Annotated in this window: 52 protein-coding genes; 25 read left to right on the forward strand and 27 right to left on the reverse strand. The window is 70.7% G+C overall.

Annotated features, from left to right (window positions below):
- Positions 1-96: 96 nt before the first annotated feature.
- The 3 genes from AB0J58_RS30050 to AB0J58_RS30060 form a co-directional block, all read right to left on the reverse strand.
- Positions 97-1,044: a terpene synthase family protein gene (locus AB0J58_RS30050; protein ID WP_364221925.1), complete on the reverse strand. Its 948-nt coding sequence runs from the start codon at positions 1,042-1,044 to the stop codon at positions 97-99.
- Positions 1,045-1,205: 161 nt separating this feature from the next.
- Positions 1,206-1,751 carry an EF-hand domain-containing protein gene (locus AB0J58_RS30055; protein ID WP_364221928.1) on the reverse strand — a complete coding sequence of 182 codons (546 nt, stop codon included), beginning with the start codon at positions 1,749-1,751 and terminating at the stop codon, positions 1,206-1,208.
- 35 nt (positions 1,752-1,786) lie between these two features.
- A complete protein-coding gene (locus AB0J58_RS30060; protein WP_364221931.1) occupies positions 1,787-2,617 on the reverse strand; it encodes a terpene synthase family protein in 831 nt (276 codons plus the stop codon).
- Positions 2,618-2,800: 183 nt separating this feature from the next.
- Between AB0J58_RS30060 and AB0J58_RS30065 the strand changes: the two genes are divergently transcribed.
- From AB0J58_RS30065 to AB0J58_RS30075, 3 genes are all read left to right on the forward strand, one after another.
- Positions 2,801-4,162: a glutamine synthetase family protein gene (locus AB0J58_RS30065; RefSeq protein WP_343963924.1), complete on the forward strand. Its 1,362-nt coding sequence runs from the start codon at positions 2,801-2,803 to the stop codon at positions 4,160-4,162.
- A 278-nt stretch (positions 4,163-4,440) separates the two neighbouring features.
- A complete protein-coding gene (locus tag AB0J58_RS30070; RefSeq protein WP_364221934.1) occupies positions 4,441-5,166 on the forward strand; it encodes a hypothetical protein in 726 nt (241 codons plus the stop codon).
- Positions 5,167-5,430: 264 nt separating this feature from the next.
- Positions 5,431-6,372, forward strand: a complete 942-nt coding sequence (locus AB0J58_RS30075; protein ID WP_364221937.1) for an acyl-CoA desaturase — start codon at positions 5,431-5,433, stop codon at positions 6,370-6,372.
- Positions 6,373-6,402: 30 nt separating this feature from the next.
- On the opposite strand, the gene AB0J58_RS30080 is transcribed toward AB0J58_RS30075, so the two are convergent.
- Complete coding sequence (locus AB0J58_RS30080; RefSeq protein WP_364221940.1) at positions 6,403-7,266, reverse strand: alpha/beta hydrolase; 864 nt, start codon at positions 7,264-7,266, stop codon at positions 6,403-6,405.
- A 220-nt stretch (positions 7,267-7,486) separates the two neighbouring features.
- Between AB0J58_RS30080 and AB0J58_RS30085 the strand changes: the two genes are divergently transcribed.
- The 3 genes from AB0J58_RS30085 to AB0J58_RS30095 all read left to right on the forward strand — a co-directional run bounded on the left by AB0J58_RS30085 (position 7,487) and on the right by AB0J58_RS30095 (position 12,687).
- Positions 7,487-8,188 (forward strand): type 1 glutamine amidotransferase, encoded by a 702-nt coding sequence (locus AB0J58_RS30085; RefSeq protein ID WP_364221943.1) that lies wholly within the window; start codon positions 7,487-7,489, stop codon positions 8,186-8,188.
- A gap of 207 nt (positions 8,189-8,395) precedes the next feature.
- Positions 8,396-11,377, forward strand: coding sequence for a bifunctional [glutamine synthetase] adenylyltransferase/[glutamine synthetase]-adenylyl-L-tyrosine phosphorylase (locus tag AB0J58_RS30090; protein WP_364222034.1), 2,982 nt, complete (start codon positions 8,396-8,398; stop codon positions 11,375-11,377).
- A 101-nt stretch (positions 11,378-11,478) separates the two neighbouring features.
- Entirely contained in the window at positions 11,479-12,687 is a 1,209-nt protein-coding gene (locus tag AB0J58_RS30095; protein ID WP_364221946.1) for a hypothetical protein, read from the forward strand.
- 39 nt (positions 12,688-12,726) lie between these two features.
- Here AB0J58_RS30095 and AB0J58_RS30100 read toward each other — a convergent pair whose 3' ends face one another.
- The 4 genes from AB0J58_RS30100 to AB0J58_RS30115 form a co-directional block, all read right to left on the reverse strand.
- Positions 12,727-13,563, reverse strand: a complete 837-nt coding sequence (locus tag AB0J58_RS30100; RefSeq protein WP_364221949.1) for an LLM class flavin-dependent oxidoreductase — start codon at positions 13,561-13,563, stop codon at positions 12,727-12,729.
- Positions 13,564-13,635: 72 nt separating this feature from the next.
- Complete coding sequence (locus AB0J58_RS30105; RefSeq protein ID WP_364221951.1) at positions 13,636-14,247, reverse strand: NlpC/P60 family protein; 612 nt, start codon at positions 14,245-14,247, stop codon at positions 13,636-13,638.
- 396 nt (positions 14,248-14,643) lie between these two features.
- On the reverse strand, positions 14,644-14,829 hold the full coding sequence (locus AB0J58_RS30110; RefSeq protein WP_364221954.1) for a hypothetical protein: 186 nt from the start codon (positions 14,827-14,829) through the stop codon (positions 14,644-14,646).
- Between the two features lie 477 nt (positions 14,830-15,306).
- The gene (locus tag AB0J58_RS30115) at positions 15,307-16,212 is read right to left on the reverse strand and encodes a maleylpyruvate isomerase N-terminal domain-containing protein (protein WP_364221957.1); all 906 of its coding nucleotides are present in this window, start codon (positions 16,210-16,212) and stop codon (positions 15,307-15,309) included.
- Between the two features lie 429 nt (positions 16,213-16,641).
- On the opposite strand from AB0J58_RS30115, the gene AB0J58_RS30120 reads away from it, so the two are divergent.
- Positions 16,642-17,196, forward strand: coding sequence for a peroxidase-related enzyme (locus tag AB0J58_RS30120; protein ID WP_364221960.1), 555 nt, complete (start codon positions 16,642-16,644; stop codon positions 17,194-17,196).
- Positions 17,197-17,576: 380 nt separating this feature from the next.
- Here the strand turns inward: AB0J58_RS30120 and AB0J58_RS30125 are convergent, their stop codons facing one another.
- Positions 17,577-17,786, reverse strand: a complete 210-nt coding sequence (locus AB0J58_RS30125; RefSeq protein WP_364221963.1) for a hypothetical protein — start codon at positions 17,784-17,786, stop codon at positions 17,577-17,579.
- A 343-nt stretch (positions 17,787-18,129) separates the two neighbouring features.
- On the opposite strand from AB0J58_RS30125, the gene AB0J58_RS30130 reads away from it, so the two are divergent.
- Entirely contained in the window at positions 18,130-19,002 is an 873-nt protein-coding gene (locus AB0J58_RS30130; RefSeq protein WP_364221966.1) for a helix-turn-helix transcriptional regulator, read from the forward strand.
- Entirely contained in the window at positions 19,002-19,229 is a 228-nt protein-coding gene (locus AB0J58_RS30135) for a DUF397 domain-containing protein (RefSeq protein ID WP_364222037.1), read from the forward strand. Before AB0J58_RS30130 ends, AB0J58_RS30135 begins: the two co-directional genes overlap by 1 nt.
- A 99-nt stretch (positions 19,230-19,328) precedes the next feature.
- On the opposite strand, the gene AB0J58_RS30140 is transcribed toward AB0J58_RS30135, so the two are convergent.
- On the reverse strand, positions 19,329-19,832 hold the full coding sequence (locus tag AB0J58_RS30140; protein WP_364221969.1) for a hypothetical protein: 504 nt from the start codon (positions 19,830-19,832) through the stop codon (positions 19,329-19,331).
- Positions 19,833-20,130: 298 nt separating this feature from the next.
- Here AB0J58_RS30140 and AB0J58_RS30145 point away from each other — a divergent pair, with 298 nt between their 5' ends.
- Positions 20,131-21,549: a hypothetical protein gene (locus AB0J58_RS30145; protein ID WP_364221972.1), complete on the forward strand. Its 1,419-nt coding sequence runs from the start codon at positions 20,131-20,133 to the stop codon at positions 21,547-21,549.
- A gap of 206 nt (positions 21,550-21,755) precedes the next feature.
- Here the strand turns inward: AB0J58_RS30145 and glnA are convergent, their stop codons facing one another.
- Together glnA and AB0J58_RS30155 are read right to left on the reverse strand one after the other, a co-directional pair.
- Complete coding sequence (gene glnA, locus AB0J58_RS30150) at positions 21,756-23,180, reverse strand: type I glutamate--ammonia ligase (RefSeq protein WP_343963892.1); 1,425 nt, start codon at positions 23,178-23,180, stop codon at positions 21,756-21,758.
- A 170-nt stretch (positions 23,181-23,350) separates the two neighbouring features.
- Positions 23,351-24,370, reverse strand: a complete 1,020-nt coding sequence (locus AB0J58_RS30155) for a hypothetical protein (RefSeq protein ID WP_364221975.1) — start codon at positions 24,368-24,370, stop codon at positions 23,351-23,353.
- Between the two features lie 126 nt (positions 24,371-24,496).
- Between AB0J58_RS30155 and AB0J58_RS30160 the strand changes: the two genes are divergently transcribed.
- Positions 24,497-24,958 carry an RDD family protein gene (locus AB0J58_RS30160; protein WP_364221978.1) on the forward strand — a complete coding sequence of 154 codons (462 nt, stop codon included), beginning with the start codon at positions 24,497-24,499 and terminating at the stop codon, positions 24,956-24,958.
- A gap of 371 nt (positions 24,959-25,329) precedes the next feature.
- A complete protein-coding gene (locus AB0J58_RS30165; RefSeq protein WP_364221981.1) occupies positions 25,330-26,451 on the forward strand; it encodes a serine hydrolase domain-containing protein in 1,122 nt (373 codons plus the stop codon).
- A gap of 135 nt (positions 26,452-26,586) precedes the next feature.
- Here the strand turns inward: AB0J58_RS30165 and AB0J58_RS30170 are convergent, their stop codons facing one another.
- From AB0J58_RS30170 to AB0J58_RS30215, 10 genes are all read right to left on the reverse strand, one after another.
- A complete protein-coding gene (locus tag AB0J58_RS30170) occupies positions 26,587-27,381 on the reverse strand; it encodes a methyltransferase domain-containing protein (protein WP_364221984.1) in 795 nt (264 codons plus the stop codon).
- Positions 27,381-28,061: a DUF4191 domain-containing protein gene (locus AB0J58_RS30175; RefSeq protein ID WP_355552123.1), complete on the reverse strand. Its 681-nt coding sequence runs from the start codon at positions 28,059-28,061 to the stop codon at positions 27,381-27,383. Before AB0J58_RS30175 ends, AB0J58_RS30170 begins: the two co-directional genes overlap by 1 nt.
- A 141-nt stretch (positions 28,062-28,202) precedes the next feature.
- Entirely contained in the window at positions 28,203-30,581 is a 2,379-nt protein-coding gene (locus AB0J58_RS30180) for a glycoside hydrolase family 3 C-terminal domain-containing protein (RefSeq protein WP_364221989.1), read from the reverse strand.
- A 263-nt stretch (positions 30,582-30,844) separates the two neighbouring features.
- The gene (lipA, locus tag AB0J58_RS30185; protein ID WP_350927878.1) at positions 30,845-31,774 is read right to left on the reverse strand and encodes a lipoyl synthase; all 930 of its coding nucleotides are present in this window, start codon (positions 31,772-31,774) and stop codon (positions 30,845-30,847) included.
- Between the two features lie 117 nt (positions 31,775-31,891).
- Complete coding sequence (gene lipB / locus AB0J58_RS30190; protein ID WP_343963872.1) at positions 31,892-32,569, reverse strand: lipoyl(octanoyl) transferase LipB; 678 nt, start codon at positions 32,567-32,569, stop codon at positions 31,892-31,894.
- A gap of 28 nt (positions 32,570-32,597) precedes the next feature.
- Positions 32,598-33,335, reverse strand: coding sequence for a peptidase E (locus tag AB0J58_RS30195; protein ID WP_343963870.1), 738 nt, complete (start codon positions 33,333-33,335; stop codon positions 32,598-32,600).
- A gap of 38 nt (positions 33,336-33,373) precedes the next feature.
- Positions 33,374-34,270, reverse strand: a complete 897-nt coding sequence (locus tag AB0J58_RS30200) for a TIGR01777 family oxidoreductase (RefSeq protein WP_364221993.1) — start codon at positions 34,268-34,270, stop codon at positions 33,374-33,376.
- 302 nt (positions 34,271-34,572) lie between these two features.
- Positions 34,573-36,045, reverse strand: coding sequence for a 2-oxoglutarate dehydrogenase, E2 component, dihydrolipoamide succinyltransferase (gene sucB / locus AB0J58_RS30205; RefSeq protein WP_364221996.1), 1,473 nt, complete (start codon positions 36,043-36,045; stop codon positions 34,573-34,575).
- Positions 36,046-36,081: 36 nt separating this feature from the next.
- Positions 36,082-37,461, reverse strand: coding sequence for a dihydrolipoyl dehydrogenase (lpdA, locus tag AB0J58_RS30210; RefSeq protein ID WP_364221999.1), 1,380 nt, complete (start codon positions 37,459-37,461; stop codon positions 36,082-36,084).
- Between the two features lie 197 nt (positions 37,462-37,658).
- Entirely contained in the window at positions 37,659-39,203 is a 1,545-nt protein-coding gene (locus AB0J58_RS30215; RefSeq protein ID WP_364222002.1) for a leucyl aminopeptidase, read from the reverse strand.
- A gap of 90 nt (positions 39,204-39,293) precedes the next feature.
- Here AB0J58_RS30215 and AB0J58_RS30220 point away from each other — a divergent pair, with 90 nt between their 5' ends.
- The 3 genes from AB0J58_RS30220 to AB0J58_RS30230 are packed head-to-tail and all read left to right on the forward strand — an operon-like array spanning position 39,294 to position 41,713.
- Entirely contained in the window at positions 39,294-39,641 is a 348-nt protein-coding gene (locus AB0J58_RS30220) for a GntR family transcriptional regulator (RefSeq protein ID WP_343982896.1), read from the forward strand.
- A 49-nt stretch (positions 39,642-39,690) separates the two neighbouring features.
- Positions 39,691-40,731: a DUF1648 domain-containing protein gene (locus AB0J58_RS30225; RefSeq protein ID WP_364222005.1), complete on the forward strand. Its 1,041-nt coding sequence runs from the start codon at positions 39,691-39,693 to the stop codon at positions 40,729-40,731.
- Positions 40,732-40,789: 58 nt separating this feature from the next.
- Positions 40,790-41,713, forward strand: a complete 924-nt coding sequence (locus AB0J58_RS30230) for a CPBP family intramembrane glutamic endopeptidase (protein WP_364222008.1) — start codon at positions 40,790-40,792, stop codon at positions 41,711-41,713.
- A gap of 169 nt (positions 41,714-41,882) precedes the next feature.
- On the opposite strand, the gene AB0J58_RS30235 is transcribed toward AB0J58_RS30230, so the two are convergent.
- Positions 41,883-42,836 carry an adenosylcobinamide-GDP ribazoletransferase gene (locus tag AB0J58_RS30235; protein WP_364222011.1) on the reverse strand — a complete coding sequence of 318 codons (954 nt, stop codon included), beginning with the start codon at positions 42,834-42,836 and terminating at the stop codon, positions 41,883-41,885.
- Positions 42,837-43,000: 164 nt separating this feature from the next.
- On the reverse strand, positions 43,001-44,044 hold the full coding sequence (locus AB0J58_RS30240; protein WP_364222014.1) for a bifunctional adenosylcobinamide kinase/adenosylcobinamide-phosphate guanylyltransferase: 1,044 nt from the start codon (positions 44,042-44,044) through the stop codon (positions 43,001-43,003).
- A 209-nt stretch (positions 44,045-44,253) separates the two neighbouring features.
- Here AB0J58_RS30240 and AB0J58_RS30245 point away from each other — a divergent pair, with 209 nt between their 5' ends.
- Entirely contained in the window at positions 44,254-44,460 is a 207-nt protein-coding gene (locus AB0J58_RS30245; protein ID WP_030910294.1) for a hypothetical protein, read from the forward strand.
- A 121-nt stretch (positions 44,461-44,581) separates the two neighbouring features.
- On the opposite strand, the gene AB0J58_RS30250 is transcribed toward AB0J58_RS30245, so the two are convergent.
- Positions 44,582-45,580 (reverse strand): aldo/keto reductase family protein, encoded by a 999-nt coding sequence (locus AB0J58_RS30250; protein WP_343982911.1) that lies wholly within the window; start codon positions 45,578-45,580, stop codon positions 44,582-44,584.
- 44 nt (positions 45,581-45,624) lie between these two features.
- Between AB0J58_RS30250 and AB0J58_RS30255 the strand changes: the two genes are divergently transcribed.
- Positions 45,625-47,007, forward strand: coding sequence for an SMI1/KNR4 family protein (locus tag AB0J58_RS30255; RefSeq protein ID WP_364222017.1), 1,383 nt, complete (start codon positions 45,625-45,627; stop codon positions 47,005-47,007).
- Between the two features lie 141 nt (positions 47,008-47,148).
- Here AB0J58_RS30255 and AB0J58_RS30260 read toward each other — a convergent pair whose 3' ends face one another.
- Positions 47,149-47,757: a DUF3043 domain-containing protein gene (locus AB0J58_RS30260; protein ID WP_343982916.1), complete on the reverse strand. Its 609-nt coding sequence runs from the start codon at positions 47,755-47,757 to the stop codon at positions 47,149-47,151.
- A 147-nt stretch (positions 47,758-47,904) separates the two neighbouring features.
- Between AB0J58_RS30260 and AB0J58_RS30265 the strand changes: the two genes are divergently transcribed.
- The 7 genes from AB0J58_RS30265 (at position 47,905) to AB0J58_RS30295 (ending at position 54,790) form a co-directional block, all read left to right on the forward strand.
- Positions 47,905-48,732, forward strand: coding sequence for a PspA/IM30 family protein (locus AB0J58_RS30265; protein ID WP_343982919.1), 828 nt, complete (start codon positions 47,905-47,907; stop codon positions 48,730-48,732).
- Complete coding sequence (locus tag AB0J58_RS30270; protein ID WP_343982922.1) at positions 48,729-49,007, forward strand: hypothetical protein; 279 nt, start codon at positions 48,729-48,731, stop codon at positions 49,005-49,007. Before AB0J58_RS30265 ends, AB0J58_RS30270 begins: the two co-directional genes overlap by 4 nt.
- A 9-nt stretch (positions 49,008-49,016) precedes the next feature.
- Positions 49,017-49,919: a zinc metalloprotease HtpX gene (gene htpX, locus AB0J58_RS30275; protein WP_364222020.1), complete on the forward strand. Its 903-nt coding sequence runs from the start codon at positions 49,017-49,019 to the stop codon at positions 49,917-49,919.
- A 68-nt stretch (positions 49,920-49,987) separates the two neighbouring features.
- Positions 49,988-50,563 carry a hypothetical protein gene (locus AB0J58_RS30280; RefSeq protein WP_343982928.1) on the forward strand — a complete coding sequence of 192 codons (576 nt, stop codon included), beginning with the start codon at positions 49,988-49,990 and terminating at the stop codon, positions 50,561-50,563.
- Positions 50,564-50,777: 214 nt separating this feature from the next.
- Positions 50,778-53,225, forward strand: a complete 2,448-nt coding sequence (locus AB0J58_RS30285) for a protein kinase (RefSeq protein WP_364222022.1) — start codon at positions 50,778-50,780, stop codon at positions 53,223-53,225.
- A 1-nt stretch (position 53,226) separates the two neighbouring features.
- Entirely contained in the window at positions 53,227-53,979 is a 753-nt protein-coding gene (locus AB0J58_RS30290; RefSeq protein ID WP_364222025.1) for a maleylpyruvate isomerase family mycothiol-dependent enzyme, read from the forward strand.
- A gap of 100 nt (positions 53,980-54,079) precedes the next feature.
- Entirely contained in the window at positions 54,080-54,790 is a 711-nt protein-coding gene (locus AB0J58_RS30295; RefSeq protein ID WP_364222028.1) for an SIMPL domain-containing protein, read from the forward strand.
- Between the two features lie 103 nt (positions 54,791-54,893).
- On the opposite strand, the gene nadA is transcribed toward AB0J58_RS30295, so the two are convergent.
- Positions 54,894-56,048, reverse strand: coding sequence for a quinolinate synthase NadA (gene nadA, locus AB0J58_RS30300; RefSeq protein WP_364222031.1), 1,155 nt, complete (start codon positions 56,046-56,048; stop codon positions 54,894-54,896).
- A gap of 211 nt (positions 56,049-56,259) precedes the next feature.
- Here nadA and AB0J58_RS30305 point away from each other — a divergent pair, with 211 nt between their 5' ends.
- Positions 56,260-56,613 carry an iron-sulfur cluster assembly accessory protein gene (locus AB0J58_RS30305; protein WP_030910261.1) on the forward strand — a complete coding sequence of 118 codons (354 nt, stop codon included), beginning with the start codon at positions 56,260-56,262 and terminating at the stop codon, positions 56,611-56,613.
- The last annotated feature ends 64 nt before the right edge of the window (positions 56,614-56,677 follow it).

Raw genomic sequence — 56,677 nt, forward strand, 5'->3', positions numbered from 1 at the left:
GCCGGTCGCGTCCTCACGCTCTATCTTTCCCGGGCGGGCCGTACCCCGGGCCCCCTCCCGCGGGGGGTCGCGGGGGTGTGGGTCCGCGGGGGCCGGTCACGGCACGTCGTACCGGCTGGACTCCAGGAGCCATTCCAGCTGCGCCCTCGGCGCCGCGAGGAACGCGCACGCGACCTTGCTGACCTCCCTGGCCTGGCCGGTCGACAGCTCGAACCGGTCGAACAGCGCCGGCAGCCGGCGCGCGGAGATCCGCAGATCCTCGGCGCGGACGGCGATCCGGTCGTTCACCCAGGTGACGGCGGCGCCGTCGGAGAGCCCGAACGCGGTCGCGGCGACCGTCACGTAGTTGTGCACGTCGCCGTTGGCCCGCTCCTTGTGGTGCGAGGCGACGTCGTTGCACCACGCGGTGACGTCGTTGCAGGCGTCCACCAGCGTCCGCCACGTCGTGCTCTCGCGCAGCCCCGCGGGCACCTCCACCCCCAGGCATGGCTCCACCAGGTCGAACAGGTAGGGGCCCGCGGTGCCCCGCCGCAGCCGCGGATACTCCGCGGGGGAGGGCACCCGGCCCGCGCACCGGTTCTCGGCCTCGACGCGGCACGCCTCGCCCTGCGCGGCCAGCCCCGCCAGGAACCGGTGCCGCCACCGGGTGCTCATCCGCCCCGCGGTGATCTTCCAGAGGTCGGCGAAGGCGATCTCGACGGGCGAGGAGGCGTGGACGGGAGCGCGCGCGACGAGGTCGAGCCTGGCGAAGGTGGTCTCCACGATCTCGGCCGCGCGCCCGGCGGGCTTCTCGTCCCACTCGTCGTCGAAATGGAACAGCCAGGTCAGCCATTTGGCGAACAGCAGCGCCGCCTCCACGCCGAACCCGGCGAAGGCCCGGCCCGCCATCCGCTCGAACCCGGCGCGCGGGGGAGCCTCCAGCCCGGTCTCGCGAGCCCAGCCGGCGAGTCCGGCGCCGATCAGGTCGACCGAGGGATGCATCCGGCACGGTGCGGACATCGCCGGTACGAGCTCGGCGAGGGGGAGCAGCGAAGCCGCGGCCACCCCGGAGGGGGATGGCGGCTCCGGACATCCCGCGGTCCCGGGGGGCGGGGCGGCGAAGGGACGCATGACAGGTGCGGGGGATGGATGCAGGGAGTGCGACAAGGGCTGTGAGTGGGGTCGGGGAAAGGTCAGGGGATCGCCGAACGTTGGGGTGAGAGCCACTACAGCGGACCGAACAGCCAGTTGCCGGCCACGTCCGGATCGGCGCTCGTGTAGAACTGCCGGGTCGCCTCGACCAGTTCGCCCACGGACACCGCGCCGTCGCCGTCGCCGTCGAGCCGCTGGAAGGCGGCCGTCACATCCTCGCGGGAGGTGCCGAACGCGGCCATCATGACCCAGAACTCGTCCGGCCCGACGACGCCGTCGCCGTCGGGGTCGCACAGCCAGGCCACCGCCTCGGCTGCGGGCCCGAAGACCGCGTCGAACCGGTCGCCCTCGACGAACGCGGAGGTCATGCCGGCGCGGAACTCCTCCGCTGAGATCGCACGGTCGCCGTCGGTGTCGATCTCCGCGGCCAGCGTCCGCCAGATCCCCTCGAAGCCCTGCTCGAGCCTGCTGCCGGCCGGGGAGGTCGGCGACTCACCGAAGCCGACGAGGATCCGGGCTCCGAGGCCGAGAAGGTCCTCGCGCCCGATCGATCCGCTGCCGTCGACGTCCATGTGCTCGAAGGCACGGTCGAGCTTGCGGTTGAGGAGCCTGGTGCTCATCGTTTACTCCGTCGTCACTTGATGGACTCGAACTGTTACCCTAAGTGACGATAGCGGGGCCTTTCCAGGAGCCACTCCAGATAAGCCTTCGGGATGGTCAAGAAAGCACATGCCACCCGCGTCACGTCCTGGGAGGCGGCGAGGCCGAGACCGTGCCGTTCGGTGAGCGCCGGGATCGCGCGGGCCGCCGTCCACAACTCCTCCATCCGGGCGGCCACGCGGTCGATCACCGACTCCTCCGCCTCCTGACTGGAGCGTTCCAGGAACGCGCCTGGCGCGCCGTCCTGTTCGGCCGCCGCCTCCGCGCACCAGGCGGTCACGTCGCCGCTCGCCTCGACGAGCGTCCGCCAGCGCGGGCTCCGCCGCACCGGGGCGGGCACCTCCACCCCGTAGCAGGGCTCCACCAGGTCCAGCGGCAGGCGGCCGAAGGCGTTCGCGGGCACGCCGGTGGCCAGTCCGGCGGTGAAGCGCTCGCGCCACGCGTCACTCATCCTGGGGGCGCAGGCTCCCCAGAGATCGGCGAAGGCCCGCGTCAGCGGTGCCGTGCCCGGCTCGCCGCCCCCGGCCACGGCGAGGACCGGGGTGAGCGCCGCGGGCTCCTCGCGCAGCCGCGCCCCCCAGGTCAGCCAGCGGGCGAGCAGCGTGACCGCGCGGGTTTCGCAGCGGGCGAACGCCCGCCCGGCCAGCCAGGAGGCGGCGGGGGCCGGGGCCAGCCCGGCCGCCCGGGCCCAGTCGGACGCGGCGGCCTCGACCAGGTGTATCGACGGGTGGACGGGGCAGGGCATCGTCAACGCCGCGAGGCGTTCGGTGAGCCTGACCGGTGGCGAGACCGCGTACGGTGGTTCGTGAACTTCGGTGCGCGTCATCGTTTCCCCCCGGATCGAACCTCCAGCGACTCCGGTCGCACACTGTAAGAGGGGACGGGGCCTGTCGCGCGGAGGCGCGACGCGCATCTCACTGTTCTTCCTCGTAACGTGTGCGAAACACTTAGCGGGCAAACTGATAGACCACCAGGCGTGTCGCAGCACGTCGGCAATGAAGGAGAAGCCTTGGACCGCCAGCAGGAGTTCGTTCTCCGCACCCTTGAGGAGCGCGACATCCGGTTCATCCGGCTGTGGTTCACCGACGTGCTCGGGTTCCTGAAGTCGGTGGCCATCGCCCCGGCCGAACTTGAGGGAGCCTTCGCCGAGGGCATCGGCTTCGACGGCTCGGCGATCGAGGGCTTCGCCCGGGTCTACGAGTCGGACATGCTCGCCAAGCCCGACCCGTCGACCTTCCAGATCCTTCCGTGGCGCAGCGAGACGCCGGGCGCGGCCCGGATGTTCTGCGACATCCTCATGCCGGACGGCTCGCCCTCACACGCGGACCCGCGCTGGGTGCTCAAGCGCACCCTGTCGAAGGCCTCCGACATGGGCTTCAGTTTCTACACCCACCCGGAGATCGAGTTCTTCCTGTTGAAGAACCGGCCCGAGGGCGGTGAGCGGCCCGAGCCGATCGACGACGGCGGCTACTTCGACCACACCCCGCACAGCTCCGGCCACGACTTCCGGCGTAACGCGATCATGATGCTGGAGTCGATGGGCATCTCCGTCGAGTACAGCCACCACGAGGGCGGTCCGGGCCAGCAGGAGATCGACCTGCGCTACGCCGACGCGCTCACCACCGCCGACAACATCATGACCTTCCGCCTGGTCATGAAGGAGGTCGCGCTGGAGCAGGGCATCTGGGCGAGCTTCATGCCCAAGCCCTTCACCGAGCATCCCGGCTCCGGCATGCACACCCACATGTCGCTCTTCGAGGGCGACCGTAACGCCTTCTACGAGCCGGGCGCCGACTACCAGCTCTCCAAGATCGGCCGCTCCTTCATAGGGGGTCTGCTGGTGCACGCCGCCGAGATCACCGCGGTCTGCAACCAGTGGGTCAACTCCTACAAGCGGCTCTGGGGCGGCGCCGAGGCGATCGCCGGAGCCGGCGGCGAGGCCCCGAGCTACATCTCCTGGGGCCACAACAACCGCTCGGCCCTGGTCCGGGTGCCGATGTACAAGCCGCACAAGGGCGGCTCGACCCGCATCGAGTTCCGCTCGCTCGACTCCGCCTGCAACCCCTACCTGGCCTTCGCCGTGATCCTGGCGGCCGGTCTGAGGGGAATCGAGGAGGGGTACGAGATGCCCCCCGGCGCCGAGGACGACGTCTGGGCGCTGACCTCGGCCGAGCGCAGGGCGCTGGGCATCCAGCCGCTGCCCCAGTCGCTGGACGAGGCCATCGCGGTCATGGAGCGCAGCGAGCTCGTCGCCGAGACCCTCGGCGAGCACGTCTTCGACTACTTCCTGCGCAACAAGCGCGCCGAGTGGAACGAATACCGCCGCCAGGTCACCGAATTCGAGCTCGGCCGCTACCTGCCGGTCCTCTAGTCGCCTCCGCGTTTCCGGCGCGGCGGGCGGCAGGGCTCCCGTCGCGCCGACGACGACCGCGCGAACCGTGCCGTACGGTCGCCGGTGGTGTGCCGACATCTCTCGGGGACAGGTAATCCGACGCCGCCCGCCGAACGTCATACCGGTGTTACCCGCTGCTAATCGAGGCGTCATCGACCCCGAGTTGGCTGTATGTACAAGCAGTCCGGTAAAATCGGCCAGTCCGAATACCGTTGTTTTTGAGGATAAATCGCCCTAAAGGCGACAGGAGGTGCGGCATGACGACGGCTGCCGAGCTGCAGACCGTGCTGACCGTTCCGGCGCGTTTCCGCGGTCCCGAGGGGTCCGCGAACGGCGGATGGATCGCGGGCACGGTCTCCGAGGCGTTGCACGGCGCCCGGCACGACTCGGCCGTCGAGGTCACGCTGCACGCGCCCACGCCACTGGACACCGAGCTGTCCCTGCGCCACCTCGCCAACACCACGACCCTCACCGACGGTGAGAGGCTCCTCGTCGAGGCCATCACGGTCACCGAGGAGTTCGACGTACCGGCCTTCGTGCCCTTCAACGAGGCGGCGCGGGCCGAGGGCGGCTTCGCCGGCCTCGTCGAACACGCCTTCCCCGGCTGCTTCGCGTGCGGCATGCGCGATCCCGGTGACGGCCTGCGGATCTTCCCCGGCCCGGTCTCCGGCACCGGCCTGATCGCCGCCGGCTGGCGGGTCCCGATGACCGTCACCGACGAGGACGGCGCCGTCCCCGACGCGATCGTCTGGGCAGCCCTCGACTGCCCCACCGGCTGGGCGCACTTCAAGCCGGGCGAGTTCGCCCTGCTCGGCCGGCTGACCGCGCGGCTGCGCCGCCGGATCTACCCCGGCGGCACCTACTCCGTCGTCGCCCGCGCCAGTGGCCGCGAGGGACGCAAGCTCTTCGGGGAGAGCGCCATCTACGAGACCGACGGCACCCTGGTCGCCGCCGCCAAGGCCGTCTGGATCGCTCCCGCCTAGGTCCCGCCCCCGGAATCCCTGCCCGCCGTGGCCCGTCGGGCGGTTCCCCGCCTCGGCGGGATCCACCGGACAGGGCCTGGCGCGGGCGATCGCGGAACACCCCGAGACAGGCGGCACGCCGTCTCGGGGAGGCCCGGCGAAGATCTGTGATCCACCGCACCGGGCCACACCCGTGGAGATTGTCATCGGGCTGACAAGCGCGAGGTGATAAATCGCCCTGAGGCGTCGAGCTTTCCGCGCGGCGGGCGATTAGCTTCGGCAGGCATGGCATACTCCTCCGCCGTCGCGCCGCAGGACCTCGCCGACCGGCCCGTGCCGTGGTTCGAACGCCTCCTGATCGTCCTGTTCGTCGTCGCCCCCTTCCTCGCCGTCCTGGCCGCCGTGCCCTTCGCCTGGGGGTGGGGGCTCGGGTGGCGGGACGTGGTCATCGCCGCGGTGATGTACCTCGTCACCGGGTTCGGCGTCACCGTCGGCTACCACCGGCACTTCACCCACCGCTCGTTCCAGGCCCCCGCCTGGCTCCGGGTGGTGCTGGCGATCGCCGGGGGCATGTCGTTGCAGGGCCCGGTGATCCGCTGGGTGGCCGACCACCGCCGGCACCACAAGTACGCCGACAGGGACGGCGACCCGCACTCGCCGTGGCGCTTCGGGCCCGGATTCACCGGGCTGTCCAGGGGACTCTTCCACGCCCATGTCGGCTGGCTGTTCAGTCCCGAGCAGACCTCCAGGCGGCGTTTCTGCCCCGACCTCCTCGCCGACCGGCCGATCAGATTCCTCTCGCACAACCTGGCCTACGTGCCGGTCGTGCTGCTCTCGGTGGGCCTGCCCGCGCTGGCCGGGGGACTGTGGGGTGGCTCCTGGCAGGCCGCGCTCACCGCGGGTTTCTGGGGCGGTCCGGTACGCGTCTTCGTCCTGCACCACGTGACCTGGTCGATCAACTCGATCTGCCACACGTTCGGCAGGGAGGAGTTCTCCGTCAGGGACCGCTCCCGCAACGTGTGGTGGCTCGCGGTGGTCTCGCTGGGAGAGGCGTGGCACAACCTGCACCATGCCGACCCCACCTGTGCCAGGCACGGTGTCCTGCGCGGCCAGGTCGACCCGAGCGCCCGGCTGATCTGGCTGCTGGAGCGGGCGGGCTGGGCCACCGACGTCCGCTGGCCCGACGCCGGACGGCTGGCCGCCCGCCGGGTGACCAGGACCGCCTGACGCCGGTGCCCGCCCGTGCGTTCCCCGCGGTCAGCGGGTGAGGCGCTCGGCGATCAGCGAGGCGCAGCGGTCGTCGAAGAGGATCGTGTAGTGGTTGCAGTCCTCGACCACCTCGTCCTTCAGCGAGGGCAGCCGCGCGGTCCACGCGGCGGCGAGCTCGTCGGGCAACATGCCGACCGGCTGGTTCAGCAGTCCCCGGGGGGCACGCAGCAGCGACAGGGGTGAGGTGATCGCCGACAGCGCGGCACCGATCGCCTCGTCCTCGGTGAGCATCCACCGGCCGTCCTCGCGGACCGGCTCCTGCCGTACCCGCGAGCGCACCGCGCCTTCCGGTCCCGAGGCGTCGTAGCGGACGTACTCCTCCGCCTCCTCGGTCCACGCGTCGACGAAGGCCGGGTGGGCCTTGAAGAAGTCCACGTACGCGTCGACGCTCGGGAAGGTCTGCTCCAGCCGGGCGACGGCGGGCCCGAGTATGGCCTCGATGACCGCGTTGGGGTCCGCGCCGGGAGGCATCGGCAGCGGGAGGCCGCCGTCGACCAGCACGACCCTGGCGTAGTCGTGGCCCGCCGCGGCGAGCGCGGTGACGTAGGCGCCCATCGAGTGGCCGGTGAGCACGATGTCGGACTCCGCGCCCACGGACCGGGCGACGAGGTTCACGTCCTCGGCGTGCCTGGCCAGACCGTACGGGCCGGGGAGCCCGGCGCTGTGGCCCCGGCCGCGCAGGTCCATCGCGACCAGCGACCAGTCGGCGGGCAGCCTGCGGGCGACGCCGGTCCATGACATGAGCGAGGCGGTGATGCCGTGTACGGCCACGATCACGCGCGGCCCGGTTCCGAACCTGGCGACGCGCAGCGCGCCGCCGGGGACCTCGACATCACTCAGGACGGGATTCATCGGCTCTCCTCAAGTACGGATACCTCTGCCTTCCGGCGAAGGGGAGAAGGCGGCCCGGTGCCGCGTGCCTCGGCAATGTATCCGGTGGCGGCCACGGCCAGGTCACCGGGAGGACGGCGGCGGGTGCCTCCGCTCAAGGCCGGCATCCTTTCGGGAGGTCCCGGTCTCCTGCGTCCACTCCCGCGCGGGGCTTATCCACATTTCAGCCCATAATTGCCGTATGAGAATTACCGTCATCGAGCACGAGGCGGACGCGGGCCTCGGGTTCCTCGCCGACTGGCTGTCCGGAGCCGGGGTCGCCTGCGAGATTGTCCGGCCCTACCTGGGTGAGGCCGTGCCCGAGCGGGCCGCCGACGGGCTGATCGTCCTCGGCGGCGAGGCGGCGGCCTGGGAGGACGAGCAGTATCCCTGGCTGCCCGCCACCCGAGACCTGATCCGCGGCTGTGTCGAGGCGGGCGTGCCCACCCTGGGGATCTGCCTGGGCGCCCAGCTCATGACGCTCGCCTGCGGCGGCGCCGTCGAGCGCGGAGAGCACGGGCTGGAGGTCGGCGCGACCGAGGTCGTCCCGCTGCCGGCCGCCGGGGCGGACCCGCTGTTCGCCGGTCTCGCCACCTCCCCCGCCGTCCAGTACCACCGCGACGCGATCACGCGGCTCCCCGCGGGCGCGGTGCCGCTGGCCACCGGCGACCCCTACCCCAACCAGGCGTACCGGCTGGGGGAGAACGCCTGGGCGGTGCAGTTCCACCCCGAGGCCACCCCGGAGATCTTCGCCGGCTGGACAGCCGGCTCGGCCGACCGGCTGACCGACCTGGGTCACCCGGTCGAGGAGCTCAACGCGCAGGTGAAGGAGGCCAGAGAGCGGCTCGTCGCCGCCTGGAAGCCGCTCGCCGAGCGATTCGCCACCGCCGTCCAAACCGCGTGACCGAGCGATTACGTTCCGAATCCGCTAACGACGGCGCACAGTTTCGGGATTAACCTGTGCGGCGACGCTCCGAATGCCCAAGGTGCGCGCCGAGGCCGACGCGACCGCGAGGGGCGTGCACCTTTGATCGCTCGGGGTAAGGATTGAGGAAGGGCACCCGTGCCTGTGATCGAGGACCATGGAGGGTCGGTGGAGACCGTGCCCCGGATGCAGACGACCGCCGGGCGTCTGGCCAGGCTCGGCTTCGCCGACGGGGCCAGGGCCGAGCGGCTGCTCGACGAATTGGGGCCGGAGGCCTTCGGAGACATCGACCTGCTGACCTCGCTGGTCGCCGCGGCCGATCCCGACCTGGCGCTCACCTCGCTGAACCGGCTGGCCGAGCAGGACCCCAGCGTGCTTGGAGCGCTCCGAGCGGACTCTGGGCTGCGAGACCGGTTGCTCGGCGTCTTCGGCGTCAGCGCCGCGCTCGGCGACCATGTCGTCAGGCACCCGGAGCACTGGCGCCTGCTCGGCGGGGCGTCGGCGATGGGGCGCCCGGGCGAGGGGGAACTCCGCGCGGAACTGCTGCTCGCGGTCGGCGCCGAGCCCGACGACCCCGAGCCGAGGGCCGCGGACGCCTCCACCGACACCCTCTCGGCGCTGCGCGTCGCCTACCGGGGCCGCCTGCTCCACCTCGCCGCGCGCGACGTCACCGGGGCCGTCTCGCTGTCGGAGGTGACCGCCGAGCTGTCCGACCTGGCCGGGGCCGCGCTGGAGGCGGGGCTCGCCGTCGCCAGGTCGGAGCACCCGGAGGCGGGGGCGGTGCGGCTGGCCGTCATCGGCATGGGCAAGTGCGGGGCACGCGAGCTCAACTACATCAGCGACGTCGACGTCGTCTTCGTGGCCGAGCCGAGAGAGGGCGCCGACGACTCCCTCGACGAGCACGGGGCCATCAAGCTCGCCACCCGGCTGGCCCAGGGCATGATGCGCGCCTGTTCGACCAGCACCCCGGAGGGGGCGCTGTGGGAGGTCGACGCGGCGCTGCGCCCCGAGGGCAAGGCCGGGCCGCTGGTCCGCACCCTCGCCAGCCACCTGGCCTACTACCGGCGCTGGGCCAAGACGTGGGAGTTCCAGGCACTGCTGAAGGCGCGGCCGGTCGCGGGTGACACCGAACTCGGCGAGCAGTACGTCGCCGCGGTGAACGAGATGGTCTGGCAGGCCGCCACCCGGGACAAGTTCGTCGAGGACGTGCAGGCCATGCGCCGCCGGGTGGAGGACCACGTCCGCGGTGGCGAGGCGGAGCGCCAGCTCAAGCTCGGGCCGGGCGGGCTGCGCGACATCGAGTTCGCGGTGCAGCTGCTCCAGCTCGTCCACGGCCGTCTCGACCCGCTGCTGCGCCGCCGTGCCACGCTTCCCGCGCTCGCCGCCCTCTCCCGCGGCGGCTACGTGGGCAGGGACGACGCCAAGGCACTCGCCGAGGCGTACACCTTCCTGCGCCAGGTCGAGCACCTCATCCAGCTGCACCGGCTCCGCCGCACGCATGTGGTGCCCGAGGGAAACGCCGACCTGCGCCGCCTCGGCAGGAGCCTGGGCATGACCGCCGACCCGGTGGGAGAGTTCACCACCAGGTGGCGGCGGCACGCCATGGAGGCACGGCGCCTGCACGAGAAGCTGTTCTACCGGCCGCTGCTGCAGGCGGTGGCCCGGCTGCCCGAGTCCGAGGACCGGCTCTCCACCACCGCGGCCAAGGCCCGCCTGGAGGCGCTCGGCTACAAGGACCCGGCCGGGGCGCTGCGCCACATCAGCGCGCTGACCACGGGGGTCTCCCGTCGTGCCGCGATCCAGCGCACCCTCCTTCCGGTCATGCTCGGCTGGTTCGCCGACGCCCCCGACCCCGACGCCGGCCTGCTCGGCTTCCGCCAGGTCTCCGACAAGCTCGGCTCCACCCCGTGGTACCTGCGACTGCTGCGCGACGAGACCGCGGTGGCCTCGCAGCTGGCCCGGATGCTCGGTACCAGCCGTTACGTGACGGGACTGCTGATGAACGCACCGGAGTCGGTCGCGATGCTCGGCTCGGACACCGAACTGGCCCCCAGGCCCGCCGAGGCGCTGCTGTCGGAGGCGCGGACCGTGGTCGCCCGTCATCCGGGGGACGCCGAGGGCGCGGTGGCCGCGGTCCGAGGGCTGCGCCGCAGGGAACTGCTCCGCACCGCCGTCGCCGACCTCTCCGGGCTCATCGACATCGAGGAGGTCGGCCGGACGCTGTCCGGGCTCAACGACGTGACGATCCAGGCCGCGCTCGACGCCGCGATCGACAAGGTCGAGATGGAACGCCGTAGCCCGCTGGGCACCAAGTTCGCGGTGATCGCGATGGGCCGCCTGGGCGGGATCGAGTCCTCCTACGGCAGTGACGCCGACGTGATGTTCGTGCACTCGCCGCTGGAGGGGGTGGCCGAGCGCGAGGCCACCGAGATGGCGTTCGAGGTGGCCAACGAGCTGCGCCGGCTGCTGTCCCTGCCCGCCCCCGACCCGCCGCTGCTCATCGACCCCGGCCTGCGTCCCGAGGGCAAGGCCGGGCCACTGGTCCGCACCCTGGCCTCGTACGCCGCCTACTACGAGCGGTGGTCCTCGCCGTGGGAGTCGCAGGCGCTGCTGCGCGCCCGCTTCTCCGCCGGGGACGCCGAGCTCGGTGTCGGCCTGCTGCACCTGGCCGACCCGCTGCGCTATCCGCCGGAGGGCATCTCCGAGGCGGCGGTGGTGGAGATCCGCAGGCTCAAGGCCCGGATGGAGGCCGAACGCCTCCCGCGCGGCACCGATCCCGCCCTGCACACCAAGCTCGGCCCCGGCGGGCTGTCCGATGTGGAGTGGGTGGCCCAGCTCATCCAGCTCCGCCACGCCGGGCGCCTCCCGGCGCTGCGGACCACCCGCACCCTGGAGGCGCTGAGCGCGGCGGTCGCCGAGGGGCTGCTCGCTGAGGCCGACGAGGCGGTGCTCGCCAAGGCATGGCGGTTCGCCTCGCGCATCCGCGACGCCATCGTCGCGGTCCGGGGCCGGGCCTCGGACACGGTCCCGGTGGACGCCCGCGAGCGCATGCTCATCGCCCGTGCCCTCGGCTACCCGCCCGACGGTACGGAGGACTTCGTGGACGACTACCGCCGCGCCACCCGCCGGGCCCGCCGGGTCGTGGAGCGCGTCTTCTACGAGGGCTGACCCGTCCGGCGCGGATCGTGAGGTCACGAAAACCGGCCCGTTTTCGGTGATCGCGTTGCGCCGCCCGGGGCGGGCGTGTATCAACGGTCCGGGTGATCCTTTTGATATCCGTTTACATTGATCTGGCCATCGGGCTGATCTTGGCCTTCCTGCTCCTGTCGCTCCTGGTGAGCGGGATCAACGAGGCCTTCGTACGGCTGCTCGGGATCCGCAGCAAGTTCCTCTGGGCCTACCTCAGGGACACCCTGGACGGCCCTGAGGGCGGCAGGTCGTGGATCCCGTCGAAGGTAGCCGACGTCTTCGCGAAGCTGCCCTTCTCCAGTGACGATCCGCGCCCGGCGCACAGTCCGGATCCGGCGCCCGCGGTGGTCGAGCCGCTGCGGGTCGACCCCGTCGAGGCCCCGGCGGCCGAGGGGGGCGCGTCCTCGGACGCTGTCTCCTCGGACGCTGTCTCCTCAGGCGCTGTTCCCTCGGGCGGCGTTCCCTCGGGCGGCGTTCCCTCGGAGGGCGTTCCCGAGGCGCCGGGAGACCTCGCGGAGCGGCCCGCGCCGCCGGTCGACATGACCACGCGGCTGTACGAGCGGCTCCAGGAGATCGACCACCCCAAGGGCACCCGCACCAGCATCGCGAACATCCCGCCCGAGCGGTTCTCCGGCGCCGTGATGGAACTGGTCGCCGCGGAGGAGGGCGGGATCGACGGCCTGCTGGCCAAGCTGGAGGCCATCCGCAGCCCTCTCGCGGGCCACCTCAAGGGCGTCTGGCAGGGGGCACAGCGGGACGCGCAGAAGTTCCGGCAGGGCGTCGAGGACTGGTTCAACGGGGAGATGCAGCGCCTTTCCACGCTCTACGCCCGCTACGTCAGGTGGGTGGTGTTCGTCCTGGGGGTGGTGCTGACCCTGCTGTTCAGCATGGACGCGCTGGAGTACGGCAAGACCCTGCTGCGCGACAACGCCTACCGGGCGGGGGTGTCCGCCATCGCGGGCGGCGGCGGGGAGGCGTACGCCGCGCTGAGGGACAAGTGCGCCGGTGCCGAGCCCGGCCTCGCCGAGCCGTACCAGTGCGTGACCGAGTCCCTCAGCTCCCCGGCGCTGGTCAAGATCTTCGACCATGCGATCGTGAGCGTCACGATCCCCCCCGACGGCTCCGACGATCCTTCCTTCCACTGGAACGGCGGAGCCTGGTGGGACCGGCTCGTCACCCCCGGCCACTGGCCGGGGTACCTGCTCACCATGGTGGCGCTGCTGTTCGGCGCCTCGTTCTGGTGGGACGTGCTGCGCCGCCTGACCGGCGTCCGGGGCAACCGTTCCTAGCCCCGTCGCGCCGCTGTTCGGTGCCCGGTGCGACCGTCCCTAGCGGAGCTCGGCCAGCAGCAGGTCGACCTGGGGGAGCGGGTCGGGTCCGAACGGGCGGACCACGACGGTGCGGGCACCCGCCTCCCACAGTGACCTGACCTGGTCGGCGGCCTCTTCGGCGGACCCCGCCGCCATCACCACCTCGCCCGGGGGGATCTTCAGGAACTCGGCGGAACCCTCGGCCAGCGCGGTGACCGTCGCGGCGTCGTCGCCGACGTAGAGGTTGACGAAGACCACCAGTTCGTGATCGCCCCCGCCGGTCAGCGTGAGGGCCTCCTCGATCTTCCCGGCACCGACCCCCTCGGGCAGGATCGTGCCCTGCGCCACCCGTCCGGACAGTTCCAGTGAGCGGGGCCGCAGCACCCCGGCCAGCAGCGGCGGCACGACGGCGGGGGGATGCACCAGGCGCACCCCGTCGAGTTGTACGGCCTTGCCCTCCATGGTGACCGTCTCGCCGCGCAGCAGGTCTCGTACCGCCGTGATCGTCTCCTCCAGCAGCGCCAGCGGCGAGGGTGCGAGAGCGCCCACCTGGCGCATCCAGTCCTGGACGCCGTGCCCGATGCCGGCCGCGAGCCGGCCCGGGTGCAGCCGGGCCAGGTTGCCCAGCTCCATGGCCAGCAGGGCGGGGTTGCGCAGCGGCGCCGGGGTGATCCCGATGCCCACCCGAAGGTGCTCGGTGACGGCGAGCGCGGTGGCGGCCGACGAGATCGCCCCGGTCCAGCCGAGATCCTCCACCACCCAGACGTCGTCCACCTCGGCCGCGTCCAGGTGGCGGCAGAAGGGGATGAGCGACTCGGGGGGAAGGTCGCGATCGAACATGACACCCAGACGCATGTCTCTCCTACGGTTGATGTCTTACCCGGTTCCTGCCGTGCGGTTCTCCTGGCGCCCCGTTCTCGGGGCGGCTCAGAGGGCCCCCGCGTAGCGGAAGTAGCCGGCGAGGTCGTCGAGGGCCGCGACGCGGTCGATCCGCACCTCGGTCCCGGTCCTCCGTGCATTGATCATCTTGCCCTGGCCGACGTAGACGCCGACATGATGGGTGCTGACCTTACGCTTGCCGATCTTGCCGTAGAAGACGAGGTCTCCCGGCCTGGCCATGGCGGCGGGGATCCTCTTGAGCCGCTTCACATGGTCGTCGGTGTTGCCGGGCCCCAGCACGTCGCGCCCGTAGGCGAGGTGGTAGACCCAGCGGGCGAGACCGGAGCAGTCCAGGCCGAGGGTCCGGGTGGCCGGGCAGGGCAGGATCGCCCCCGTGTAGCCCTGGCAGGTGCCCAGGGAGGGGCCCGGCCTCTCGCTGTGACCGCCGCCCCAGGAGTACGGGATCCCGCCGCCCCGCCAGCCGGGCTGGTGCCGTCCGGCCTCGATCGCGTACGCGATGGTGGTGATCCGGTTGAGGGCGACCGGCAGGGTCGGCACCGAGGCGCTCAGCAGCAGGAGCATTCCCAGCAGCGCGGCCGCCGTGGCCTGCCGCCGGTGCCCGAGAAGATCGCGAAGTCGGTGAGGGCCGGCCTCTGTCACGTCACCTCGCCTGATTTATCCACATAAGTCAGGACCAGTCTGCCCAAAAACCCGGCCCAGCGCGTCTCAGGAAGACTTCGGGGAGACTCCGCCCGGTCACCTTCACGGCCGACCAGCGACCGTACGAGTCCCGTCGGCTGCTCGCCGCCCGCAGGCTCCACGACGCTGAACGGCACCTACCGTTGGTCGAGACAGACGGTCGCTGCCCGCAGGATCATCCGTCGGTCAGGACACCGGGCCGCTGCCACCCGGGACGTCCCGCGGCCCTCACCGGGCGTCCCCTCGCCTTGATGGGCTTTTGCGAGCAGGTGGAAAGCGCCCGGCATGCCGCGACCCGCGTGCCGGGCACGCGGGTCGCGGTGAAGCGGGCGACGCCGTGCGCCGCCTCCGCGGTGATCAGTTGCCGTCCCCGTCGTCGTCCACACCGCCGTCGTCGTCCACCGCGGGTCCGGTCGTGTTGACCACGTCCGGGCCGTCGTCCCTGTCGTCGTCACCGTCGCCCCCGCAACCGCCGACCAGGCCGACGAGCGCCGCCGTCGCCGCGGCGGCCAGCGCCGCCTTCCGGGTGGTCTGAGCAAGCATGCGCAACCTCCAGGTAGTGATCTCCGGCCGGGCCCGTTGCCGCCCGGCCCCACCCCCTCTGTCCCGTTCGCCGGCGATCTAACGGCAGGAGGGGGGCCGTCCTTGATCGTGAGGACTGCGGGGTGCGCGCCCTCGTTACCGATGACCAGTAGGCGACTGTCGGCCGAACCCGTACCCGTTCCTGGTGACGGTCGCGCCGTCCCGTCCGGCAGCGCCAGCCCGTACGCCACCACCTCCGGCGAACTGCGCCCGCCCCTCTCATCGTCCTCGTCAGACTCGGGACTATGCCCTGGCGGTCATCGCGGCGGGTGACGCGAACGCTCCCGGCGAGCAGATCGAGCGCCGGGTGGACTTCCGATTCGACTCCTTCCCCAGGTGAAAGGACACGGCCTCCGGCGGGCGTCCACGACCGTGCGCCGGCCGTCCGGGCCGCCAGTGGCGACGTCACCTCTGCCGAGCGTGTGGCCGAGACGGTCGTCAGGCCCCGGCCGATTCACCGGTGGGCGTCGCGTAGTGACGGCGCGGACGCCGGTTGTCCGGCAGATGGACTTCGCGCAGGAACGGCGGAAGCAGCCAGAGACGTCGCCCCCAGGCGGCGATCTTGCCGGTGAGTACGGCCTTCGGGCGGCTGACGCGACCGAAGAGCATCAGGTTCAGCGTTGGTGGGTCGAAGGCGAGGTGGACGTCGGTGCGAGCCGACGACTCCTCCACCCGCACCCGGCCGTCCTGCAGCACCAGCGTCGCCGGGGTGGTGTACCGGGAGTGGAACCGGACCGCGATGCGCCCGGACCGCTTGGGCCCGGCCGTGTCCAGCAGCCGCCCGTGATCCCCGCGGATCACCCCGATGAGGAACAGGTCGAAGAACAACGCGGCCTCGCGCGCCGGTATCGTCCACGGTGCGCGTCCGCTCCGGGCGATGTCCCAGCCATGCTGGTGTATCTCGTTGATCAGATGGGCGAGCAGCCCGGTTAGCGGAACGCGGGCCTCGCCGAGCCAGGGGATGGGCGTCGCCGGGTCCAGATGCTCGGTCACGCGCAGGAGCTCGCCGATGTCGGCACGTAGCCGCCGGGCCAGCACGGCCGGGTCGCGCTCCGGGTAGGACGCCAGAGCGAGGTCGTTGACGTCGGCCACGGTGTCCACGTTGGTGGACGCGATCGGCGCGGTGAGCTCGGGCATCGGGTGCGGGGTGCCGTCCTGGCGCACGATGACGGTGTAGAGGTGGGCGATGGCCGCGACGTGCGCGCCGGTCTCGGCGACGGTCCAGTCGCGCGTCGCCATCGTCTGGGGTGGGACGGAGGTCAGCAGGCGGGCGAATCGGTCACCGGCCTGCTCCAGCGTCGCGCGAACGGCGCGCGACTGATGGTTCGGTCTGGACACGGCCATGGCCCCCCTCGTCCGGATTACGATCAAGGTAACACCGGGCTCCGCGGCACGGTTCTTCCAACGTGCGTTCCTCGCCCTCGCCGTGCTCCGCACGGGAATGTCGATGATCGTTTTGGATGGCCGGTATCGTCACCGTGGCGCCGCCGCTCGTCCGGCGAGATCTCGGGTTCTCCCCGGCCACACTGACCTGGACGGTCGAGGCGTACCCGATGCTTCCGAGGGGTCGGACGGCTGGGTGGTCTGGCCGGGGGCAGGCGCGGGTTCGGCGCCGGGCCCGTCGCCACTGCGATGGTGCCGGTCCTCGTGGTCCTGTGCGGGTGCGGCGGTGGCCGAGCCGCGGACCGCCGCAACCAAGGAGTTGCCCGGGATGGCGGCGATCGATCACGCTGCGTCTGAGGCGTGTCGATCCCCACTCCCCGAGGAGCTTTCATGGCGCACATCACACTGGGCAACGATCATCCGGGCATCTCCGGCCTGTTCCACTACCGGCCGCAGACCGCGCGACCGATGAGTGAGCTGGCCGAGGTGCTCTTGCGCGGCGACAACTCGCTGTCCCGGGGTGAGCGGGAGCTGATCGCGGCCTACGTGTCCGCGCGGAACGACTGCCGGTTCTGCTTCTCCTCGCACGCCGCGTTCGCCGAGGCGCAACTGCCGGAGGGCACGGCCCCGGTCGAGGACATCTGCGCCAATCCGGCGGACGCCTCCATCTCCGAAAAGATGAAGGCGCTGCTGGACATCGCGGGAGCCGTACAGCAGAGCGGAAAGACGGTCACCGACCAGCAGGTGGCCGCGGCCAGGGCGGTGGGGGCGTCCGACGTGGAGATCCACGACGCGATCCTGATCGCGGCCGCCTTCTGCATGTTCAACCGGTACGTGGACGGCCTGGCCGCGTTCACCCCGGACGACCCTGCCGACTACAAGGTCATGGCCGACCGCATCGTCGAGGCCGGCTATCTGCGCGCGCTACCCGACCCGCGAAGCTGACCGAAGGCTCCGGGACGGTCAACACATGCCGACGTGGTCGGCGGTGCCGGTGACCGTCGTCCTCAGGGTGCCGGACGGGTAGGCCTTCACCGTCTTCACCATGGCGTGGATGCCGGACTTGTTGATATAAGCCATGACAAGTTTGCCCAATAACCCGGTCTGGCGCGTCTCTTGAAAGCTCCGGGGAGACTCTTCGCCCGGTCACCTTCGCGAACGACCCGCGGACCCGACCGCGCACCGCCCTGGACCGTACGAGGTCACCTGGCACCTACGCCGAGGAGTTCGACCTGTTGGCCGGGGCGCGCAGCCGTTGCGCATCACCTTCACGCACGCGACCGCGATGCCCCGGAGGCGTGGTCCGGGGCATCTTTCCCGACCGGTCAGACGGCGCTCTCGCCGAGCCAGACCAGGTCGGAGCCCAGTCGGCGCGCGGCCCGGTGGGCGTTCGTCCAGCGGCCGAACCCGTACCCGTTCCTGGTGACGGTCGCCGCCGTCCCGTCCGGCAGCGCCAGCCCGTACGCCACCACCTCCGGCGAACTGCGCCCATCCCTCTCGTCGTCCTCGTCGAACTCCTGGACCAGGGCGAACATGCGCGGGAGAGCATCGGGCGGCATGCGCGCACTCGCGTGCGCACTCTACGGGCAACGCTCGCCGAAGTCCGGGTCATGGCAGGCGGATGGCTGGTCGGAACCAGCGTGCTGCTCCATGTTGGTACTCCCTTCCGGTGCTGAACCTGAGTGGAGATCTGCTGGACGGCCTCGCTTCGATTTCTCTGCGTCTTTGATCAAACGCATAGCGTGACCATCGATGCCTCGGTAGCGTGACATCGAATTTACGAGCACGCAAGCTTGCCTGAAGAGCTTGTGGGACTTGTCCCGATTCACCCCTTATCGAATCAGTGACATGGGTGTCGCGAGCTCGAAGGAGACGACGATGGGCGCGAAACGAGGACCGACGTTGCGGGCGCAGTGGCTCGGCAAACGCCTCAAGGAGTGCCGGGAGTCGGCCAAGCTGACGCTCAGGCAGGCCGGTGACTACCTGCAGCGCGATGCCGCCACCATCAGCCGACTGGAGTCCGGCATCATTCCGGCGAGGGTGTCCGACGTGCTGGCCCTCCTCAACCTGTACGACGTCGGCGACCAGAAGATCCGCGACGGGCTAGAGCGGCTCAGCCGTGACATCTGGCGAAAGGGCTGGTGGGACGGCTACGCCACCGACTCTCTCGGTGGGATGTTCGATCACGTCTGGCTCGAAACCCGTGCGACGGGGATCCGCTCCTACGAGGCGATGGTCATCCCCGGTCTTCTCCAGACCCGGGACTACGCCCTGGCGGTCATCGCGGCGGGTGACGCGAACGCTCCTGGCGAGCAGATCGAGCGCTGGGTGGACTTCCGAATGGACCGGCAGCGCGTGCTCGACGCCGAGTCGGCTCCGAGTACAGAGATCGTTCTCGACGAGGCCGTGCTGCACCGCATGATCGGCGGCCCGAAGGTGATGCGCGCCCAGCTGGAACACCTGGCCAAGTCCATGTCGAGACCGAACGTGACCGTCCGGGTCCTGCCGTTCGCCGCCGGAGCGCATGCCTGCCTGGAGAGCTCTTTCACGATCTTTGTCATGCCGGAGCCTTACTCCGACGCGACCTATGTGGAGACCAGAGGGGGTGCCGTCTACACCGAAGCGGAGGGTGCCGAGATCTTCGCACGAGCGTACGATTCCCTACGTAGCACCGCGCTCACCCCGGATGGGTCTATGACCGCCATCCGGACCGCAATCGGTCGTGCCAAACGAGCGAGAGGTAGCACATGATGATCACCCCCGAGGAACTGGCGGGCGTCGCCTGGCACATCAGCACCAGGAGCGCCAACAGTAACGGGCAGTGCGTCGAGGCCGGCCCGCTGGCCGATGGCAGCGGGCGTGTCGCGGTACGGCACAGTCGTCGTCCCGGCGCCGAGGTGATCGTCTACACCCGCACCGAGTGGCGGGCATTCGTCGACGGCGTCAAGAACGGCGAATTCGACTTCTCTCCCAGGTAGAAGGGCACGGCCTCCGGCGGGCGTTCACGACCGTGCGCCGGCCGCCCTGGCCGTCAGGGGCGACACCGCCCCTGCCGAGCGCGTGGACGAGACGGTCGTTCAGTAACCGCGACTCTCGGCCGCTTGGCGGATCTTCGCTCCACCGTACTGACCGCGCGGGATGCATCCGGGACACGGACAGGGGAACCTGCCGTGGGCGTTGGGCATGTATCTCCAGCCGGTCACCTGGTTCACGCCGCGAACGCGGTGGACCTCCTTGGCGGTGATCGCCCGTGGGATGAAGATCTCGTAGCCTCGGGCGTCCTCGCACCCGGCGATCAGGGCCGCGGCCTCGGCGCTGGGGAGCCGCTCGTGTCCCCCGGAGAAGTAACCCACGAACACCGGCTCGTCATCGGGCACCCGAAAGTCGACGGCCACCATCACGGTGCGTCGGCCACCGCGTTTCAGCTCGCGAACCCACTGGTGAGTGAGCTGGTAGGAGGGGAGGATCGGCAGGCAGAACACTCCCGGCAGGCCGTCATGGTTCCGGCTCCGCGCGCGGATACCGGCCCGCCGCACCGAACGGACCTTCTTGGCCGCGGTGAGATGGACGAAAAGGGTCATGAGCCGTGCCATCCGGGGTGTGACATCCCGCCTGCCAAAAGCACCTCTTCCGGGAAGATCAATGAGAACGCGATCAGCAGCGTAGCCCGGCAGGTGAACATGCCAAACAGCTTTTCCACCGCAAAGCGGGCCGCAGCTATCACTACCTACGAAATTCTCCATGAATAGGGATGCCTCGGTCGTAGGCGGGTGGCTACGCTTCCCGACGAACGGGAGAAGGGGGCGGTCATGTGCGGCTGGGCTCAGAGGAGTATCGGATGCTGCGCTCCGATATGGGCCGGACGGTTCGGAGACCGAAGTGAATGACCTGCCAGAAGCCCGGCAGGCGGATCCGCGCGGCGACATCCGCTGGAGGACGTCCGCGATCGTGCTCGCCGCGCTCCTGGCCGTCTGCCTGGCCGTCGCGGGACTCGCGTGGAAGCGTGCGCACGACAGGGCCTCGGCTCAGGAACGGATCGCACTGGCTCATGGGCTCGCGCTGCACGCCGCGGACCTGCGCGACGCCGCCCCAGGCACGGCCCGGAACCTCGGCGTGGCCGCAGTCAAGATCCACTCTGACGGGCAGACCCGGGCGGGGCTGATCGACACGCTGGTCTGGGAGCGCGGCAGGGAGCTCACGCCGGACGCCTCCAGCGAGGTGGCACTGAGCGGCGACGGGCGGCTCGCTCTGACCGGTGACGGCGACGAGGTGAGCGTGTGGGACCTCACGGCCTGGCTCGATCCCAAGGTCATCCTGAAATCCGATCGGGCCGCCGCCTTGAAGGGCCACAAGGAGGGCGTGGACGCGGTGGCACTGTCCTTCGACGGGCGGACCGCGCTGACCGGCGACGAAGGCGCCACCTTCGTATGGGATCTCACCGATCCGGCCAAGCCGATCCGGGCGGCCACATTGGCAAGTGAGAGGAACAGCGGCAGCGTGCGGGCGCTGGCGTTGTCAGACGACGGCCGTACGGCGGTGATCGCCAACGACGCCGGTGACGTGACCGTGTGGAATCTGACCGACAGGTCTCGTCCAGCGCGCCTGTCGGTGACGAGAGCGCATGCCTCCTCCATTCGCAGCCTCGGGCTCAGCGCGAACGGTCGGACCGCCGTCACCGTGGACAACGATGACGCGGTGACGGTCTGGGACCTCGCCGACCCCTCGCATCCAGTCAAGTCGGCCGACCTGCCCCCGCCCGAGAGATCCGAGAGATCCATGGTGGCGACGGCGATGAGCGCGGACGGGCGTATCGTCCTCGTCGGGAACGGGCCTCGGGTCGAGGTCTGGAACCTCGATGACCAGTCGCGTCCGGCTCGCACGGCCGCGTTCGAGGTGCCCCTCGGTTACATGTATGACGTGGCCTTGACCCCCGACGGGAAGACCGCCCTGCTCGCCGGACCGAGCGATTTCACGATTCTCTGGGACCTCTCCGACCTGTCCAGGCCGACACGGCTGGCCGCGTTGAAGGGATACGCGAGGGAGATTGAATCCGTGGCTTTCAGTGCCGATGGCGGCATCGCCCTGACGGCCGGCCCCAGCGGGGTCTCCCTGTGGGATCTCAGGAATCTGGCCGAGGTCGTCGCTGATCCGGAGCAGGCGGCTTGCCACGGTCACACCAGCGCGCGGCTCAGCAAGGCGGACTGGGCTCGCTACGCGGGAGACGCGGACTGGTCGGACTACGGGGGAGAGGTCTCGGGCGGCCTTGCCGTTTGCTTCATCACTTCGGACCCCACATGACGCCCTTGCCGGGGAGTGCGCGGTAGCGGAGGGCCATCCCGGGCCACGGGCGGCCGGGTTCACCACCTGCGCGCACTTCGTGCCGCCGAGAGAGGAGCACATGCGAAAGGCCGTCGAGTGTGCCCTCCTGTGAGGGGCAGTCGACGGCCTTTCGCGAGACGCCTTAGTTTCCTGACCGGCGTTTACCCAAGTCAGAAGCCAGCGGCTCAGACGTCGTAGTAGAGCTCGAACTCGTGCGGGTGCGGGCGCAGCCGGATCGGGTCGATCTCGTTCTCGCGCTTGTAGGAGATCCAGGTCTCGATCAGGTCCGGCGTGAACACGCCGCCCTCCAGCAGGTACTCGTGGTCGGCCTCCAGGGCCGCGAGCACGTCCGTCAGTGAACCGGGGACCTGCGGGATGTTGCGGGCCTCCTCCGGGGGAAGCTCGTAGAGGTCCTTGTCGACCGGCTCGACCGGCTCGATCTTGTTGCGGATGCCGTCGATGCCGGCCATCAGCTGGGCGGCGAAGGCGAAGTACGGGTTGCACGACGGGTCCGGGACGCGGAACTCGATGCGCTTGGCCTTCGGGTTGGAGCCCGTGATCGGGATGCGGATGCACGCCGAGCGGTTGCGCTGGGAGTAGACCAGGTTGACCGGGGCCTCGTAGCCGGGCACCAGGCGGTGGTAGGAGTTCACCGTCGGGTTGGTGAAGGCCAGCAGCGACGGGGCGTGCTTGAGCAGGCCGCCGATGTAGTAGCGGGCGGTGTCGGACAGGCCCGCGTAGCCGACCTCGTCGTAGAAGAGCGGCGCGCCGTCCTTCCAGAGCGACTGGTGGCAGTGCATGCCGGAGCCGTTGTCACCGAAGATCGGCTTGGGCATGAAGGTGACCGTGTGGCCGTGCTCCAGGGCCGTGCTCTTGACGATGTACTTGTACAGCATCAGGGTGTCGGCGGCCTTGAGCAGCGTGTTGAACCGGAAGTCGATCTCCGCCTGGCCGGCCGTGCCCACCTCGTGGTGCTGCATCTCGACGTCGATGCCCGCGTCGATGAGGCGGCGCACCATCTCCGAACGCAGGTCGGTGAAGTGGTCCATCGGCGGGACCGGGAAGTAGCCGCCCTTGAACCGCGGCTTGTAACCGAGGTTGCCGCCCTCCTGGGCCTTGCCGCTGTTCCAGGCACCCTCGATCGAGTCGATGTGGTAGTAGCTGGTGTGCGCGTTGGTCTCGAAGCGCACGTCGTCGAAGATGTAGAACTCGGCCTCGGGGCCGAAGTAGACGGTGTCGGCGATGCCGGTGCCCTTGAGGTACTCCTCCGCCTTGCGGGCGACGTTGCGCGGGTCGCGGCTGTAGGCCTCGCCCGTCAGCGGGTCGTGCACGAAGAAGTTGATGTTGAGCGTCTTGTGCTGCCGGAACGGGTCGAGCACGGCCGTGGACGGGTCGGGCAGCAGCAGCATGTCCGACTCGTGGATGGCCTGGAAACCGCGGATCGACGAGCCGTCGAACATGAGACCGTCGGTGAAGACGCCGGCTCCGAAGTTCTCCGAAGGGAACGTGAAGTGGTGCGTCGTCCCCGGCAGGTCGGTGAACCTGACATCGACGAACTGCACTCCTTCGTCCTTGATGAACTTCAGGACGTCGTCGGCGGAGTTGAACACGCGAACCTCCCATGGGGCACGGGCTATCAGGCCGAAGGTATGCCTGCGCCGTTACCGCCCCGTGTCTCGTTTGTTTCACTCGTGTTAAGCGAAAGTCGCCTTCACGCTAGTTCTCGGACCCCGTCTGGACGGGTATACCGAGCCTTCCTTTGCCCGGTTTTGCCGGATTTTCACGTGTTCGACTTCAGTACCCTGCACTCATCCGAGGGCTCGTCCTCAAGCGAATAGGGGTCCACGGGAGGGCCGTCGGCCTTCAGCTTCCGGTCGGGAGACGAGTCCGGATAGAACGGGTGGATATAGGCGTCGTCGACGTCGCACCGGGCCGGGGCGGCCCCACCACCGTTCCAGTTCTTGACCCAGAAGCGCAGCCGGCCGTCCTGGCGCCACACGTCCAGTTCACCGATGTTGTGTACAACGAGCCTGGTCAGGGTGTCCGGCCGGCCCGGTCGCCGGATCGCGTACACGAACAGATAGTTGACCTTGACCTGGACGCCCCTGAGACCGTTCTCCTTGAAGGTCGACAGCCGGGTCCTGCCGTGGACCTTGAAGGTCTCGCTGACGAGCTCGGCGCTCTTCGGGGCCAGGCCGACCACCCAGGCCCGGCTCTCGTACGCGTTCTTCCTGCCGGGGTGCTTGAGTCCCTTGACGAACGGTGCGCGCTGCTCGGGGTCCAGCAGCCGGATCAGCTTGTTCGGTCTGCCGCCCAGCAGCACCTTCCGGTCCAGGTGCGAGGCCGCCAGAAGCTCTTTCGCGTGCCGGATGGCCGCGGCCACCTCCTTGCGGCTCAGCCCGCCGATCGCTCTGGGCTCCGGCATGACCAGCCCCTTTATGCCATCGGCGTACTTCTGGGCCGGTGAGCCGTCGAAGGGGGAGACCTGCGCCGGCTCCACCGGGGCCGGTTCGGCGCTCCGCCCGGCCGTCGGATCGGCGGACGGATCGATGCCGAAGTCCGCGAGGACGGCGGCGCGGACCTGCTCGGCGGTTTCGGGCCGGTAGACGACGAACCCTCCGGCCGCCGCCACCAGGACGGCCATCGCGACCGCGGTCCACCGCCGCCTGCGGCGACGCCGGAGGCGGGGCTGCCGTGCCCATTCCTGTTCGGCGATCTTCATCATCCGCTTGCGCTCGCGACTGTCGATCTGAGCGGTGAGCGCCTCGAAGCGCTGGTCGATGTCACCGTTGTCGGGCACGGGGTCTCCGGGGGGAATGTGCTTGCCGAGATGTCAGTGCAAATGATCCATTGCTCTGGCCCGATCCAGGTAGCCGAGGGATCGGGCGGATGCGGGAGCGGCACCGGGGGCGGCTACCGTTGGGGCATGAGCAGCAAGCAGCCGCGTTGGACCCAGACCTGGCTCGGTGGCGTCAGATCGGCCGGAGTCGACCTTGGTTATCCGGGGGAGCGGCTCGGGCTGCCCGCAGAGGGCAGCGGCTCGGTGGCCGGGTTCGGCCGCAGGCTCGGCGCCATCGTGGTCGACTGGCTGATCTGCACCTGGGCCATCACCCAGGGGCTCCTGCGGATCGACCCCACCCATTCGGCCTGGGTCCCGATCCTGGTCCTGGCCGCCGAATACCTCCTGCTGGCGGGCACCATGGGGATGACCTTCGGGATGCGCCTGTTCGGCATCAGGATCGCCGCGCTCGGCGGCGGCCGCCCCGGGTTCGTCTCCGTGCTGGTACGGACCGTCCTGCTGTGCCTGGCCCTGCCCGCCCTCATCTGGGACCGCGACCAGCGGGGCCTGCACGACCGCGCGGCGAACACCGTGGTCGTACGCCTCTGAGGCGCGTCCCCACACCCGCAGCCGATTCCTTTTCCCTCCGGCGACCGTCACAACGGCGGGCGCCCGCGCCGGGCGGGCCGCGGCATGGAAGAGATGTCGTTGCCAACCGGCAACCCGCGGCGGCGGCCTACCTCAGGCGCCCCGGCGAGTCCGAGTACCGGGGCTCGTGGCTCGGCGTCCTGCGGGTCGAGGACGGGCTGGTGACCCAGATCACCACCTTCGGTGCCGAGATCTTCCCGGCGCTCGGCCTCCCCGCGGCGCCGTGACCCGGCGGACAGGGGGCGGGCGCGAGAACCGAGTGCCCGGAGCGATTCCTTTCGCGGTCCCCGGCCGTCGTAACGGTCACACATCGCGGCGCGGAAGGGATGATCATGAACGATATGCAGAAGCGGGTCCAGGAGGCGGCCGACAGGCTCGTGGAGTCCGGGACCGAGCGGGGCCTGCAGGTCGCCGTGTACCGGCACGGCGAACCGGTGGTCGACGTCGTCGCGGGTGTCGCCGACCCGGCCACCGGGCGTCCCGTCACGCCGGACACGCCGTTCTACAGCGCCTCGACCGGCAAGGGCGTCACCTCGACAGTGCTGCACGTGCTCGTGGAGCGGGGCGTTCTCGGCTACGACACGCCGATCGCCGAGCTGTGGCCTGAGTTCGGCGCCCACGGCAAGGAACGCGCGACGGTGCGGCACGCCCTGACCCACTCGACGGGCGTGCCCGGCGTGCCCGCCGGGACCACGCCCGAGGACCTGTGCGACTGGGACGGGATGTGCGCGGCGATCGCCGATGCCAAGCCCTGGTGGGAGCCGGGCACCAGGACCGGCTACCACCCCCAGTCGTTCGGCCACCTCATCGGGGAGATCGTCCGCCGGAGCACCGGCAGGCCGATCTCGCAGGTCCTGCGGGAGGAGGTCGCCGGACCGCTCGGGGTGGCCGGTGAGCTGTTCTTCGGCGTCCCGGAATCCGAGCTGGGCAGGCTGGCCCGGCTGGAGGACACGCCGAACGACTTCGAGACGTCCGCGGAGACGTTCGCCGACATACCGTTCTTCAGGGTGGTGGACGGCTACACGGCGGCGCCGATGGCGGCGATGCCGGATGCCGGGTTCGGCAACCGCGCCGACGTGCTGACCTCCGACATCCCGGCGGGCGGCACCATGTCCGCCCGTGCCGTGGCCCGCATGTACGCCGCTCTGCTGGGAGAGGTGGACGGTGTCAGGCTCGTCTCGCCGGAACGGCTGCGAGAGATCACCGAGGTGGCGGTCACCGGCGTGGACGAGGTCACCGGCACTCCGGTCACCAGATCCCTCGGGTACGCCGTCGGCGCCACCGAACTGCTCGACGCCCCCACCCTGTTCGGGATGGCGGGCAGCGGTGGCTCGGCCGCCTACGCCGACACGGCCGACGGGATCGCGATCGCCATGACCAAGAACCTGCTCTCCGGCGGAGACTTCGGCACCTTCGACGAGATCGGCCGGATCGTCATGAACGCCGGCCGCTAGGCCCGCGTTCCCGGCCGATCCCAGACGACCGCCCGCGACATCGGCTCTCACCTGGCAACCGGCCCATGACGATCTCCGACGTGCGGGAAAGGCGGCCGGGACGCCGTCCGTGTCGTATGGCGGGCGGGTACGCGTCTACCGGGCGCAGGTGAAGATCGCGGTGCCGGGCAGGTGGTGGCCGCGCAGCGGGCTCCAGCCGCCCCACTCGCGGTCGTGGCCCGGCGGCCACTCGGGCTCGGTCAGCTGCCGCAGCACCAGTCCGGAGGCGGTGATGAGCCCGATCCAGTCGGCCATCGTGCGGTGGTGCTCAACATAGGACGGACGCCCGTCCTCACCGATCTCCACGTACGCCGAGCGGTCGAAGTAGGAGCGGTCGGAGGTCAGCCCGGCGGGGCCGGGGTCGTCGGGGAAGGCCCAGCGGATGGGGTGGCTCACCGAGAAGACCAGGCGGCCCCCAGGGCGTAGCACCCGGTGGACCTCGGCGAGGACGGCTCCGGCGTCGGCCACGAACGGCAGCGCGCCGTAGGCCGAGCAGGCCAGGTCGAACGTCCCGTCGGCGAAGGGCAGGACCTCGGCGTCGGCCTGGACCACGGGGAGCGCGGCGCCCGCGTCCAGGTCGATCCGGCGCGAATGCTGAAGCTGGCGGAAGGACAGGTCGAAGGCGGCCACCCTGGCGCCCCGGCCGGCCAGCCAGCGCCCGCACTGCCCGGCACCGCAGCCGATCTCCAGCACGTTCTTGCCCGCGACATCGCCCAGCAGGCGGGCGTCGGCCTCGTCCAACCCCTCGGGACACCAGACGAACCCGGAGTCGCGCAGGAACTCCCCGTGCTCGGCCTGGTAGTCGTCGGCGGCGCCGTCCCACCAGCCGCGGTTGGCCCGGGAGGTGGCCGCGGCGTCCACCTGATGGCGGCCCACCCCCGCGGAGCCCATCAGCGCATCTTCGGGCGGGGCATCTTCGCGCCGCGCGGCAGCGGGCCCTTGGGCATCGGCAGCGTCTGCGGCAGGGCCTTCAGCCGGTTGTTGATCTCGTACAGGGCGGGCTTCTTGAGGTTGCGGGGCAGCTTCATCAGGTGCCGCTGCAGCTTGGCCAGCGGGATCTGCCCCTCGCCGTCACCGGACTGGATGTCGTAGACGGGCACGTCCAGCGCGACTCGCTGGACGCGCTTCTTCTCGGCGACCAGCATCTTCTGCACCCGGCTGCCCGGCCCCTCCGAGACCAGGATGATGCCGGGGTAGCCGACCACGCGGTGCACGATGTCCTGGTCGCGGGTGACCGCGACGGCCGGGGTGACCTCCCAGTTGCCGCGCATGCCCTGCAGGATCGCGGCGGCGGCGCCGACCTGCCCGTGCAGCATGGAGTACTGCGCCTTCTGGGCGAGCTGGCCGAACACCACCAGCCCGACGGTCAGGGCCAGCAGGATCCCGATGAAGAGCAGGTACCAGAACCAGCCCGTGACCAGGCCGATCACCACGAACAGCGCGAGCGTGCCCAGCGCCGAGGCGTAGACGATCGGCATCCCCTTGGGGTTGGCCTCCTTGATGATCTTCGCGATCATACGGAGTTGCTTGATGCGCCCCGGGCGCTCTGAGTCTTCGGGCTTCTTGGCCATGTCTGAAGGATACAAATCCATGGCTCAAGAAGTGAAAACGTGACCTGCCAGGGTCCGGCTCCGGCGCCGGGGCCGAAGGCCGCGGAGCACCGGAAAGGCCGGTGGTGCCAGGAGGAACGCCCCGGCCGGCTTTTACCTGGATTATCCGGTCACGGTCCCGCTCAGGCGGCGGTCGGCGACGCTGCGGCCCACCTCGACCGTGTAGTCCCCCGGCACCGTCGACCAGCCCCGGTCCGTCCACACCTGGAAGGCACGTTCGGGCAGGTGGACCGTGGTGACCACGGTCTCGCCGGGGGCCGCGTCGACGACGGAGAATCCGGCGAGGGCACGGGCGGGCCGTCCCGGGTCCCGGTCCTGGGGGGCGAGGTAGAACTGGACGATCTCACGGCCGGGGCGTTCGCCGGTGTTGGTCACCGCGACGGTCACGGTCTTCCCGGCGACGGCGACGGAGTCGTAGGACCAGTGGGTGTAGCCCAGGCCGTGGCCGAACCAGAACGCCGGTACGCGGCCGGCGCGCTCCCAGGCGCGGTACCCGACGAAGACGCCCTCCTCGTAGGCGAGTTCGCCCCCGGTGGGCGTCACCCGCAGAACCGGCGCGTCGGACTCGCGGACCGGCCAGGTGGTGGGCAACCGCCCCGAGGGCTCCGCGTCACCGAACAGCACGTCGGCCAGCGCGTTGCCCGCCTCCTGCCCGGGAAACCAGGTCAGCAGCACCGCGGGGACCCGCTCCAGCCAGGGCATCTCCACCGGAGAACCGGCGTTGACCACGACGATCGTGCGAGGGTTCGCCTCGGCGACCCTGGCGATCAGCTCGTCCTGGCGTCCGGGCAGGGCCAGGCCGGTGCGGTCGAAGCCCTCGCTCTCCACCTCGGGGGTGGTCGAGGCGACCACGATCGCCACGTCGGCCGCCGAGGCGGCCCGCACCGCCTCGGCGATCAGCGCGTCGTCGCCGGGGGAGGGGTCGGCGTGGCCCAGGGCGAACGCCACGAACGCCATGCCGGTGAACTTCACCCGGGGATGCCGTACGACCAGCTCGACGGGAACACCGGAGGTGAGCGTGACGGTGAACCGGCGCTCCGGAGGCGCCAGGAACGCGGCGGCCGGGTCACCGCCGGTCAGCGAGATGGTCTCGTCGAGGACCGTCCTCCCGTCGACCTCGACGATGAACGCGCCGACGCCCACCACGGAGAACTCGTGCGGGCCGCTCACGTCGGGCAGGTAGGCGGCGCGGATCTCGACGGCCGCCAGGCGGCCGGTGTCGACGTCCGAGGGCAGCCGGCCGACCCAGCGGGCCTCGGCGCCTGCCAGCCGGTGCTCGGCCAGGACCCCGCCGTCCGCGCCCAGGAAGAGGGCCCGGCAGGGGACGGCGAGCGGCGCCAGCCGTATCCGGGGGTCGGTGCCGAGCGCGTGGCGCACCTCTACGCCCCCGCGCGCACGGAGCCCCTCCAGCGGTGAGACGATCCGGTCGGGGAACACCTGGGCGCTGCCGCCCCCCATGATCCGGGCCTCCGCGGCCGCCGACCCGATCAGTGCCACGCTCCGCACGCCCGCGAGCGGCAGCAGGCCGCCCTCGTTGCGCAGCAGCGTGAACGACCGCGCGGCCACCTCACGGGCGAGGGCGGTCCCGTCGACCGCGGCACACCCGTCTGCGATCGCGTCATCGGGGGTGGGCCGCAGGGCGCCGACCCGCAGGGCCAGGCGCAGGACGCGGCGGACCTGGTCGTCGACGACCTCCTCGGCGACGCGGCCCTCGCGGACCGCCGCCTCCAGCTTCGCGCCCCACGGGCCTGACGGGCCCGGCATGGCGACGTCGAGGCCGCCCTCGGCGGTCGCCTCGGTGGACCTGGCGGCCATCCAGTCGGAGACGACGAAGCCGTCGAAGCCCCACTCGCCCTTCAGCAGGTCGCGCTGGAGTGCCCGGTGCTCGGTCATCGTGGTCCCGTCGACCGAGTTGTAGGCGGCCATCACGCCCCAGGCGCCGGCCCGTACGACCCGCTCGAACGGGGTCAGGTAGACCTCCCGCAGGGCCTTCTCACCGACCTTGACGTTCACTGTGAACCGGTCGGTCTCCGAGTCATTGGCCACGAAGTGCTTGGGCGTGGTGGCCACGCCGCAGGACTGGACGCCCTCGACGTAGGCGGCTCCGATCTCGCCGGTCAGGTACGGATCCTCGGAGAAGCACTCGAAGTGCCTGCCCCCGAGCGGGCTGCGGTGCAGGTTGAGCGTCGGGGCGAGCAGCACGTGCACGCCCTTGCGCCGGGCCTCCGCCGCGAGCAGCCGCCCCGCCTGGCGGACCAGCTCCACGTCCCAGGTCGCGGCGAGCGCCGTGGGGCTGGGCAGCGCGATCGACGGATCGTCCGACGACCATTCCTCGCCCCGGACACCGATCGGGCCGTCGCTCATCACCAGCCGGGCGAGCCCGATCTGTGGCAGCGCGGGCAGGGACCACATGTCGGCTCCGGTCAGCAGACGCACCTTGGCGCCCAGGTCAAGCTTTCCGATCAGCTCTTCGACGTCCATGCCGACAGTCTCGCCTTGGAACCGACCGCTTGGTAGGTCTGGCGGCAACCTCGTCGCACAACGTGGGAGACCCTGCCCCTGGAGCAGCCGGGCGATCGCCGACGCCGGAGAGGGAGACGGCCGAAGAACCCCGGGCGCCGACCGGAGCCCGCCCCGAGCCGGACGCAACCGTTCCCGGGGAGGAACCCGAACGGAAACCGGAAGGGTCCCGCTCCTGGCCAGGAGCGGGACCCTTCCGGTTCGCCAGAGCGCGCGGGCCGGGCTCAGGCGTGCTGGCGGGCCTCGACCGCCTGCTTGTACAGGCGGCCCGCCCGGTAGGAGGAGCGAACCAGCGGCCCGGAAAGGACCCCGGCGAAACCGATGGCCTCCGCCTCCTTGCCCAGCTCCACGAACTCCTCCGGCTTCACCCAGCGGTCGACGGGGTGGTGGCGCGGAGTGGGCCGCAGGTACTGGGTCACGGTGAGCAGGTCGCACCCGGCCTCGTGCAGGTCGCGCATGGCCTGGACGACCTCCTCGCGATCCTCGCCCATGCCGAGGATCAGGTTGGACTTGGTCACCAGGCCGGCCTGGCGGGCCTTGGTGATCACTTCCAGGGAGCGCTCGTAGCGGAAGGCGGGCCGGATGCGCTTGAAGATCCGCGGCACGGTCTCGACGTTGTGCGCGAACACCTCGGGCCTGGCGGAGAAGACCTCCTCCAACTGGGCCTGGTCGCCGTTGAAGTCGGGCACCAGCAGCTCGACGCCGCAGCCGGGCAGCAGCGCGTGGATCTGCCGCGCGGTCTCCGCGTACAGCCACGCGCCGCCGTCGGGCAGGTCGTCGCGGGCGACACCGGTCACGGTCGCGTAGTTGAGGCCCATCTGCCGCACCGAGTCGGCCACGCGGCGCGGCTCGTCGGTGTCGTACGCCTTGGGCTTACCGGTGTCGATCTGGCAGAAGTCACACCGCCGGGTGCACTGGTCGCCGCCGATGAGGAAGGTGGCCTCGCGGTCCTCCCAGCACTCGGAGATGTTGGGGCATCCGGCCTCCTGGCAGACCGTGTGCAGCCCCTCGCGCTTGACCAGCGCCCGCAGCTCGGTGTGGTTCGGGCCCGTCCTGAACCTGGTCTTGATCCATTCGGGCTTCTTCTCGATGGGGGTCTCGGCGTTGCGGACCTCCAGGCGGAGGAGCTTCCGCCCTTCGGGTGCGACGGTCATGCGAGCTCCTTCGTCGGTCGAGGGACCGAGGTGTTGCACGTCGAGGTGGGGTAAATGTGGTCACGCTCGCTCACCTGTCCAGCTTATGTCCCACCGCGAGCCGCGAGGCTCCGGGGGTCAGCGCCGGAACAGGTCTTCCTCGGGCAGCTCGAAGGCCCGCGCGCCGAGCGCCTCCGCCAGGTGCTTCTCGGCGTACGGCAGGACCTCGTCGACCACGATCCGCCGGCCGGTCTCGGCGGACAGCGAGGAGACCCCGGCGTCGCTGATGCCGCACGGGACGATCCGGTTGTACCAGCTCGGGTCGTTGGAGCAGTTGAGCGCGAACCCGTGCATCGTGACGCCGCCGGAGACCCGGATGCCGATGGCTCCGACCTTCCTGTCCGGCAGGCCGTGCGAGGGGTCTCCGGCCACCCAGACGCCGCCGCGCCCCTGGACTCGGCCCGCCTGCACCCCGAAGTCGGCGCAGACGGCCACCAGGGTCTCCTCCAGGAGCCGCACGTAGGCGTTCACGTCGAGCGGGCCGCCGAGCCTGATGATCGGGTAACCGACCAGCTGGCCGGGGCCGTGCCAGGTGATCCGGCCGCCCCGGTCGACCTCGACGACGGGAGTGCCGTCGGAGGGCCTCTCGTGCGGCGCGGTTCGTTTTCCCGCCGTGTAGACCGGCGCGTGCTCAAGCATCAGGCAGGTGTCGGGAATCTCCTCGGCCACGCGGCGTGCGTGGATGCGCCGCTGAAGATCCCAGGCCTGCTCGTAGGGGAAGTCAACGCCAAGACGGACGATTGCCAGGTCACTCACGTCTCAAGAGTAGTTGACCCGTTCGTGGTCACGACGTGAGAAGCCGAGGCTCGATGCGGAACTCCTTGGCCCCACCCGCCCCGTCGTGCTCGACCTTGTAGGCGTAGGCGCCCGGGTGCACGCTGACGGCCTGGATGAACTCGGTGCCCACGTAGTGCAGCGCCACCCCCTCGTCCGCCGCGTAGCCCCCGGGCAGTTCGCCCGAGGCCACCGCCTCGTGCAGCAGCGCGCGGCGCTGCGGGTCGGAGTCGTAGTGGACGCCGCACGAGTGGGGCAGCAGGCCCAGGCCCTCGGACCACACCCGCAGCGTCGGGCCGAAGGAGTCGGTGTTGCCGCCCACGTGCCAGCAGAGCGCCCCGGCGCTCTGGCCGCTCAGCACCACGCCGGCCCGCCACGCCTCCTCGAAGATCTCGTCCAGGCCGTGCAGCCGCCACAGGGCCGCCAGGTTGGCCACGCTGCCGCCGCTGACGTAGATGACGTCCTGGCCGAGCACCCACTCGCGCGGATCCTCGACGTTGGGCATCGGGAACACCGTCAGGTGGCTGACCTCGACGTCCCACTCGCGGAAGGCGCCGTACATCTTCAGCAGCCAGTCGGCGTCGTCGCCGGTGGCGGTGGCGAGCAGGCCCAGCTTCGGCCGGTCCTGGCCGGTCAGATCGAGGGCGTACCGCAGCAGCGCGCTCGCCTCTATGAACCCGTGGCGCTCGGACGGGCGGAACGAGCCGCCCCCGATGGCGAGGATGTGAGACTGCCCGGAACTGCGCATACGTGACCTCTTCGACGGCTTTGGCGGAAACAGGGACCCTAGAGTACGGCGGCCAGCGCCTCGTTGAGGCGCGTATGCCGGAACGTGTAACCAGACTCCAGGAGGCGCCGGGGCAGCACCCGCTGCCCGGTCAGCACCCCCTCCTCCGCGAACCCCCCGATGGCCGTGCGCAGCGCGAACCCGGGTACGGCGAGCGGCATGGTGGGCCGGTGCAGGGCCGCTCCGAGTGCCTTGGTGAACTCCGCGTTGGTGACCGGCTCGGGCGCCGTCAGATTCACCGGCCCCGAGATTTCAGGATTTTTCAGTATGTGTTGTACGGCGAGAACCCAGTCGTCGCTGGAGATCCATGACCAGTACTGCTCTCCCGAGCCCAGAGGCGCTCCCAGCCCGAGTTTGAAGATCGGCAGGATCTTGGCCAGTATGCCGCCCGCGCGGCTCAGCACCAGGCCGGTGCGGAGTCGGGCCACCCGGACGCCCGCCTCCTCGGCGGGGGCCGTCTCGGCCTCCCAGGGCACCACCACCTCCCGGGCGAGGAATCCCTCACCCGGCGGGGCCGTCTCGTCCACCTCGCGGTCCCCGGTGTCCCCGTAGTAGCCGATCGCGGACGCCGACAGCAGCGTCGGAGGCCTGTCCGGCAGCTCCGTCAGCGCTCTCACCAGCGTCCTGGTTCCCTCGACCCGGCTGCGGACCAGTTCGCGTTTGACGTCCTCGTTCCAGCGGCGGTCGCCGATTCCCGCGCCGGCGAGATGGACCACCGCCTCCGCGCCCTCCAGCGCCGCCGGGTCGATGAGCCCTTTGCCCGGGTTCCAGAACGTCTCGTCGGCGCCCTGCGGCGCCCGCCGCACCAGCCGGACCACCCGGGCACCGTCGTCCCGCAGGGCCTTGACCAGAGCCGATCCCAGCAGGCCCGAGGAGCCGGTCACGATGATCGTCATGCCGTCCAATGTAATCGACCTCCTTCGAGGTCTTCGGAAACCGAAGGCCGATCGGATTCGCGCCGTTTCCGAGAGAGCCCCGATCCCGTACCGGCGGCGCCTCTGGCGTACCGAAAAGGCGAGGCGCGACACGCGGGAGAGAACGAACCGGGCCGGCCCGCGAAGTCGCGGGCCGGCCCGGTACGAGAGAACCGCCCTCTGGATCCTTCCGCTGCGGTCAGGCGGCGCCTCGCCGAGTTCCCGACGCCTGGTGAGGCACCGCCTGACCGGTCCTCGGCACGGCGAGATCCGCCGGGCGGAGCCTAGGCGTTGAGGCCCAGCTGGTTCTCGAAGCGGCCCTCCTCCAGGCGACGCTTGATCGTCGTCAGGAAGCGGGCGGCGTCGGCGCCGTCGACCAGGCGGTGGTCGTAGCTGAGCGCGAGGTAGACCATCGAGCGGACGGCGATGACCTCGCCCTCGGCGGTGTCCAGGACGACCGGTCGCTTGACGACCGCGCCGGTGCCCAGCATGCCGACCTGCGGCTGGTTGAGTATCGGCGTGTCGAACAGCGCGCCCCGGCTGCCGGTGTTGGTCAGCGTGAACGTGCCGCCGCCGAGCTCGTCCGGGCTCACCTTGTTGGTGCGGGTGCGCTCGGCCAGATCGGCGATCTTACGGGCCAGCCCGGCGATGTTGAGGTCGCCCGCGTCCTTGATCACCGGGACGATCAGGCCGCGCTCGGTGTCCGTCGCGAAGGCCAGGTGCTCGGCGTCGAAGTAGGTGACCTCGTTGGTCTCGCTGTTGATCGTGGCGTTCAGCTTCGGGTGCTGCTTGAGCGCCTCGATCGTGGCGAGGGCGAAGAACGGCATGAACGAGAGCTTGACGCCCTCACGCCGCTGGAACTCGGCCTTCGCGCGGTCGCGCAGCTGCGCGATCTTGGTGACGTCGACCTCGACCACGGTGGTGAGCTGGGCCGAGACCTGCAGCGACTCGACCATGCGCTTGGCGATGGTCTGGCGCAGCCGCGACATCTTCTCGGTGCGCCCGCGCAGCGTGGTGTCCACCGCGACCGGCTCGGGGGCCTGCGCGGGCGCGGCCGCCGGAGCCTGGGCGACGGCCTGCGGGGCCTGGGCCGGGGCCTGGGCCGCCGCGGCCCGCTCGCGCTGGTCGCGGGCCGCTTCCAGCACGTCCTGCTTGCGGATGCGGCCGCCGACACCGGTACCGCTCAGCGAGTCGAGGTCGACGCCGTGCTCGCCGGCGAGCTTGCGCACCAGCGGGGTGACGTACGGGCTCTCACCGGAGGGCTGGGCGGCGGGCTCGGCGGCCGGTGCCGTCGCGATCGGGGACGGCGGCGCGGCCGGGGAGCTCTGGACGGCCTGGGGTGCCGGGGCCTGCGCCGGCGCCGGGGCGGGAGCGGGGGCGGGGGCCGGGGCCGGGGCGGGGGCCTGCGGGGCGGGCTGCGGGATCGAGGAGACCGGCTGTGCCTGCTGCTGGGGGGCCGGCTCGGGCTCGGGCTCCGGTTCGGGGGCCGCCTCCTGTGCCGGGGCGGCGCCCTCGGTGCCGTTCTCGTCGATGACGGCGAGCTCGGCGCCGACCTCGACCGTCTCGTCCTCGGCCACCACGATCTTCGTGAGGATGCCCGCGGCCGGAGACGGGATCTCGGTGTCGACCTTGTCGGTGGAGACTTCGAGAAGCGGCTCGTCGGCCTCGACGCGCTCGCCCTCCTTCTTCAGCCAACGGGTGACGGTGCCCTCCGTGACGCTCTCACCGAGCTGGGGCATCTGTACGGACTTCGGCATTGGTGTCTTCTCTCGCGTTCCGAGTGAGGGCTTACGTTAGTTGTGGACGTGGAGCGGCTTGCCGGCCAGCGCCAGCATCGCCTCGCCGACGGCCTCGGACTGGGTCGGGTGGGCATGGATGAGCTGGGCGACCTCGGAGGGCAGGGCCTCCCAGTTGTAGATCAGCTGCCCCTCGGTCACGAGCTCGCCGATGCGACGGCCGACCATGTGCACGCCGAGCACCGGGCCGTCCTTCGCAGAGATGATCTTGACGGCGCCCTGCGTCTGCAGGATCTGGCTCTTGGGGTTGCCCGCGAGGTCGTAGGTGAACTCGACGATCTCGTGGCCGCGCTCCCTGGCCTGGGCGGAGGTGATGCCCACCGAGGCCACCTCGGGATCGGAGTAGGTGATCCGCGGCACGCCGTCGTAGTCGATCGGCACGGGGTTCAGCCCCGCGATGTGCTCGGCCACCAGGATGCCCTCGGCGAAGCCCGCGTGGGCGAGCTGCAGGGTCGGGATGAGGTCGCCGACCGCGTACACGCCGGGCACGCTGGTCTGGCAGAACTCGTTCACGGTGACGGTGCCGCGCTCGATGGCGATGCCCGCCTCCTCGAAGCCCATGCCCGCGGAGACCGCGCCGCGGCCGACCGCGACGAGCAGCAGCTCGGCGTCCAGGGTCTTGCCGTTGGCCAGGCTGACGACCACGCCGGTGTCGGTGGTCTTGACGCCCTCGAAGAAGACGCCCAGCTCCTGCTTGATGCCGCGGCGGCGGAAGGAGCGCTCGAGCAGCTTGGAGCTCGACTCCTCCTCCAGCGGCAGCAGGTGCGGCAGGCCCTCGACGATCGTCACCTCGGCGCCGAAGGAGCGCCAGACGCTGGCGAACTCCACGCCGATGACGCCGCCGCCCAGGACGACCACGGAGGTGGGCACCCGGTCGAGCTTGAGCGCGTGCTCGCTGGTGATGACACGCTCGCCGTCGATCTCCAGGCCGGGAAGGGACCTTGGCGCGGAGCCGGTCGCCAGCACGATGTTGCGGCCCTCGTAGATCTCGGAGCCCACCGCCACCCGGTTCGGGCCCGCGAGACGGCCCGCACCCTCGATGATCGTGATGCCCTTGCTCTTGAGAAGGCCCTGCACGCCCTTCCAGGCGCGATTGACGATCTTGTCCTTGAACGCGTGGACCGCGGGCACGTCGATGCCCTCGAAACGGGCCTTGACGCCGTAGGTCGCGCTTTCCCGCGTCTCGTCGGCGACCTCCGCGGAATGCAGAAGCGCCTTGGTGGGAATGCACCCCCGGTGCAGACAGGTGCCGCCGATCTTGTCCTTCTCGATCAGCGCGACCGTCTTGCCCAGCTCGGCCGCCCGCAGAGCGCAGGCATACCCGCCGCTACCGCCACCCAGGACGACGATGTCGTAGGGGCCGCTGCCATCAGCCACAGGAAAGCTCCTTGTCGGATTGGAATACCGTGTTCACGGTCGCGCCCCTTCCGTGCCCTGGCCGGCCGCGCGGATCCTCGATCGCATCCACGTCGCCGCCTGACTCGGCTCGGCGCCCAGTCGGTGCCCGCCCTTGGCCCGGCACCGACAACCGCATCTTTTCATCTGTCTGTGTTGCTTGTGACCCGCACGCGCGGCTACGCCGACGCCTGGGCGGACCCGGTCGAGTAGCGCTCGGCCAGGCCGACGAGCGTCCGGGTGACCGCCCCGGTACCGCCCTTCGGCGTGTAGCCGTGCGGCTCCCCCTTGTTGAAGGCGGGACCGGCCATGTCAATGTGTGCCCAACGGACACCGTCCGGCACGAATTCCCGCAGGAAGATCGCCGCGGTGAGCATCCCGCCGAAACGCTCGGGGTGCAGGTTGGCGATGTCGGCCACGGGCGAGTCGAGCCCCTTGCGAAGCTCGTCGGGCAGGGGCATGGGCCACGCGGCCTCGCCCTGCGCGCCCGCCGTCGCGACGATCTCGGCCCGGAGGTCGTCGTCGTTGGCCATGACGCCCGCCGTCCGCCAGCCCAGCGCGACGATCTGCGCGCCGGTGAGCGTGGCGACGTCGACGATCACGTCGGGCTCGTCCTGACCGGCGCGGGCGATGCCGTCGATCAGGACCAGGCGGCCCTCGGCGTCGGTGTCGAGCACCTCGACCGTCTTGCCCGCGAAGCTGGTGAACACGTCGGAGGGACGCTGCGCGGTGCCGCTCGGCATGTTCTCGGCCAGGCAGAGGTAGCCGACCGCGTTGACCTTCAGGCCCAGCCTCGCGATCGCGAGCATCGCGCCGAGGACGGCGCCCGCGCCGCCCATGTCCGACTTCATCCAGTCCATCGCGGCCGACGGCTTGAGCGACAGGCCGCCCGAGTCGAAGGTGATGCCCTTGCCGACGTAGGCGAGCTTCTTCTCGGCCTCGGGGTGGCTGTAGGCGAGGCGTACCAGGCGGGGCGGGTTCGCCGATCCCTGGCCGACGGCGACGATGCCGCCGTAACCGCCCTCCTTGAGCGCCTTCTCGTCCAGGACCTCGACCGACAGGCCGGCCTCGCCGCCCACCTGGTCGGCGATCTCGGCGAAGCGCGCGGGCCACAGGTCCGAAGGCGGGGTGTTGACCAGGTCACGGACGAACGAGACCGACTCGGCCAGCGTGCCGGCGCGCTCGATCGCGGCCTCGGCGCCCTCGGCGTCGGTCAGCACGGCCAGCTCGGCCACCGGGGCGCTCGGCTCGTCGGCGGTCCGGTACCTGGTGAAGGAGTACGCGCCGAGCAGGCCGCCCAGGGCGACGGCGCCGGCGTGCTCGGCGCTCGCGGCGGGCAGGGCCAGCGCCACCCGGCCGGTGCCGGCCAGGGCGCGGACCGCGGTGCCCGCGGCACGGCGCAGGGCCTCGGCGTCGTAGCCGTTCTCGGGGGCGTCGCCCAGGCCGACGACGACCAGCAGGGGCGCGGTCAGCGCGCCGAAAGTGGGGATCTTGGAGATCTCGCCCGGCTTCCCCTTGGCGCCCACACTACCGAGCGCGGCGGCGAGCCTGCCGCCGAGAGCCTGATCGAGGCCGTCAGCCCCGGGAGCGGGGAGCAGGCCGTCCGGTCCGGTATGGACGCCGACGACCAGTGCGTCGGTATCGAACGAGACAGCGTTGTCAGTTGGGGTCAGCCGCACAGTGGTCACACAAGCCGATGCTAGTAGGGCTTGCGCAGTACTCATAAACGAGGGTTCGTCCTACGAATCGCGCCGTCCGATGGTGCTACCGGGAGTGGCATCATCGAGAGGGATGGTGCTAATGTCACTAGCACTATGTTGCTCACCTTGGATATGGGCGATCCCCGGCCACTGCACGAGCAGGTCGCCGAGGCGATCAGACGTGCCGTCGCCGAGGGGTCCTACGCCCAGGGAGACCGGCTCCCACCGGCGCGCGACCTGGCCGCCGCGCTGGGCATCAACGCCAACACGGTGTTGCGCGCCCTGCGGGACCTGCGTGACGAGGGGGTGCTGGAGTTCCGTCGCGGCCGCGGCGTGAGCGTGCTCAGCCGCCCCAACCCGCGCAGCGTCATCGAGGAGAAGCTGCGCTCCCTGCTCGCCGAGGCGGTCCAGTACGGCTACCGCCACGACGACGTCATCGAACTCATCAGAGAACTGTCCTGACTTCCTCCCCGGAGCCGAAGCCCGGGGTCCCCACGCCGAAAAGAGTCAGATGATCGGGTCGGAGACCCGGTCCTTCGAAGGGAAGACCGAGATGGGCCAGCGAGCCCGATTCCTGTCCGTGGCGGCCGGCTGGTCCGTGCTGGTGGCCGCCGTCCTGGTCGCCGCGCCGCTGACGCTGCGAGACCGGCTGCCCGATCCGATCGCCACGCACTGGGGCGGCTCGTCCGGCGCCCCCGACGGCTCTATGCCGTTCACCGCCTCGGTGCTTTTCCAGGTCGGCCTGTGGGTGCTGATCTCGGGCGTCCTCTGCGCGGTCGCGCTCGTCAACGCCGGGATGCTCAGGAACAGGGCGAACCGCATGGCGCTCGGTGCCGTGCTGGGCGGTGGCGGCCCGTTCTTCCTGGGGTTGCAGGCGACCACGTTGTCGGCCAACCTCGACGTCCCCGACTGGAGGCAGGCGGATCACCTGGGGTGGAGCGCGCTGCTCGTGGTCGCGGCGCTGCTGCTGGGCGGCTGGCTCGGCGCCCTGATGGCCCGTCCGGGTCCCAACGACCTCCCGGAGCCGAAAGCGACTTCTCCACGCCGGGTCCCGCTCGGTCCCGGCCAGCGCGCGGTATGGGTTTCCTATTTGCGCAACGGCCTGCTCGTCGCGCTCGGCTGCTCCTTCCTGGCCGCAGGGATGGGGCTCGCGGTGCTCGCCCTGCTCGGCGGCGACGGCATGCTCTGGATCCCCGCGACGATCATCGGTCTGGTGGGTCTGGTAGGCGTGATCTTCAGTTCGGTACGGGTGCAGGTCACCGAGGAGGGCGTCGCCCTCTTCTATGGACCGCTCCACCTGCCCCGCAAGCGCATCCCGATCACCAGAGTGGAGCGGGCCTGGTCGGAGGAGCTGTTCCCGTCCGATGTCGGAGGCTGGGGTGTCCGCGGCCTGCCGGGTGGCGCGACGGTCATGCTCCGCGGCGGGGAGTGCCTTGTGATCGGCTACGTCTCCGGTGGTCGCTTCGCCGTCTCGATCGACGACGCCGAGAACGGCGCCGCCTTGCTGAACACCCTCGTGGCCAGGACGTCCACCGCTTCCGGCGTCCGCTGACCTCCACCTTCGTGGACCTTCCCCCACCCCCCGAAACCGAGCATTGGAAGGTGACCTCATGTCCCGCCGATCCACTGATCTGTGGCTGTTTCTGCTCGTCGCGTTCGGCCTGTCCTGGCTGTTCGCCCTGCCCCTCTGGCTGACAGGTGCGCGGATCGGCGCGCCCGCGTTCATAGCGGTCGGAGTGGCGATGATGTTCACCCCGACGCTGGGCGTCCTCGCCGTCCGGCTTTGGGGCAGACGGCTCGGGGACCCCGCCACCGGTTGGCGTGAGTGGGCCGGGCGGACCGGCCTGTGGATGGGGGAGCGTCGCGGGCGCACGCTCGCGCTCGTCGCGCTGGCCTGGTTCGGCACCCCTCTGCTGGTGATCGTCGCGATCGCGCTCAGCGCCGCCCTCGGCCTGCTCTCCGTCGACCTGTGGGGGCTCAGCCTGTTCCGCGAGAGCCTGGCGGCGGCCTCCCCGGGCCGATCGCTTCCGGTCGAGCCAGGAGTCCTGGCGGTCGCGCAGATCGCGGTGGTCTTTCTGATCGCTCCGCTGATCAACTCGATCGCGGCATTCGGAGAGGAATGGGGGTGGCGGGGCTGGCTGCTGCCCCGCCTGATGACGCTCGGCACCTGGCGGGCGCTCCTGGTCTCCGGGGTGATCTGGGGAGTCTGGCATTTCCCGCTCACCCTGCGCGGATACAACTACCCCGAGCTGGGTGCGTGGGCGGCACCGATGTTCATCGTCTTCTGCGTGGTCTTCGGAGCGCTGCTCGGCTGGTTCCGTCTCTACTCCGGGAGTGTCTGGCCGGCGGTCGTCGGGCACGGCTCCCTGAACGCCTCCGCCGGCCTGACCCTGCTTGTCGGTAACGCGGCGGACCCGCCCAATCTGGCCATCGCGGGGATCACCGGGCTGGTCGGCTCGGCGCTGCTGGCCGCGGTCTTCGCGCTGGTGATCAAACGCTGGCCGATCGAGCCACAGCCCCAGGCCATCGGCTGAGAGCCGAGGACGAGGAGAGGAATGCTCCTGCCGCCCTCGCCGATGGGCCTCCTCTGTTCGGTCCGTCCGATGTCCGGTCCGTCCGATTCGCCGAATCCGGCTGCTCTGCTCGGGCCCGTCGGGTCAGGCAGGTCCGCAGGGTCTGGCACGACCGGACGAGGCTGGAAGGTCAGCTCACGAGTACCGTGCTCACCAGCAGGGCCGTGACGGTGGTGATCTCGACCAGGGCTCCCAACACGTCCCCGGTGATGCCGCCGAGCCGGCGCACCGCTCGGCGCCGCACCACCCAGGCCGCCAGCAACCCGAGGAGTACGGTCGCAGGCAGTCCCCAGGAGGCGGAGAGACTCCCCAGCCCGGGAGCAAGGTCGCTGAGGCCGCCCGGTGCGGCTCCCCGGGAGCCGGAGAGCGAGTCGATTCCCGAGGCGAGCCCGTGGCTGTCCTGATGAGTGCCGAGGAGCGCAGAAGAGGACGACCGGACGTCGAGGGCGCCGGTGTCAGGCAGGAAGAGCAGCGCGGCCGACCCCGCGAGCACCAGCACGGTCATGCCCACCGCGACGCTCCGTCGCACGGTGCCCGCGACCATCGCACCGAGCCCGCCGGGGCGGGCCGGGGGGATACCCGCTCGGCAGGCCCAGGTGAGGGCCAGCCGCCCGGCCGCGCAGGCGGTGACCAGGACGATCGGCCCCATCCCCGTGTGGGCGAGTTCCGACAGGGCCGCCACCTGGAGTAGCAGGGTGCAGACCAGGGTCACCACCCCGAACGGGCCGATGTCGGACCGTTTCATGATCTCCAGTGCCCGTTCGGCGGGCTTCCCGCTGCCCAGCCCGTCGGCGAGATCGGCAAGCCCGTCCAGGTGCAGCCCCCGGGTGAGCAGTGCGAGGACCGTCACGGCGAGCACCGACGCCGGAAGCGGCGTCATCCCCAGCCGGAGCGCCGTCGCCAGCACCAGTCCCGCGACGGCCCCGAGCACCGCCCCCACCAGCGGGGCCATCGCCATCGCGACACCCCCCGCCCTGCGGTCGACCAGCCCGGGCCGGACCGGGAACACGCTCAGTGTGCCGATCGCGAGACGTACCCCGTCGGCGAACGTCGACGACCTGTCGGGAGGCGGGGGCGCGGGCACGACCGCAGATCATAGCCCTCCCGGACGCCCGGATGCCGGGAGGCCCGGGACGCGGGGATGGTGGGGCCGGCGACGTTCTTTGATCCGGGTATTCGGCGTCTCTCGGCGAACGGAGGGGCCGGCGCTGTCCCTGGGGTCTCGGTGTCACCTCGCCGAGGAGAGGCTCAGCAGGGAAGAGGGAGGAGACGGCCGGCGACGACGAGGGTGACGTCCTCGGATTCCGCGGCGAGGCGCTGGTTCAGGCGGCCTAGGACGTCACGGAACATCCGGCCGCTGGCGGTGGCGGGCACCACGCCGAGGCCGACCTCGTCGGAGACCGCCACGACCCGGGCCCGGGTCTGCCGCCAGGCCGCCACCAGGTCGTCGCACCGGGGCGCGACCGCGTCCAGGCCGTCCCCGCCCGACCAGGCGTCGCACTCGTCGAAGACGGAGGCGACCCAGGTGCCGAGCCCGTCGATCAGCAGCGGGGTCCCGGTGGACCGCAGCAATCCGGCCAGGTCCGCGGTCTCGGTGGTCTCCCAGTGGGCGGGTCTGCGGTCACGATGCGCCCGGACCCGGCGCAGCCACTCGGGATCGCCGTCGCCGGACGGCCCGGTCGCGACATAGCGGACCTCGGGTTCGGCCGCCAGCCGTAGTTCGGCCTCCGCGGACTTGCCCGACCGGGTCCCGCCCAGCAGCAGGGTCCTTCGGGGCGGGGGAGCCGGAAGTGGCGGGGGCTCGCCGATGTCGAGGACCGTGCCATCCGGTACGGCGCGCACCCCCCACAGGTCTGCCCGCCTGGCCAGCTCCGCCTCCGTCGGTACCCGGTGGTCGAGGTCGACGGCCAGCACGTGTGTTCGCTCACCGACCAGGCCCCGCCGGCGCAGGTCCCCCAGCCGTGCCGGCCGGTCGAGCACGTCCAGCAGCACCAGGTCCAGAGCCGCTCCCGGGCCGGCGGGCTCGCGCGCCTCGTAGGGGAGAGGGGCGGGCGGGCCGGCAGGGGCGTAAAGGACGCGACGGCCGCCGGGGGTGGTGATGGTGAGGCCGTCCGGACCGGGCGAGGCGCGGTAGCCGGGTGGGAGCGGGCCGGCGGACGGCAGCCGCACGGAGCCGCCGAGCAGCACGGACGTGGGGCGGCGGCCGGGGGCGATCCGGGCGCAGGAGACGCACCCGCAGCCCGGGGCCGGCCAGCCCGCCGCAGCCGCGGTACCGGAGATCAGGACCTTCACACCCGGCCTCCCATCGGGTTCAAGGAGTTGCGAGCCGCCACCTTCCGGCGGAAGCGGATGACCTCCGCAGCGTACGGGGGGCCGGGAACAGCCGGGGCGACGGGGCACGAGACCATGATCCTGCCTCCACGCTCGGGGGCACCCTGGAGAGGTAGGGTTCGCTGAGCCGCCGAACGGCACTGGCAGGATCCGTGAGAAGGAGCTATGGCATGACGTGGCGCTGGCGTTATGAAAACGCGAATGGCGGCGAGGTAGTCGAGGGGGTCGCGCCGTCCGACACGTTCCCGAGCCAGGCCGATGCCGAGTCGTGGCTCGGTGAGAACTGGCGTGAGCTGCTGGAGGCGGGGGTCGAGAAGGTCACCCTGCTAGAGGACGAGAAGATCGAGTACGAGGGAATGTCCCTGCGCCCGGAGTGAGGGAGGAACCCGCTGATCGGGCGGGCCGCCCGGCAGAGGGGCGGATGCGAACCGGCGAGTGATGCACCGGCCCTTCGCCCCTCGGTGAGAAGGGGCGAGGGGATCTCGACCGGGACAGGTTCTAGGGACGCCGTTTGGGGCTGACGGTCTTGGCGGGGTCGCGCTCGACGACCGGGCCGAGGACGTCGTCGATCTTCTTGAGCACCTCGGCGTCCAGCCTCACCCCGGAGGCCCTGACGTTGTCGCGGACCTGCTCGGGCCTGCTGGCGCCGACGATGGCCGAGGACACGTTCGGGTTCTGCAGCACCCAGGCCACCGCGAGCTGGGCCATGCTCAGCCCGAGATCGGCGGCGATCGGCCCCAGTCGCTGGACGCGGGTGAGCACATCGTCGTCGAGCATCCGGGAGATGAAGTTGCCCCCGGTGGGGTCGGTGGCCCGGGAACCGGCCGGGGGCGGCTGCCCCGGCAGGTACTTGCCGGTGAGCACGCCCTGGGCGATGGGGGAGAAGACGATCTGGCCGACGCCCTCCTTCTCGCTCAGCGGCACCACCTCTGCCTCGATGACCCGCCACAGCATGGAGTACTGGGGCTGGTTGGAGACCAGGCGGTCGAAGCCCATCTCGTCAGCGATCTTCAGGGCCCGGCCGATCTGCTCGGCGGTCCACTCGCTGACGCCGACGTAGAGGACCTTGCCCTGGCGTACGAGGTCGTCGAAGGTCTTGAGGGTCTCCTCGAGCGGCGTCTCGTAGTCGAAACGGTGTGCCTGGTAAAGATCGACGTAGTCGGTCTGCAGACGGCGCAGCGAGCCGTGCAGGGACTCGGTGATGTGTTTGCGTGACAGGCCGCGGTCGTTGGGCCCCTGACCGGTCGGCCAGTAGACCTTGGTGAAGATCTCCAGAGACTCGCGGCGGACGCCCGCGAGAGCGCGGCCGAGAACCTCCTCCGCCTTGGTGCCCGCGTACACGTCGGCGGTGTCGAAGGTGGTGATCCCCTCATCGAGCGCCGCCCGCACACACTGCTTGGCGGCGTCCTCCTCTACCTGGGAACCGTGGGTGATCCAGTTGCCGTAACTGATCTCACTGACCATGAGACCGCTCCGGCCAAGGTGGCGGAATTCCATGCTCTGACATTAGTAGGTGACCGATTCGGGATACTCTGCCGGGCGTGTTGCGGTTGATCACTTCGCGGAGGGTACGGCTGGCGCTCGCCGCCGGGCTGCTGGCGGCGGTCGTCGTGCTGGTCGTCCGCCTGTGGCGGAGACCGGAGGGCGGTCCGGGGGGCGACTCCCCGATCAAGAAGGCGTCGATCGGCTCATCGGCGGAGAAGACGGACTCCGGAGCCGGGCACGCGCCGCGCCGGCCTCCCGCGCCGCTCCTCGGCGTCCCCACCGAGGAGGATCTCAGGCGGTACGCCACCGGTCCCCCCTCCGCCTTCCGGTCCGCCTTTGAGCGGACGTTCGCGCCCAGGCCGCCGCACGAGCCGCTGGACGGGGCGGTCAAGGGTCGCCTGGTCCGCTGGGGCGCCGTCGGGATCGGGCTCTGCCTGCTCGCCTTCGGTACTGCGCAGGTCCTGGAGAATGCGGTCTTCTCGAACAGGACGGAGACCGTCGAGGCGACCGATCTCCGGAACCAGCCCGGCGCGGACGGGCGGTGCGGGCCGGAACCGGATGTTCCGCCGGAGCCGGGGGCGCGTTATCCGGCCGAAGGGGAGCCGACGGCGGGCCTGGACGTCGTCGTGTGCCGGAACGGAGTGCCCGAGGCGTCTGAAGCGCAGGAACTCTTCAAGGCCGTCCAGGAGGGTCCGGACACCGCCAGGATGTATCCCGACATGGAACAGCCCCTCTATCCGGTGGAATCCGCCCGGCCCTACGAGCCTCCGGCCCCGGAGGAGACTCCTGAGGCGGTTCCCGACGCGGACTGCCGGCCGCAGGCGAGGGCCTCGCGGGTGCGGGTGATCGACCCCCGGATGACCAGGGCGGTGAACCGCCAGTGGCGTCGCATCGAGCGGTGGCTCGCGGCCAACGCCCCGGAGAGCCTTCGCACGCTGGGCAGGCCCGCCAGGGCCCGCACGATCGCCGTCGCCGAGGCGCAGATGGGCCTGCGCTTCCCCGACGACCTGCGTGCCTCCCTGCTACGGCACGACGGGGCCCGTGTCGTGGGCGACACCTGGCCGTTCGGCTTCATCGGTAACCGGAACCAGGGGGTTCGCGAGATCCGTGACACCTGGCGGCGGCTCTGCGGGATGGACGGGGAGGACATCGGCGCAGCGGCCGGCGTCGACGCGCGGGCGGAACGGTGGGACGGGCGGATGATCCCGTTCGGCGCCAACGGAGGCGGCGACCACCTGGTGATCGACTCCGTGGCGCGCGGCGTCGGGCGGACCGATCACGAGGGCCAGATGAGCTTCACGCCCGGCGGTATCCGGATCCGCTCGTACTACGGCCTGCTGAAGGCGACGGCCGACGCCCTGGAGACCGGCGGGTCGGTGGGCCACTGGAAACCCAGGGTGACCGGCGGCGAGCTGGACTGGGACGTCGTGCGGTCCTGATCGCCGCCCCTCCCGCCCGAGAGCGGGTGCGGGGACTGCCGGGAAAGCCCTTCGGATCCGCTTCGCGGCCGTTGCGCGGGACAAGAAGAACCCCGCCCCTCTCGAAGGAGGGGCGGGGTTCGAAAGCCGGTGTGCCGCGAACTACTTCTTCGGCGGGACCGGCCTGCCGCCGGGCAGGACGGTGGGCGGGGGGAAGCGCAGCTTGCGGATCTGCAGCGCGCGCATGGCGGCGTAGAAGCCGACACCCTTGAGGTTCTCGCCGGGGAACTTCTCGGCGGCGAGCTTCTTCACCTTCCAGGACACCCAGATCGAGGTGAGCAGCACGCCGACCATCATGATCGGCCAGCCGATCGTGATCACCGCGACGTAGACGTAGCCGCGGACGTCGGTCGGAAAGGGGATCCAGGTGAGCAGCAGGATCAGCAGGGAGAACGGCAGGAAGTACTGGCTGACGACGCGGCGGGAGTCGACCCAGTCGCGCGCGAACTTCCTGACGGGCCCCCTGTCGCGGGCCGGGTAGTAGCGTTCGTCGCCGCGCAGCATCCCCTCGCGCGCCTTGGCCCGGTCGTTCGCCTGGCGCTCGCGGAGCTGCTTGTAGGCCTCTTTGCGGTTGTTGGGGGCGTTCACCGGCTGTCGGCGACGGCCTTCGGCGTCCCGTCGCTTGGGTGTGGGACGCCCCTTGCCCGCAGGCTTAGGATCGTTAGCGGAGGCGGGGGAGTCGTCCGCGGTGGTCTGGGTACGTCGGAACACAACGTCAGCCTACCGGGAGTGCAACTTAGTGACGCCCCCGCGCGTTATGCGTAGGGTGAACCCTATGGTGGCTCCGGTGCTTTTCGGGGGGCTGGAATCACTTGGGGTGACCCGAAGCGCACTTGAAGAAGGGGACGGCCGACGCGCATGAGCGTGATGAAGAGACTTTCGCTGATCTTCAGGTCCAAGGCGAACAACGCGTTGGACAAGATGGAGGATCCTCGCGAAACCCTGGACTACTCATATCAGCGCCAGCTGGAGTTGTTGCAGAAGGTACGCCGGGGCGTGGCGGATGTCGCCACCTCGCGCAAGCGCGTGGAGCTTCAGATCAACCAGATCGAGGCGCAGGCGCGCAAGCTTGAGGAGCAGGGCCGCAAGGCGCTCGGGGTCGGTCGCGAGGACCTGGCCCGCGAGGCGCTGACCCGCCGCGGCAGCCTGCAGACCCAGATCGCGGACCTCCGCGTGCAGCACGACAACCTGCAGGCCGAGGAGGAGAAGCTCACCACGGCCTCCCACCGGCTGCAGGCCAAGGTCGACTCCTTCCGTACCAGGAAGGAGACGATCAAGGCGACCTACACCGCGGCCGAGGCGCAGACGCGGATCAACGAGGCCTTCTCCGGCATCTCCGAGGAGATGGGCGACGTCGGTCTGGCGATCCAGCGCGCAGAGGACAAGACGGCCTCCATGCAGGCCCGCGCGGGTGCCATCGACGAGCTGCTGGCCAGCGGCGCGCTCGACGACTTCAGCGGGCAGCGCGGCGACGACATCCAGGCCGAGCTCGACCGCATGGGCGGCGGCCACGACGTGGAGCTGGAGATCGCCCGGATGAAGGCCGAGCTCGGTCAGGGCACCGGGCCCCAGGGAGCGATCACGTCCGGTCCCGCCCAGCAGCAGCCCCAGCCGCAGCAGCAGCCCCAGCAACACCCTCAGTCCAACCAGACGCAGCAGCTGCGCCAGCCCGGGGAGGGCCTGTGATCGTCCGCATCATGGGAGAGGGGCAGATCGACATCGCCCCCGCCGATCTCGACGTGCTCAACACCCTGGACGCCGAGCTGGAGGCCGCGATCGAGGCGGGTGAGGAGGAGGTCTTCCGCACCCGGTTGCACGCCCTGCTCGACAAGGTCCGCCATGTCGGCAAGGCGCTGCCCGACGACAGCCTGGAGTCCTCGGAGCTGATTTTGCCCCCGGCTGACGCTTCCATGGAGGAAGTTCGGGAGATGCTCGGCAACGAGGGCCTGATTCCCGGATAGCCTGGGCATATGGTACAAACCCGGTTCGCCCCGGACCGGGGCCTGACCAGGCGCATGGTGATCACCATGTTCCTGCTCGGATTGCTCTATGTCGTCTTCGTGGCCGTACTGATCGCGTTGGGCGTCCGTGCGGTCGCGGTACTGCTGATCGCCGGCGTCATGCTCTTCGTGCAGTACTTCATGTCCGACCGCATCGCGCTGTTCGCGATGCACGGACGTGTCGTGTCCCCGCAGGAGGCGCCGGAGCTGCACGGCATGATCGACCGGTTGTGCGCTCTGGCCGACATGCCCAAGCCGCGGGTGGCGATCGCCGATTCGGACGTTCCGAACGCGTTCGCCACCGGCCGCAACCAGAAGAACTCCGTGGTCTGCGTGACCACGGGGTTGCTGCGCCGGCTCGACGCCGGCGAGCTGGAAGGCGTGCTGGCCCACGAGATGTCCCACGTGGCGCACCGGGACGTCGCGGTCATGACGATCGCGTCCTTCCTCGGCATAGTCGCCGGGCTCATGACCAGGTTCGCGCTCTACAGCGGCCTGGGACGCGGGCGCGACGACCGGGGCGGGCTGCCGATCGGCCTGATCATCATGCTCGTCTCGGTCCTGGTGTACGCGGTCAGTTTCCTGCTCACCCGGGCCCTGTCGCGCTACCGGGAGCTGGCCGCCGACCGTGCGGGAGCGCTGCTCACCCAGCGCCCGTCGGCCCTGTCCAGCGCCCTCGTCAAGATCAGCGGCGAGATGGCGCGCATCCCGACCAGGGATCTGCGCGAGGCCGAGCCGTTCAACGCCTTCTTCTTCGCGCCGGCCCTCTCCGGCAAGGCGAGCCTGAGTGCGCTGCTGGCGACCCACCCGCCGCTGGAGCAGCGCCTTGACCAGCTCGGCAGGATCTCCGCCCAGCTCGGGCAGGGCGGGTGACAGGACCGGCGGTGGGCGGCGGGAGCGCCGTTCCGTGGAAGTGGAAGCCGTGAAGGGGAAGAGACCGGATGCGCTGGTGGGATGCTCTGCTGGGCCGGGGTAAACCGGCCAAGGCCGACCTGGACGCGCTGTTCGCGCTGCCCTCGGCCGCGGTGACCCTGCAGGCGGCCACCGACCTGGCGCCGACCGGGCTGGGGGCGGTCTGCTTCCGCTCGGCCGAGGGCGGGGCGTTCGCCGCGCTTGAGCGCGACATCACCCAGCTGCTGGACGCCGGAGGCGGCCCTCCGGTGGAGGTGTCGAAGGACGCCTACGGCTACACATGGCTGCTGGTCCGCCGCACGCCCGAACTGCTCGGCGATCTGGTCACCGACCTGCACGCGGTCAACTCCTCCCTGGAGGCGGCGGGTTTCGGCCCCTCGCTGCTCTGCTCGCTGGTCTCCTTCGCGGCCCCCGACGGCCGCGGGCTCGCCATGGTCTACCTCTACAAGCAGGGCACCTTCTACCCGTTCGCCCCGCTGCCCGGGCAGACGGGGCGCCGGGACAACGCGCTGGAGCTGCAGGTACGCGGTGCGATCGGCGGCGAACTGGAGATCGAGCCGGATCTCGGCCGCTGGTTCCCCCTCTGGGGCGCGCCCGGCCTCTGATCCGTCCTGCCGGCCTGGTCCGGCCCGGTCCGGGCCGGCCCTCCGCGAGATCGTCTCTGGCTCTCGCGCAAGGGGTCCCGCCCGTTCCGAGGATCCTGAAAGGCCGTCTGGAACGCGCTATCGAGGTCCGTCCGACTTGCGGTTTGATGTACGTCCTGTGACCCTTTGCCCCCACAATGGGTCCGGAAGTTCATCACGGAAGAAGGGTGTGACCATGGCGGACCTCGCGTCCTTGCGGCCCGGGGATCCCGAGCACGTGCGGGAGTACCGGCTCACCGCCCGGCTCGGTGAGGGTGGCCAGGGAACGGTCTACCTGGGAATCTCCCCGACCGGTGCCCGTGTCGCGGTCAAGCTGCTCCGCGCCGACCTCGCGCAGGACGAGGAGGCGATGGAGCGTTTCGTCCGTGAGGTCAGCACGACTCAGCGGGTCGCTCCCTTCTGCACCGCCGCGGTGATCGACACCGGGGTCGACCAGCATCGTCCGTACATCGTCAGCGAGTACATCGACGGCCCGACGCTCGACGCGGTCGTGGCCACCGAGGGCCCCCGGCACGGCGCCTCCCTGCACCGCCTGGCGATCGGCACGGTCACCGCGCTCGTCGCGATCCACCAGGCGGGAATCGTCCATCGCGACTTCAAGCCCTCCAACGTGCTGCTTGCCCCCGACGGCCCCCGAGTGATCGACTTCGGTATCGCCAAGGCGCTCGACCGCACCTCCACGCTGACCGCGATGGCGATCGGCACCCCCTCCTACATGACCCCCGAGCAGCTGGCGGGGGAGAACGCGGGCTCACCCGCCGACATGTTCGCCTGGGGCTGCACGATGGTCTTCGCGGCCACCGGGCAGCCGCCGTTCGGTACGGACAGCCTGCCTGCGATCTTCAACCGGATCATGAACATGGAGCCCGACCTGGGGGCGATCGCCGATCCGGCGCTGCGCGACCTGGTCGGGCAGTGCCTGTCCAAGGACGCCGCCCAGCGGCCCACGGCGGGCGAGGCGCTGCTGCGGCTGCTCGGCCACGCGGGCGGGCCGGCGGCCGGCACCGTGCTGCCCACCGCACCCCGCGGCATCCTCGCCGAGGGGTCGGCGGCCGCGGCGCAGCAGACCGGGCCCGGCCCCGGCGGCTACCCCGCGGGGAGCGAGCCCGCCCCCACCGCCACCACTTACGGGCGGCGGCATCCGGGAGGCGACGACCGCACGCTGCAGGGCTATCCGCATCACCTGGAACAGCAGCCGTATCCCCAGCAGGGCGGTCCCGGCGGGGGATACCCCGGGCAGGGCCCGCAGGGTGGCCCGGCGGGCTACCTCCAGCACTCCGAACCGCGTGGTCACACCCAGCCGTCCATGTCCCACGGTTACACGCAGCCGTCCGAGGCCCACGGCTACGCCCAGTATCCGCAGCAGGGGCCGGGATACCCGCAGCAGGGATACCAGGGGCCCCAGGGGCCCCAGGGGCCCACGGGACCACAGCCCTACGGCGGTCCCGTGTCCCATCCCTCCCACGACGGCGCCCCGTACCAGAACCCCGGATCACCCGGATATCCGGGACACCCCGCGCCCGCCAGGAGCGGGCGCGGAGTGTGGCTCGCGGTCGCGGGCGGCCTGCTGGCCACCGCCCTCGTGGCCGGAGGCGTCGTGCTGGCGGTGCGCGGCGGCAGCACCGAGACGCCGGGCGACCCCCAGGCGGGCACCACCCAGAACGGCGGTACGGAGCAGGCGAGCCCTCCCGCCTCCGCGACCCCGACCCCCGACGCGCCGACGGTGCCGCAGGCGACCAACAAGATCAAGCTGCCCGGCAGTTCGATCACGCTCCACGAGAGCCCCCAGGACCCGATCAAGCTGAGTTCCTACAGTCTCGACTGGGAGAAGACCCTCTACGTCAGAAAGTACGGCACCGACCGGTTCGCCAAGAACGACAAGTACTTCCACTACACGCTCAACGCCGCGGGCACCCAGGCGCTGGGGACCGACCGGATCTACGACGCGCAGAACTACTCGATCGTGTCGGTCATCGACCAGCGCACCGGCGCGGCGAGCAAGATCAGGATCACCAAGGCGCCGGTCTACCCGACGCTGCCGCAGTGGTCGCCGGACGGCAAACGCGGCCTGGTGACGCTGTACGAGGCCGTGGACGACACCAGCAAGGAGTACGGCTTCGCGATCATCGACACCGTCACGAAGAAGGCCAGGATCGTCCGGGTGAAGGAGAAGGACGCGGGCACGTGGAGCTACTTCTGGCGGGGTGACGGCCGTGCCGTCGGCACCTGGGCGCTCACCGGCAAGACCCAGCGCATCCGCTTCTACGACCTGCAGGGCACCGTGCTGCAGACCCTGCTGGACGTGGGAACCCCGATCACCGTCGAGGGCGACGACATCTCCCCGTCGGGGTCGTCACTGCTCACGTACTGCAAGGAGAGCGAGAAGGAGATCTGCGTCTGGTCCACCGCCTCCGACGCCCCGGCGAAGGTCCGGATCCCGTTCGAGACCGAGCGGCTCATCGGCTGGTACGACGACAAGCACATCGCGGGCTGGCGGCGCAAGGGTTCCGGCTACGAGGCCGTGGTGTTCGACTTCAAGGGGCGGTCGCAGCGGGTGCTGGCCACCACCACCGACGCCAAGGAGTACGAGAAGCAGTTCATGCGCTTCACCCGGGAGGGCTGACATGAGGGAATGGACCCATGCCGAGCACGTCTCGGCGGCCGCCACGGAGATCGCCCGGATGGCCGATGTCCTGAGGGGGCGGGAGATGTCCGTTCCCGTGCCGACCTGTCCCGGCTGGGATCTGGCCAGGCTCGTCACCCACACCGGTGGCGTACACCGGTGGGCGGCCGCCATGGTCGCCGACCTGGCCGAGCGGCGCTACGACCGCCGCGGGATGGACATGGGCCTGCCCGCCGACGCGAGCGGTTATCCCGCCTGGCTCGGTGCGGGGGCCGCCTTGCTGTCCGAGGCGCTGCTGTCGCAGGATCCGCAGGCGCCGATGTGGACCTGGGGCGGGGAGCGGCGGGTGCGCTTCTGGTCCAGGCGGATGCTCCACGAGACCCTGGTGCACCGGATGGACGCCGAGCTCGCGGTGGGCGTCCCGACTCTGGTCCCCGAGGACGTGGCGGCCGACGGGGTCGAGGAGTTCCTCGACATCCTGCCGTACGCCCTGTGGAACCCGGGTGTGGCCGAGCTGAGGGGCGGGGGCGAGACGATCTCCCTGCAGGCCGACACCGGAGCCGGGTGGGTGATCACCCTTGACCCCGACCGCTTCCACCACCGGCGGTCCCTGCAGCCGGGGAGCGTGACCGTGCGCACCGCCACCTCGGCGGACCTGCTGCAGGTCGTGTGGGGGCGGCGCAGCGTCGACGACTACGCCGTCGAGGGCGACGCGGGGCTGCTGGGCTGGTGGCGGGAGCTCGCCCGGATCTGACCGGCGGAAGGTAAACACCCGCCCCGGGATTCGGCCAAGACACGGCAGATCTCCAGGAAGGTCCGCCGCCGAGGCCGCCGCCCCGTGGTGCCATGCCCCTATGATCAAGATGTCTCAGGCGGTGACCTCGGCCGCGCTCGTCTCCGTGGGCCTGTTCGGTGGCACGGCGCTCGCGGACTCCGCGCCCTCCGCGGCGACGGTGAGGGGGGACCGGCCGCAGATAACGATCGTGGGCGAGGGGCGTCTGTCGGTCACCCCGGACGTCATGAAGCTGGACGCCGGTGTCGAGGTGGTCCGTTCCACCGCGGGAGAGGCGTTCACCGCCGCCCGCGCCGCCGCCGCCGCGCTGACGAAGGCGTTGCTGGCGGCCGGCATCGCGGCCAAGGACCTGCGGACCGACGAGCTGTCCCTGGGCCCCCAGTACAAGGACTACCCAACGATCTCCGGCTACCGGGCCGCGCAGGGGGTCGAGGCGGTGGTGCGGGACCTGGACACCGCGGACGACGTGATCGACGAGGCGGTCGCGGCCGGCGAGGCGGTCCGGCTGGACAGCGTCTCCTTCGAGGTCGCCGACAACCGTGCGCCGCTCAGGCTGGCCCGCGAGGCCGCGTTCAGGGACGCCAGGACCCGCGCCACGCAGTACGCCAGGCTCGCGGGGCGCAGGCTCGGTCGCGCGCTGGAGATCAGCGAGGAGAACGTCACCCCGCCGCGGCCGTTCTTCGCCGCCGGCGCGATCGCGGACAAGGCGTCGATCAGCCCAGGCCGCCAGGACGTGTCGGTCAGCGTCAGGGTGGTCTACGAGCTGGATTAGGCCCCGCTCACGCGGTGCTCCCCCGATCCCGGGTACGCGACAGGTTCCCGGCACACGACGGGCCCCGGCGGGTCACCACCCGCCGGGGCCCGTCACCTCGTGCTCAGGGCAGCGCCAGCATCCTGTCCAGGGCGACCCCGGCCCAGTGGGCGGTGTCGTCGTCCACGGTGATCTGGTTGACGACCTGGCCGGCGGCGAGCGACTCCAGCGCCCACACCAGGTGCGGCAGGTCGATCCGGTTCATCGTCGAGCAGTAGCAGACGGTCCGGTCCAGGAACGTCACGTCCTTGTCGGGGAACATGGCGCCGAGCCGCTTGACCAGGTTCAGCTCGGTGCCCACCGCCCAGGAGGACCCGGCGGGAGCCGCCTCGATCTTCTTGATGATGTACTCGGTCGAGCCGACATGATCGGCCTTGGTGACGACCTCGTGCCTGCACTCGGGGTGGACCAGCACGTTGACGCCGGGGATGCGCGCGCGGACGTCGTCCACGCACTCGGCGCTGAAGCGGCCGTGTACCGAGCAGTGCCCCTTCCACAGGATCATCCTGGCGCCCGCGAGCTGCTCGGCGGTCAGGCCGCCGTTCGGCCGGTGCGGGTTGTAGACGACGCAGTCGTCCAGCGACAGGCCCATCTCCAGCACCGCGGTGTTGCGGCCCAGGTGCTGGTCGGGAAGGAAGAGCACCTTCTCCCCGCGGGAGAAGGCCCACTCCAGGGCGCGCCTGGCGTTGGAGGAGGTGCAGACGGTGCCGCCGTTGCGCCCGCAGAAGGCCTTGATGTCGGCGCTGGAGTTCATGTAGGTGACGGGGACGGTGCCACCGGCGATCCCGGCGTCCTCCAGCGCCTCCCAGCACTCCTCGACCTGGTCGAAGGTGGCCATGTCGGCCATCGAGCACCCGGCGGCGAGGTCGGGCAGCACCACCTTCTGGGAGTCGGAGGTGAGGATGTCGGCGGACTCGGCCATGAAGTGCACGCCGCAGAAGACGATGTACTCGGCGCCGGGCCGGGCCGCGGCCTCCTTGGCGAGCTTGAACGAGTCGCCGGTCACGTCGGCGAACTGGATGACCTCGTCACGCTGGTAGTGGTGGCCCAGTACGAAGACCCTGTCGCCGAGCGCCGCCTTCGCCTTCCTGGCGCGTTCCACCAGCGCCGGGTCGGACGCGGCCGGCAGCTCGCCGGGACAGTCGACACCGCGCTCGCTGTGCGGGTCCACGCCCCTGCCCAGGACGAAGAGCGGAAGCCCGGTCTCGGTGGTCGTCATGGCCACACCCCCTTATCGTCGAAGTGACGACTAATGATGACACACGCTGCTGAGGCTTTATTCCGTGGGAGGGAGTTTTGTCCGAAGAGGGGAGGTGTGAGTCGTCCCAGGAATGTGTAAGCGGGGACGGGTGTTGGTAGCGTCTAAGAAGGACGTCAGAAACAGACAGCCGTTCCCGGGGAGCGGCTGACGCAGACGCGGGAGTCACCACATGTCGGTTGAGAGCAGCGAGACCACGGCGCAGGGCCTGATCCTCAGTTCCGCGGCCGCCGCGAAGGTCAAGAGCCTGCTGGAGCAGCAGGGCGAGGAGGGCCTCCAGCTGCGCGTGGCCGTGCAGCCCGGTGGCTGCTCCGGTCTGCGCTACCAGCTCTTCTTCGACGACCGTTCGATGGACGGTGACGTCGTCTCCGACTTCGACGGCGTGAGCGTGGTCACCGACCGGATGAGCGCGCCCTACCTCGTAGGTGCCACCGTCGACTTCGTCGACACGATCGAGAAGCAGGGCTTCACGATCGACAACCCCAACGCCACGGGGTCGTGCGCCTGCGGAGACTCGTTCAACTAGGCGATCGCCCGACCGGACGAGACCGGACGAGACAGCGAAGGCCCCGCGCGGTGACATCCGTCAC

It is taken from the genome of Streptosporangium sp. NPDC049644 (assembly GCF_040675205.1).
In the GTDB taxonomy this organism is placed as follows: Bacteria; Actinomycetota; Actinomycetes; order Streptosporangiales; family Streptosporangiaceae; genus Streptosporangium; species Streptosporangium fukuiense.

Bases quoted from the DNA above. Each gene is read 5' to 3' on its own strand.
- AB0J58_RS30250 (WP_343982911.1), bottom strand. From the start codon at position 45,580: ATGGAATTCCGCCACCTTGGCCGGAGCGGTCTCATGGTCAGTGAGATC.
- htpX (WP_364222020.1), top strand. From the start codon at position 49,017: ATGGTACAAACCCGGTTCGCCCCGGACCGGGGCCTGACCAGGCGCATG.
- AB0J58_RS30290 (WP_364222025.1), top strand. From the start codon at position 53,227: ATGAGGGAATGGACCCATGCCGAGCACGTCTCGGCGGCCGCCACGGAG.
- nadA (WP_364222031.1), bottom strand. From the start codon at position 56,048: ATGACGACCACCGAGACCGGGCTTCCGCTCTTCGTCCTGGGCAGGGGC.
- AB0J58_RS30110 (WP_364221954.1), bottom strand. From the start codon at position 14,829: ATGCTTGCTCAGACCACCCGGAAGGCGGCGCTGGCCGCCGCGGCGACG.
- AB0J58_RS30280 (WP_343982928.1), top strand. From the start codon at position 49,988: ATGCGCTGGTGGGATGCTCTGCTGGGCCGGGGTAAACCGGCCAAGGCC.
- AB0J58_RS30075 (WP_364221937.1), top strand. From the start codon at position 5,431: ATGGCATACTCCTCCGCCGTCGCGCCGCAGGACCTCGCCGACCGGCCC.
- AB0J58_RS30285 (WP_364222022.1), top strand. From the start codon at position 50,778: ATGGCGGACCTCGCGTCCTTGCGGCCCGGGGATCCCGAGCACGTGCGG.
- AB0J58_RS30180 (WP_364221989.1), bottom strand. From the start codon at position 30,581: ATGGACGTCGAAGAGCTGATCGGAAAGCTTGACCTGGGCGCCAAGGTG.
- AB0J58_RS30160 (WP_364221978.1), top strand. From the start codon at position 24,497: ATGAGCAGCAAGCAGCCGCGTTGGACCCAGACCTGGCTCGGTGGCGTC.
- AB0J58_RS30055 (WP_364221928.1), bottom strand. From the start codon at position 1,751: ATGAGCACCAGGCTCCTCAACCGCAAGCTCGACCGTGCCTTCGAGCAC.
- AB0J58_RS30170 (WP_364221984.1), bottom strand. From the start codon at position 27,381: ATGGGCTCCGCGGGGGTGGGCCGCCATCAGGTGGACGCCGCGGCCACC.
- AB0J58_RS30125 (WP_364221963.1), bottom strand. From the start codon at position 17,786: ATGTTCGCCCTGGTCCAGGAGTTCGACGAGGACGACGAGAGGGATGGG.
- AB0J58_RS30135 (WP_364222037.1), top strand. From the start codon at position 19,002: ATGATCACCCCCGAGGAACTGGCGGGCGTCGCCTGGCACATCAGCACC.
- AB0J58_RS30200 (WP_364221993.1), bottom strand. From the start codon at position 34,270: ATGACGATCATCGTGACCGGCTCCTCGGGCCTGCTGGGATCGGCTCTG.
- lipA (WP_350927878.1), bottom strand. From the start codon at position 31,774: ATGACCGTCGCACCCGAAGGGCGGAAGCTCCTCCGCCTGGAGGTCCGC.
- AB0J58_RS30220 (WP_343982896.1), top strand. From the start codon at position 39,294: ATGTTGCTCACCTTGGATATGGGCGATCCCCGGCCACTGCACGAGCAG.
- AB0J58_RS30115 (WP_364221957.1), bottom strand. From the start codon at position 16,212: ATGGCCGTGTCCAGACCGAACCATCAGTCGCGCGCCGTTCGCGCGACG.
- AB0J58_RS30305 (WP_030910261.1), top strand. From the start codon at position 56,260: ATGTCGGTTGAGAGCAGCGAGACCACGGCGCAGGGCCTGATCCTCAGT.
- AB0J58_RS30085 (WP_364221943.1), top strand. From the start codon at position 7,487: ATGAGAATTACCGTCATCGAGCACGAGGCGGACGCGGGCCTCGGGTTC.
- AB0J58_RS30140 (WP_364221969.1), bottom strand. From the start codon at position 19,832: ATGACCCTTTTCGTCCATCTCACCGCGGCCAAGAAGGTCCGTTCGGTG.
- AB0J58_RS30165 (WP_364221981.1), top strand. From the start codon at position 25,330: ATGAACGATATGCAGAAGCGGGTCCAGGAGGCGGCCGACAGGCTCGTG.
- AB0J58_RS30070 (WP_364221934.1), top strand. From the start codon at position 4,441: ATGACGACGGCTGCCGAGCTGCAGACCGTGCTGACCGTTCCGGCGCGT.
- AB0J58_RS30215 (WP_364222002.1), bottom strand. From the start codon at position 39,203: ATGAGTACTGCGCAAGCCCTACTAGCATCGGCTTGTGTGACCACTGTG.
- AB0J58_RS30100 (WP_364221949.1), bottom strand. From the start codon at position 13,563: ATGCGTCTGGGTGTCATGTTCGATCGCGACCTTCCCCCCGAGTCGCTC.
- AB0J58_RS30225 (WP_364222005.1), top strand. From the start codon at position 39,691: ATGATCGGGTCGGAGACCCGGTCCTTCGAAGGGAAGACCGAGATGGGC.
- AB0J58_RS30175 (WP_355552123.1), bottom strand. From the start codon at position 28,061: ATGGCCAAGAAGCCCGAAGACTCAGAGCGCCCGGGGCGCATCAAGCAA.
- AB0J58_RS30265 (WP_343982919.1), top strand. From the start codon at position 47,905: ATGAGCGTGATGAAGAGACTTTCGCTGATCTTCAGGTCCAAGGCGAAC.
- AB0J58_RS30060 (WP_364221931.1), bottom strand. From the start codon at position 2,617: ATGACGCGCACCGAAGTTCACGAACCACCGTACGCGGTCTCGCCACCG.
- AB0J58_RS30090 (WP_364222034.1), top strand. From the start codon at position 8,396: ATGCAGACGACCGCCGGGCGTCTGGCCAGGCTCGGCTTCGCCGACGGG.
- AB0J58_RS30120 (WP_364221960.1), top strand. From the start codon at position 16,642: ATGGCGCACATCACACTGGGCAACGATCATCCGGGCATCTCCGGCCTG.
- AB0J58_RS30130 (WP_364221966.1), top strand. From the start codon at position 18,130: ATGGGCGCGAAACGAGGACCGACGTTGCGGGCGCAGTGGCTCGGCAAA.
- AB0J58_RS30295 (WP_364222028.1), top strand. From the start codon at position 54,080: ATGATCAAGATGTCTCAGGCGGTGACCTCGGCCGCGCTCGTCTCCGTG.
- AB0J58_RS30245 (WP_030910294.1), top strand. From the start codon at position 44,254: ATGACGTGGCGCTGGCGTTATGAAAACGCGAATGGCGGCGAGGTAGTC.
- sucB (WP_364221996.1), bottom strand. From the start codon at position 36,045: ATGCCGAAGTCCGTACAGATGCCCCAGCTCGGTGAGAGCGTCACGGAG.
- AB0J58_RS30230 (WP_364222008.1), top strand. From the start codon at position 40,790: ATGTCCCGCCGATCCACTGATCTGTGGCTGTTTCTGCTCGTCGCGTTC.
- AB0J58_RS30195 (WP_343963870.1), bottom strand. From the start codon at position 33,335: ATGCGCAGTTCCGGGCAGTCTCACATCCTCGCCATCGGGGGCGGCTCG.
- AB0J58_RS30080 (WP_364221940.1), bottom strand. From the start codon at position 7,266: ATGAATCCCGTCCTGAGTGATGTCGAGGTCCCCGGCGGCGCGCTGCGC.